Below are 55,231 nucleotides of genomic sequence, written 5' to 3' on the forward strand. Positions count from 1 at the left end.
AACGCGGTAAAACCCCAGGGAGCCGCGCTCAGAATGCTGGAAATTATCGAACAGAAAGGGGTCGCCAGCCTGATCATCTCACCACGAAACTGATGAGCGTTCGTGCACCAGTCACTTACCGATGCACGAACGTCAATTTCGCCTCAGCGCGGCCAAAGATGCTGGATCAGCAGTTGCACGTTGCGGTTGCCGCGAAACTCGTTGACGTCGAGCTTGTAGGCCAGTTCCACCTCGCGCACGCTGCTGTCAGGCCACAGCGTGGTGTCCACGTTGAACGCGATGCCGTCGAGCAACGGGCCGCCGCCGAGCGGCTCCACCATCAGCTTCAGGTGTTTCTCGCCCACCAGCCGCTGCTGCAGGATGCGGAACTTGCCGTCGAAGGTCGGTTCCGGGAACGCCTGGCCCCACGGGCCGCCCTCGCGCAGCAGCTCCGCCGTTGTCAGCGACAGCTCCTGCATCGCCAGTTCGCCGTCGGACCAGATCACCCCTTCCAGCATCGCCGGATCGAGCCATTCACCCACCAACTCGCCGAAACGCTGGCGGAACTCGTCGAATTTGGCCTCTTCCAGCGACAATCCGGCCGCCATCGCGTGGCCGCCGAACTTCATCATCAGCCCGGGGTTCAGCATATCCAGCCGCTCCAGCGCATCGCGCATGTGCAGGCCGGGCACCGAACGGCCGGAGCCTTTCAGTATGCCGTCGCCCGCCGGTGCGAACGCGATCACCGGGCGGTGGAAACGCTCTTTGATGCGCGAAGCTAGGATGCCCACCACGCCCTGGTGCCATTCCGGGTGATACATCGCCAGCCCGTAAGGCAGCTCGGTGCTGGTGCGCTCCAGCTGATCGCACAGCTGCAGGGCTTCCACCTGCATGCCTTGCTCTATCTCGCGTCGCGTCTGGTTCAGCGCATCGAGATCGTTGGCCAGCATACGCGCCTGCGCAATGTCGTCGCTCAGCAGCAGCGCCACGCCGATAGACATGTCGTCCAGCCGGCCGGCGGCATTGAGGCGCGGACCGAGAGCGAAACCGAGATCGTTGGCCGCCAGTTGGCGGGCATCGCGATTAGCCACTTCAAGCAGCGCGCGGATGCCCGGTCGGCATTTGCCGGCGCGGATGCGGTTTAACCCCTGATACACCAGAATACGGTTGTTGGCATCCAGCGGCACCACGTCGGCCACGGTGCCGAGCGCCACCAGGTCCAGCAGCTCCGCCAGATTGGGCATCGCCAGCGCGCGCTGCTCGAACCAGCCGCTGTCCCGCAGGCGGGCGCGCAGCGCCAGCATCAGGTAGAACGCGACACCAACCCCCGCCAGCGATTTGGACGGGAAGGCGCAGCCGCGCAGGTTGGGGTTAACGATCGCTTCGGCCGCCGGCAGGGTCTCGCCCGGCAGGTGATGATCGGTCACCAGCACCTGCATGCCCTTGGCGTGCGCCACGTCGACGCCGGCGTGGGAGGAGATGCCGTTATCGACGGTGACAATGAGTTCTGCGCCGCGTGCCGCCGCCTGCTCCACCACTTCGGGGCTCAGGCCATAACCGTCTTCGAAACGGTTAGGCACCAGATAATCGACGGCTGCGCCGCCCATGCTGCGCAGCGCCAGCACCGTCAGCGCGGTGCTGGTGGCGCCGTCGGCGTCGAAATCGCCCACCACCATGATACGGCGACCGTCGGCCAGCGCCTGTTGCAGCAGGCCGACGGCGTCGTCGATGCCGTCCAGCTGTTGCCAGGGCAGCATGCCCTTGACGCCGCGTTCCAGCTCTTGCTCAGCCTGCACGCCGCGCAGGGCGTAAAGCCGACGCAGCAGCGGCGGCAAACTGGCGGGCAGATGCGTGTCGTCCGCCGCCGGGCGGCGGCGTAGTTGCGTTTTAATACTCACCGGCGATTAACCACCGGCTTTGGTGGCGGCCTGGTGCGCATCCAGCATGGCGGCCATCTCTTTCGGCCCCTGATAGCCCGGGATCATCATGCCGTTTTCCAGGATGATGGCCGGCGTGCCCTGAATGCCGAACTGCACGCCCAGCTCGTAATGCTTGCTGATGTCGGTTTTGCAGGTCGCCGGAGAAACGGCATCGCCCTTCATGGCGGCGTCGAACGCCTTGGCCTTGTCGGCGGTGCACCAGATCGACTGCATGTCTTTTTCAGCCTGGGAAGCCAGCCCCTGGCGCGGGAATGCCAGGTAACGCACGGTAATGCCCAGATCGTTGTACTCTTTCATCTGCTGATGCAGTTTGTGACAGTAACCGCAGGTGATGTCGGTGAACACGGTGATCACGTGTTTCTCTTTCGGCGCTTTGTAAACGATCATCTGATCTTTCAGCGCGTCCATCTTGGTGCCCAGCAGTTGGTTGGTCACGTTGACCGGCTCTTTGCCGCTGACGTCAAACAGCGGGCCCTGCAGGATGTGCTTGCCGTCTTCGGAGGCGTACAGCACGCCGCTGTCGGTCAGCACGGTTTTCAGGCCGTTGACCGGCGAAGGCTGCACGTCCGCCTGCTGGATACCCAGGCTGGCGAGCGCTTTTTTGATCGCCGCGTCATCGGCATGGGCGGCGCCGGCCACCGAAGCCACCAGCAGAGAGAGCAGCATTAAACCTTTTTTCATTGTTCCAATCCTTTCGAACCCGCCGCTCAGGCGCGCGGGTGATGCTGTTGATGTAGCTGTTTCAGTCGTTCGGTCGCTACATGTGTATAAATTTGCGTGGTCGAGAGATCGCTGTGCCCTAACAACATCTGTACGACACGGAGATCGGCCCCATGGTTCAGCAAATGGGTGGCGAACGCGTGCCGCAACACGTGCGGCGACAGACGCTCGCTGTCGATGCCCGCAAGGATGGCATAGTGTTTGATGCGATGCCAGAACGTCTGTCGGGTCATTTGCTGGCAGCGGGTGCTGGGGAACAGCACATCCAGCGTCTGGCCGTTGACCAGCCATGGGCGGCCGTGCTCCAGGTAATTTTCGATCCAGTAGACCGCCTCTTCGCCCAGCGGCACCAGCCGCTCCTTGTTGCCCTTGCCGATCACCCGCACCACGCCCTGGCGCAGGCTGACGTCGCTGATGCTCAACCCCACCAGCTCGGAAACCCGCAGCCCGGTGGCGTACAACACTTCGAGCATCGCCTTGTCGCGCAGCTCCAGCGGTTGATCGACGCAGGGCGCCTGCAACAGCGCATCGACCTGCGCCTCGCTCAGATCCTTCGGCAAACGCTGCGGCAACTTGGGAGACGCCAGTTGCGCGGTGGGATCGTCGGCGCGCAGCTTCTCGCGGTACAGATATTGAAACAGGCGCCTCATGGCGCTCAACAAACGCGCGGAGCTGGTGGCCTTGTAGCCGCCGTCCACCCGCTCGGCGAGAAACGCCTGCAAATCCAACGCCTGCGCCTGCAGCAAGGTGGTATTTTGCTGGCCAAGCCAGGCGCCCAGGGCCTGCAAATCCAGCCGGTAGGAGGCCAGCGTATTTTCCGCCAGATTGCGCTCAAGCCACAGCGCATCCAGGAATTGTTCAATCAGCGCATTGTCTTGCTGTTGCACGCGGTCCTCTCTTTGTTGCATTTCCACCCGCGCCATTATGCCTTAAGCCGACGCAAATCAGGTATACTCGCTGCAATTCTCTAAACAGCAACGTAACGGTTTACACATGAAGATTGGTCTGTTTTACGGCTCCAGCACCTGCTACACCGAGATGGCGGCAGAAAAAATCCGTGAGATTCTGGGTGAAGACCTGGTCGACCTGCACAACCTGAAAGACGTCTCGCCCAAGCTGATGGAGGACTATTCCATTCTGATCCTCGGCATCCCGACCTGGGATTTCGGCGAACTGCAGGAAGACTGGGAAGCGATCTGGCCGCAGTTGCCAGAGCTGGATCTGAAAGGCAAGATCGTCGCCATGTACGGCATGGGCGATCAGCTCGGTTACGGTGAGTGGTTCCTTGACGCGCTGGGCATGTTGCACGATCACATCGCGCCGCTGGGCGTGCAGTTCATCGGCTTCTGGCCAACGGAGGGCTTCGAGTTCACCAGCCCCAAACCGCTGAGCGCCGACGGCAAACACTTCGTCGGCCTGGCGCTCGATGAGGTCAACCAATACGATCTGAGCGAAGAGCGCCTGCAGCAATGGTGCGAACAGATCCTGCTGGAGATGGAGCCGCTGCTGTAGCCGCTATCGGGCGCTGAACGCGCCCGATTCCCCTCGCTTATTTCCACAGCCGGAAGCGTGGTTCGTCTTCCCCGGCCGGCGTTTCCTTGGTCAAACGCGCCGGATCGGCCACCTGATACCAGTCCAGTTTGCGCGTCAACAGCATAATGCCCGCCAGAATGGCGAACAGCAGCCCGGCCCCCAGCACCAACGCATTATCCTCCGACTGCAACAGCAAATAGAGCACGCCGTACAACAACAATAGGCTCGCGGCGAACAGCGCACCGCGCAGCTTGCCGCGCAGTACGGCGCTCAGATAGAAGCCGATCAGTCCGCTGCAGGCGATGCTGGCCGCCAGGTAAGCGGGAGCGAATCCCAGGTGTTCGGAGAAGGCCAGCAGAATCAGGTAGAACAACACCAGCGCCGCACCGACCAGCAGGTACTGAATCGGGTGCACCCGCAGCCCGGTCAGGGTTTCGAACAGGAAAAACGCCATAAACGTCAGCCCGATAAATAGCAGCGCATATTTGACCGCGCGCTCGGTCAGCTGGTAGTGATCGACCGGTTCGACCAAGCTGGCGCTGAAGGCCGGCAGCTTGTCCTCGTCGATAATGGCATCGTCGTAATAGAACGCACTGTTGATGTTGTTGGCAAACCAGGTGCTGCGCCAGCGAGCGCTAAACCCTTGCTCCGTCACCTTGCGTTCGTCCGGCAGGAAGTTGCCGAGGAAATTCGGGTGCGGCCAGTTGCTTTGCAGCTGCAGCTCGCTGCTGCGCCCCAGCGGCACCAGCGACAGGCTACTGGTGCCCGCCAACGTCAGGGTAAAGTCAGCGTTCAGCCCCTCTTTTTGTTGCAGCGCCGTCAACGTCAGCGGTGCGTGGATCCCCTGGCGCAACGAGCCCACGCCGGTGCCCGGCTCAAACGCCACCGGCTGCGGCATTGCCAGCGGGGAAATGCGCTTGATGCCGCGAGAGTCGCTCAGCGCCACCAGCAGGAACGGCTGGCCGACGGTCACGTTGGCGCGTTGCAAATCCGTCAGCTCCGGCTGGCCGAAACGCACCTTGAAGTTCAGCGGCCCCTGGTAAACCTGCGTCTGATAAATGCCCAACTTGCGCACCTCCACATTCGGCGCGCCCTGTACCTGAAGCGACTCCGGCAGCAAATAGCGGTAATGCTGCACCCGCTGCACTACCGTTTGTCCTTTCTCGTCTTTCTTCTCTTCGCGTTCGACATAGGGAATGACAATCAACGGACCGAGCACGCGCTGCGCCCCGCTGGTGCTTTCGCCCACCTGCCCGACCACGCTTTGCCGATAGCCGCTGCGTTCGTCGATCACGCTCATCAGCTGGGCGATGGGGATCAACATCACCACCATCAATCCCAGCAGCGTGGTTATTTTCCAGAAAAGTACCGATTTCATCATGCTCGCTCCTCGTAGGTAATAAGGCCACGATAAAACCCGCAGGTGAAATCAGAATGTGGTTATGTGAAGGGAAGGTGAAGTCACAGCGATAACATGAAAGTCGCTTCCACCCCGTGCGGCCGGCGGTTGCGCAGGTGAATGCCGCCATGATGCAGACGGGCGACTTCCTGCACGAAGTTCAGGCCCAGCCCGCTGCTTTTCGGCCGTTCGGCGCGCGGCAGCGAATAAAAACGTTCGAACACTTTATCGAGGGCGTAGTCAGGAATGCCGCTGCCGTCGTCACAGACGCTGATGCAGTAATACTGTTCCCGCCGTTCGCCTCGCACGCTGACGCCCCCGCCCGACGGGGTAAAGTCGATCGCGTTGTCCAGCAGGTTGGTCAACGCCTGGCTGATCAGCAACGCATCGCCGTTCAGCGTCACCTCCGCCAACGCCTCCAGTTGCAATCTGACGCCGCGTTGCGTCGCCTGCGCCTCTTTGCCCGCCATCGTCTGGCTGACCAGCGCCGCGATCGCAATCGGCGCGGTTTCCATGTCTGGCCGACTCTCCAGCCGCGCCTGCACCAGCAGTTTGTCCACCAGCTGTTGGATGCGTGCGCTTTGCTGCTCGATATTGGTGAGAAAACGCCGGGCGGTCTCCGGCGGCGGCAGCTCCTGCAACAGCTCCGCCGCGCCCCTGATCGCCGCCAACGGGCTTTTCAGCTCATGCGTCAGGGTATGTGCATATTGTTCGATATAAGCTTTGCCTTCCAGCTTCAGCCGCATACTCTCCAATGCCTGCGCCAGCTGCGTCAATTCCCGGCCACCCACTTTGGGCAGCGGCGCGCTTTCCCCTTGCGCCACCCCGTCGGCATAGCGCACCAGCCGGCCTATCGAACGGTTGATCCACCAGACGAATACCGCCCCGATCAGCAGCGCGATCCCCAGCAGCAATGCGCCGGCCCACAGAATGCGCCGTTCGCTGCGTTTGATCACCGGCGCCATGGTGCTGTTGGGTTTGCCCACGGTGAGCACGCCGATAATACGCCCTTGCTCTATCACCGGTGCGGCCACATACATCACCGAACTGTTTTCATCTTCTGGATCGCTACGGGTGCTGCGGGCGCCGTACTGGCCGCGCAGCGTCCGATAAACGTCATTCCAGCGCGAGTAGTCTTGCCCCTGCGCGCGGCCGGCAGAATCGAAAATGACCCGGCCCTGGGCATCGGTCAGATAGACGTGGTATTCACTGCGATCCTTGCGGATGCCGGAGATATTGGCGCCGATCGGCCGCTGGTTCAGCTGCGTGAACGCCTGCGCCAGTTGGCCATGCGCCGCATCGCCGCGCTGCATGTCCTGACGGGCGATTTGCGCCAACAGGTTGGCGGTGTCCACCAGCGTGCCTTCGGTAGCGCGCCGCACGCCGGGCTTCACTTCCTGGACGAAAATGCTCAGCACGAAGTACCCGGCCACCGCCACGATCAGAAAATATCCCAGCAGCAGGCGCAGGCCAATTTTCATGGCTGGCGGCTCACGCTGTAGCCCAATCCGCGGTGGGTGTGGATGGGCGGCTCACCGGGCTCAACCGCACGCAGCTTGGCGCGCAGCGTTTTGATGTGGGTATCGACGGTGCGATCCAGGCTTTCTTCCGCTTGCGCCCAAACGCTTTCCATCAGTTGCTGCCGCGAGAACACCCGTCCAGGCGCCAACAACAGCGTCTTCAGCAGCAGGTATTCGTAACGGGTCAGCGGCAGCGGCCGCTGATGGTAGGAGATGGTGGCCGCGTCTTCGTCGAGCGTGAAAGCGCCGAAATGGTAGCGCGCGCTCTGTTGCAGGCGCTGCTGCTTATGCAGGCGGCGCAAAATGGTGCGCACCCGGGCGCTGACCTCGCGAGGGGAGAACGGCTTGGCGACATAGTCGTCGGCGCCGATCTCCAGCCCGATCAGGCGATCCACTTCATCACTGCGGGCGGTAAGAAACAGAATCGGCAGGTCAGCCGCCTGAGCCAGCAGGCGGCGACACAATTCAAAACCGTTGATATCCGGCAAACCGACATCGAGGATAGCAAGCGCGGGCGCGCCTTGCGCCAGCGCCTGCAACGCCGGTTCCGCACGTTCGAACCAGCGTACTTCGAAGCCTTCGCTCTCCAGCGTGTAAACCAGCGTATCGGCAATGCTGGGTTCATCCTCCACCAACCAGAGCACGGGTTTCATCAGGGTTCCTCGCCGTTACCCGCCGGCGGATACAGCAACAGCTGCCGCAGGTGGCGCCACTCCTCTTTGCTCATGCAGTCGGAAGCCAGCCACAGCCGGCGGCGCTTTTTGCCTTCCATCGGCTGCAGCGTCAGCAGCAGGCCGTAGCCCGGCATCCAGGGCTTTTTCGCCAGCCGCCATTCTCGGCCGTGCCAGCTGAAACGCCGGTCCGCCAGCAGCCGCAGCTCGCCCTGCACTGCGGCGATGCGCTTCTGGCTACGAATGCACTGAAACACCACCAGCGTCAGCAGCACCAGCCAAAGCGGGCCATAACCTTCCGGCCAGGGCGAAATCAGGATCAGCAGGATCAGAACGCCATGGGTCAACAGGGAAAAAAGCTGGGTGCGCCAGGAAATGCGGATATCACATCGCCACTGGGCCACGGTCTTTATTTCGCGTTTGGATCAGGGTCACCATTCTTTGCAGCTCGCCGTCCTGCGGCGCGCCATGATTCATCAGCCAGTTGAACAGATCGGGATCGTCACACTCCAGCAGGCGGATGAACAGCGCCTTGTCCGCGTCATTCAGGCTGTCGTATTCGTATTCGAAGAACGGCATGATGGAGATGTCCAGCTCGCGCATGCCACGACGGCAAGCCCAGTGAATACGTGCTTTGTTGTTAATATCCATGTTGTTATGACTCACCTCTTTTCAGCGCGGCAGCGCCAGCGCAGGGTTCAAATGACACACTGTATGGCAACGCCGTCGCAATATAATTCCATCAGCCGGGGATCTGTCTGCAAGGGTGCCCAGGCCGCAAGCCTATAGAGTAACAATTTGACATACACGCCGGGAAGGCGCTTTGCTGCGGAAAACGTAATAAAGCGCAAAATGCCAAAAAAAGCGCCCCCCGGTCCCACGGCGCGAATAACAGTTTGCAAAGCCCGCCGCCTCTTTTACCATGGGTTCAATACCCTTCAGGTAAGCTAAACGTTGAGCAGGAACTTACTATGGCGCATAACATTCCATTCCCACCCCGTCAGCCCTCCGCTTCCACCCATCTGCCCCTGACGCTGATCTCGCTGGAAGATTGGGCGCTGGTGACGTTGAACGGGCCGGACACGGTGAAATATCTTCAGGGCCAGGTGACGGCGGACATCGACGCGCTGGCGGCCGATCAGCACGTGCTGTGCGCCCACTGCGACGCCAAGGGCAAAATGTGGAGCAACCTGCGTCTGTTCCACCGTGGCGAAGGCTTCGCCTATCTGGAACGCCGCAGCGTGCTGGACAGCCAGCTGGCTGAAATCAAAAAATATGCGGTGTTCTCCAAAGTCACTATCGCCGCCGATAATGACGCGGTGTTGCTGGGCGTCGCCGGTTTCCAGGCGCGCGCCGCGCTGACGGGCCTGTTCGCCACGTTGCCGGACGCCGAGCACCCGGTGGTGCAGGACGGCGAGACCACGATTCTGCACTTCGCTACGCCGGCGGAACGTTTTCTGCTGGTGACCCGCCCCGCCGTGGCCGAACAGCTGATCGGCAAGCTGCATGACCAGGCAGAGCTGAATGACAGCAGCCAATGGCTGGCGCTGGAGATCGAAGCCGGTTATCCGGTTATCGACGCTGCCAACAGCGCACAGCTGATCCCGCAGGCTACCAACCTGCAGGCGCTGGAAGGCATCAGCTTCAGCAAGGGCTGCTATACCGGTCAGGAGATGGTGGCGCGCGCCAAATTCCGCGGTGCCAACAAGCGGGCGCTCTACTGGCTGGAAGGTAAAGCGGCCCGCGCCCCGCAGGCGGCGGAAGATCTGGAGCTCCAACTGGGTGAAAACTGGCGCCGCACCGGCACCGTATTGGCGTCGAGCCAACTGGCCGACGGCACGCTGTGGGTACAGGTGGTGATGAACAACGATTTGGATGCCGACAGCCAGCTGCGGGTGCGCGACGATGCCGCCAGCCAACTGGCGATCAAACCGTTGCCCTACTCGCTGGCCGAAGAGAAATAATCCGTCGGCCGCAGGCGCCCTGCCTGCGGCCATCTTCATTACTCGTCCAATTCCCCGTCGCGCTGCACCAGATAAATCAGCACCAGAATGATGGTGACGAAGAAGCGAAACGCATCCGGCACGCCGTTCCACTGCTTCGACATCCACATGCCAAACCACTCGCCCCCAATCGACATAAAGCCGACCTGCCAGGTGAGAAAACCCAGCGTCAGCCCCACTACCGCCAGCTTTTTCCGACCGTTAAAGGCGTGCGCAGGCAGTTTCAGGCCGCCCAACAAACGCAGGCCGCCAATCCAGCACAGCAGTGCGGTCAGGCTTTCCAGCGCGATGATGAAAATATAACCGGCGTGATGCAGCCACGGCGTCTGTATCGAGCGGTATCCGATGGTGGCGTCGGGGAAAATCGTGTCCATCATAAAGACGTGGCGCACGAAGGCGAAGTTGGAACCGTAGTCGGTGATGTTGCCGAAGGCGACCAGCGAAGCGAACAAGGCGATAGCGCAGACCAGCAGCGCTTTGGATAAGCGAACGATCATCTTGGTGAGTCCTGAACAGAGGTTAAAGAAACGGTATGCGGGCTCAGAAATGAAGGAACGGGCTTGCTGGATACCCGAAAGAAGCAAGCGCCTCTTTTTTAAAACAAAAGAGGCGCCAGTTCAATACGCATTCAGACGTAGCGGGAACGCTTAGACGTAGAGGTAGATCGCCATGAAATGGCAGGCGCTGCCGCCGAGCACGAAGGCGTGCCAGATGGCGTGGCCAAAGCGAATGCGCTTGGAGGCGTAGAAAATCACGCCCAGGGTATAGACCACCCCGCCGATCGCCAGCAGCGTGACGCCGCCGGCCTCCAGCCGCGTAACCAACTGATAAATTACGATCAGCGACAGCCAGCCCATCGTCAGGTAGGTCACCAGCGACAGGGCTTCAAAACGGTGGGCGAAGGCCAGTTTGAACAGCACGCCGAGCAGCGCCAACCCCCAGATTACCGCCATCAGGCCCTTCGCCAGCGGCGAATCCAGCCCCACGAGTAAAAACGGGGTATAAGTGCCGGCAATCAGGAGATAAATGGCGCAGTGGTCAAATTTTTTCAGCCAATGCTTGGCCTTCTGATGCGGGATCGCATGGTAGAGCGTGGAAGCGAGAAACAGCAGGATCATGCTACCGCCGTACAGGCTGTAACTGGTGATGGCCGTCGCATCGGCGCCGGTATTCACCGCCTGCACCAACAGCAACACCAGGCCGACGATGCCGAACACCAGCCCGATGCCGTGGCTGATGCTGTTGGCGATCTCTTCCGCCCACGGATAAGCCGCGGCGACAATCTTATTGCTCCCGGCTTTCACTACGTCCGTTTTCCCCATAACGCGCAACCCCTCAAAATGCCCTGCTTTGTTCGAAATTAACGCAAAGCAGCTTAACTGAGAATAATTCCAGTGTACACGTGTACGCTAAAATAAAAATGTGAACGCGTGTAACCATCGAAATCCCCCGCCCGGTGGTCTACAATCGTCAGGCTTCAACCCACCCACCTTGAGGTTTACACCATGTCATCCGCTGTACCCGCGTTAGATTTCGGCTCAATGACCCAAGTCATCCAATTCCTGATGGAAATCGATAAGTTGAAAGGTGTTCAACGCCGCACCAAAGTGCTGGGCACCCAGCGCCAGGAAAACTCCGCCGAACACAGTTGGCACTTCGCCATCGCCGCCATGAGCCTGGCGCCCTACGCCGGTGATGACGTAGACATTCAGCGCGTGATCCAGATGGCGCTGCTGCATGACATCGTAGAAATCGACGCCGGCGACGTGCTGGTCTACGATCTGGCGGCCCGCGCAGCGATCCACGATCAGGAAGTGGCGGCGGCACGTCGTCTATTCGGCATGTTGCCGGAGGCTCAGCGCGAGTATTTCACCGCTTTATGGCAGGAGTATGAAGATGGCGAAAGCGCCGATGCACGCTTCGCTCTGCTGCTGGATCGCACCATGCCGATGCTGATGAACCTGCACAATGAAGGCCAGAGCTGGGTGGAAAACGGCATCAGCCTGGAGCAGGTGCTGGCGCGCAATGCATCGATCGCCGACGTACACCCCGAGCTGTGGCGCCATATGGAGCAACACCTGCGGGATGCGCAGCGCAAAGGCTGGTTGAAGTAAGGGACCGGGCTGCCGCTTCTTGGCCGCAGCCCGTCTTCGTCAAGCGAACGCCTGCTGGCGTTCCAACGCCTCCTCATAGCTCGGCATCGATCCCGCCGCCCCGGCCCGTTCCACGCAGACCGATGCGTAGGCGGCGGCAAAGCGCACCGCATCGGCTAACGGCACCTGATTTGCCAGCTGCGCCGCCAGGGCGCCGTTAAACGCATCGCCCGCGCCGGTGGTGTCTTTCGGCTGCGCCGGAAACGCCGGGATCAGCTCGCTGTTTTCCCCGTCCGAGAACAACGCCCCCTGCGTGCCCAACGTCACGATCAGCAAACGAATGCCCTTAGCGTGCAACACCTGCGCCGCCTGGCGCGCCGAAGCCACATCGCGCACCGGCACGCCGGTCAGCAACGTGCACTCGGTGGCGTTGGGCGTCAGCAGATCGACCTGAGCCAACAGGCTGTCCGGCACCGGCTGAAACGGCGCCGGGTTGAGTATGATGAACGTTTGCGCTTCGCGGGCGATGGCGATCACCTGCTCAATCGCCGGCAGGTTGTTCTCCAACTGGGTCAACAGAATATCCGCCGCGGCGATCGCCGGGCGGCACTGGCGCACCTCGTCTTCGCTGACCGTCAGGTTGGCGCCGGGATCGACGGCGATCATATTCTCCGCCTCCTCGCCGGCAACATAGATAAGCGCATTGCCGGTCGGGCAATCGCCGGTCGAAAACAGCGTCACCGCATCGAAACCGGCGGCGGCGAGGTGGCGCCGGGCGAAGGTGCCGAAGTCGTCGCGCCCCACCTTGCCGATATAATGCACCCGCGCCCCGGCGCGCAGCGCGGCGGTGGCCTGGTTGGCGCCCTTACCGCCCGCGCCCATCATGCTGTTGCGGGCGATCAGCGATTCACCGGGCTGCGGAAAGCGCGCCATGCCGGCGACGATATCTAGGTTGAACGAACCGAACACGCAGACTTTGCCTTTCATTGCGGGTACTCCCTGCTCAATTGGAGGTGGCGCCGGGCGGCCAGGCAGGCGCCTTTGCAGCCGGTTTCATCGGTCAGGCGGCTGACGGAGATCGCCAGCCCCTGCGCCGGCTGCGGCCCGCGTAAATGGCGGCGGATCTCTTGCTCAAGGTGCGCCAACGGGAAACCGCTCATGGCGATCACGCCGCCGCCCAGGATCAGCCGCTGGGGATCGAGCACGTTCATTTCGATGGCGATGGTCTGCGCCAATCGTTCGACGAAGCGCCGCAGATCCGGATGATCGCCGTGGCGCTCAAACAGCCGGTCGAACGGCGTTTGTGCCGCGTTGGCGCGCGCCCAGCCGGTCAGCCAATGGCCGGAAGTCAGGCTCTCGACGCAGCCCCGTTTACCGCACGGGCACTCGCCCTGATGGCCGGGCCAGGGAATGTGACCCAGCTCGCCGGCGGCGCCGTGCGCCCCGTGATAAAAGTCGCCGTTCAGCCACAGGCTGTTGCCCATGCCGGTGCCCAGATACAGCCCCACCGCCACCTGCGGCAGCGCCGGCAGCTGCTGCAAATCCCACAACAGCAGATGGTTGACGTCCTTGTCCATTCGCACCGGCAACGCCAACAAATCGGCCAACAGCACCGCCACCGGCTGGGCGTCCAGCGCCGGAATAAACGGCAGCGACAGCACCCGCGAGCGATCGCGACTGAGGATCCCCGGCAGCCCCAGCATCACCTGCGCCACCTGACGATCCTCGCAATGCCCGGCGATCAGGCGGCCCAACGCCGCCAGCGGATCGGCCTGCTGCGCCCAGTCGGCGGTCGCTATCTTGCGGTACCCGCTGAACTCGCCGTCATCATTCATCAACAACAGGCGGGTATTGGTGCCGCCGACGTCAACGCCAAGAAAATGCCGCATCATGTCCCCCGCCTCAGGCCGCCTGCCGCATTTGATCCAGCATTTTTTCCCATGCCGTCTCCAGATCCGGATCGAGGTTGAACAACCCGGAGCTGCCGACGATCAACACCTCCGCGCCGGCGCCCATCAGATCGCGGTAGGTCCGCTGATTGCAGGATCCGTCGATCTCGATCAGATAGCGCAGATTTTGCTGGCGTTTCAGATCGCGCAACTGACGGATCTTTTCCAGCATTTCGGGAATGAACGGCTGCCCGGCATAGCCCGGATCGACGGTCATCACGGTGACCTTGTCCAGCAGGTGAAGGTAGTGGCGGATAAACTCCACCGGCGTGGCCGGGTTCAGCACCACCCCCACTTTTTTGCCCAGCGCGCGGATTTGATTGATCACCCGAAACGCGTCGCGGTTGATGGTTTCGGCGTGCGGGCAGATAAAGTCCGCGCCGGCGCGGGCGATCGGGTCGATGAAATCGGTCGGGTTCTCCACCATCAGATGCACATCCAGCAACAACGGGGTGTGCGGGCGGATCTGTTCGATAAAGAACGGCGACAGCGTGATGTTTTTAACGTAGTGCCCGTCCATGATGTCGATATGCAGCATATCGGCGCGGCGATTCAGCACCGCCAATTGCTGGCGGATATCCATCAGGTTCATGCACATCAGTGAAGGTGAAATCTGGTATTTCATTAGCGTTATCCTGCGCAAAAGGGAAAAGGGATCAGTGGCCCGCCGCGGTTCTGGCCTGGGCCGCGCTGCGGCGCATCGCCCGCCGCTGCCGATAGCGATGCCGGAAAAACTTCATCGCCAGCACCGCGATCAGCACCGCGCCCCACATCGCCAGACTGAAATGCGGGCTGACGTTCATCAGGTTCAAACCGGTCGCGATCACCTGCAGCACGATCAGCGCCAATACCACGCCGCTGACCCGACCAAAACCGCCGAATGGATCGGTGCCACCCAGAATGATCGCCAGCACCGTCAGCAGCAGGTAAGAGTCGCCGTAGCCCATGCGCGCCGAGTTGAAGCGCGCCATCATCACCAGCCCGGCAATGACGCACAGCAGGCTGGAGAGGGTGTAAATGGCGATCAGCACCCGATGGGTATTCACGCCGCTGAAGTGGGTAGCGTTGATGTTGCTGCCGCTCATGTAGATGCATTTGCCGAGCCGGGTTTTCTGCAAGAACAGCGCCAGCAACGCGGCGACCACCAGGAAGATCCACAGCGGTACCGGCACGCCCAGCACGCTCTCAGCGCCGATAAACCGCACGATCTCCGGCATGCCGCTTAGGGCCGCGCCGCGCGTCAGGTAGATGCCGATACCGTTGACCGTGGTCATGGTGGCCAGCGTCACCAGAATCGGATGTGCACCGACGTACGCCACCAGTGCGCCGGTCGCCGCGCCGATAAGCCCGGCCAGCAGCATCGCCGCCGCCAGTGCCAACACCAGCCACAGCGCCTGCAAGCCCAGCCCGGCGTCCGCCGGCAGATAGCTGATGAACAGCCAGGCCATCAGCAGGCTGGTCAGGTTGGCGCTGGCGATAATGCACAGGTTCAGGCCGCCGCTGAGGATCGGGATGAACATCGCCAGCGTCAGCAGGCCCAGCTCCGGCAACTGGAAGGCCACGCTGGTGAAGGTGGCGCCGCTGAAGAAGTGCCCCGGCATCAGCAGGCTGAAGGCCAGCACCACCGCCAACAGCAAGGCCAGCAAACCGACGGCGGCCCCGTCTGGACGAAATTTCAGGTTGTTGCCCATCAGGTGCTCCTCAGGCGAAACCGACGTCGGTTTCTTTGCGTTTCTTGTAGTGAGTGACGGTGATCGCCGCGACGATCACCAGACCGATCACCACGTTCATGAAGTAGCTGGACACGCCGATCAGGTTGAGGCCGTTTTTCAGCACGCCGATCAGGAACACGCCCATCAGCGTGCCGACCACGCTGCCCTTGCCGCCGTTCAGGCTGGCGCCGCCCAGCACCGCCGCCGCCAGCACGTCAAGCTCGCCGCCCACCAGCGCGTTGGGCACCACTTCCCCCATGCGATACACCTGCACCAGGCCGCCGATCGCCGCCATCGCGCCCAGATAGCCATAGGCGAACAGATGCAGCAGGCCAACGCGAATGCCGATGCGCCGTGCCGACTCCGCATCACCGCCCACGGCAAACAGCTGGCGCCCGAGGTGCGTTTTGTTCAGCAGCAGCCAGGTCAGCAGTGCCACCGCCAGCATCACCAGCGTCGGCAAACCGAGCTGATAGCTCTGCTCACCCAGTTGGAACGGCAGCACGCTGCGCGGCAGCGTCCACCAGTCCGGCAAGGCGTACAGGCTGCGGCCGTTGGTCAACCACATCAGCATGCCGAACAACAACGCCTGCATGCTGATGGTGACGATGATCGAGACGATACGCAGGCAGTAGATCAGCAGCGCGTTGACCATGCCCAGCGTGGCGCCGATCGCCAACGCCAGCAGAATGCTGCCCGCCGGGCTGGCCAGGCCGTAGTGGGTCGCCAGCGTGGCGATCAGGTACTGCACCACCGAGGCGACCGCGGCAAAGGAGATATCGATGCCGCCGGTCACCAGCACCACGAACAGGCCGAGGGCGAAAATGCCGCTCACCGCGTAGCTTTCGCTGAGGTCGAGCAGGTTTTGCACCGTCAAAAACTGATCGCTGAGCAGCGAAAAGACGATGACCGTCAGCAGCAGCACCCAGGCCAGGTAGCCTTCGTTGCCGCGCGGTTTCAGACTGAATCTACGCATTAACCGCCTCCGCCAGCTGCTGCTGGCTCACCTGCCCCGGCAGGTACTCGCCGATCACGCTGCCGCCGCTGAAGTGCAGCACCCGATCGCAGTTGTAATACACCTCGGGCACCTCGTCGGAGATCAGCAGAATCGCGATCCCCTCCTGCGCCAGCAGATGGATCAGTTGGTAGATGCTGGCCTTGGCGCCGACGTCGACACCGACGGTCGGCGAGTCGAGGATCAGGATCCGCGGCTGGGTCAGCACCCACTTGGCCAGCACGATCTTTTGCTGATTGCCGCCGGACAGCGTCGAAACCGCCTGATCCGGATCCGCCACCCGCACGCCGAGTTTGGCGATCCACTCCGCGACGATGCGATTCTTGCGGTACTCGTCGATCAGGCGAAAACGCCCGCGCAGCTTATCGAGAATGGTCAGCACCGCGTTGTCCGCCACCGACTGTTGCTGCACCAGCCCCAGCGTCAGGCGATCCTCCGAGACGTAACCGATGCCGGCCTTGATGGCGTCCTCATGGCCGCGAAAGCGTACCGGTTTGCTGTCGAGATAAAGCTTGCCGCTGTCGGGGCGGGTCATGCCGAACAGGCTCAGCGCCAGCTCGGTACGCCCGGAGCCGAGCAGTCCGCACAGCCCGAGCACCTCGCCCTGATGCAGGCGGAAGCTCACGTCCTGATACTGCCCGGCGCGGCTGAGACGATCCGCCTCCAGCATCACCCGATCCTTATTCATGCTCGGTGACTTCAGGCGATAATCCAGCTTCAAGCCGGTCATCAACTCGGTCAGGCGATCGCCGGTGATCTCCGCCGCCGGCCAGGTGCCGATCTTGTTGCCATCGCGGATCACCGTGACGCGATCCGAGATCTCCAGCACCTCGTCCAGCCGGTGGCTGACGAACACCACGCAGATGCCTTTCGCTTTCAGGTAATCCACCGTGCGCAGCAGCTGATTGACCTCGGTGCGGGTCAGTGAGGCGGTCGGTTCATCCATGATCACCAGCCGCGCTTCCGCCACCAGCGCGCGGCAGATTGCCACCTGCTGGCGCTGGGCAATCGGCAGCTCCGCCACCCGTTTGTCGAGATCGAGATTAAAACTCAGCTCCTGCAGCAGGCGCTCGGCGGTGCGCCGCAGCCGCGCCGGCCGGTGCCACCCCAACAGCCCGCGCAGGTTGTGCTCGAAGGCGATGTTTTCCGCCACCGTCAGGTTGGGAAACAGCGACAGATCCTGATAGATCACCTGGATGCCGAAGGCGCGCGCCTGATCCGGCGACAGCCGGCCGAAGGTTTGCCCATCGAGGGTAATGCGGCTGCCGTCATCCGGTTGATACACGCCGGCGATCGCCTTGATCAGCGTGCTCTTGCCGCAGCCGTTGGTACCGGCCAGGCAGTGCACCTCCCCCGGCATCAGCGCCAGTGAGATATCGTTCAGCGCTCGCTGCCCGCCGAAGGTCATCGACAGCTGTTGCAACGCGATCAGCGGTGCACCCTGCGTTGCCGTATTGCCGGAAATCGCCATGATTACAGCCCCATTTTCACCAGCTTCGGCAGGTTTTGCTTATCCAGGCTTTCGGTGGCGTTGCCGAGAATAGTGTGCTGCTGCGCATCCACCTGCACCTTGCCCATACCCTCGATGGTCATGCCATCGGTGATTTTTTCTCCTTTGTGCATCATGTCGGCGATGCGCACGAACACTTCGCCGGCCACCATCGGATTCCAGATATAACCGCCCTTGATGGCGCCGCGATTGACCAGCGAAGCGCCCTGGCCTGGGCTGAACGGCCCAATGACGCAGATATCGTTGCTTTTGCCGCGGTTGAGCACCGCGCGCCCGGCGCCGATCGGCCCCTGCGAACCGAACGCCAGCACGCCTTTCAGATCGGGATATTTGGCCATCAGATCGTTGGTGGTGCGCACACTGTCATCCAGCGATTCCCCCACGCCGAACTTGTCGCCCACCAGCTGCATGTTCGGGTAGTGCTGCTTCTGGTAGTTGATGGCCGAGTCCGACCAGGTGATGTGCAGCGGCACCGTCAGGCTGCCGACATACACCGCATACTTGCCCTGCTCTTTCATGCAGGCGGCCAGCGCTTTCATGTGGTTGACCCCGTGCTGCGAGGCGTCCACCAGCTCAAAATCCCAGTCGGCGTACTTCTGGCCGGGGGATTCGTGCACGATCACCTTGATGCCCGCTTCCTGCGCGCGCTTGAGCACCGGCTCCAGCACCCGGGCGTCGTTCGGCACCACGCCGATAATGTCCACCTTCTGCGCGATCAGATCCTCGATGGCGCGCACCTGCAGCGCCGGATCCGCCGCCGTCGGCCCGACCATCCAGGCGTCGATGCCGCGTTTGGCGCTCTCGCTTTTGATGCCGGCCTCCATGGCGTTGAACCAGGGAATGCCGCCGATCTTCACCACCACGCCCATTTTCAGCTTGTCCGCCGCCTGCGCGGAGACCGACAGCAGCAGCGAGGCAAACAGACCGACCAGTACGGATTTTTTCATTGTTCTCTCTCCACAAGTGTTGGCTGTAATAAAGGTTTTCGTTGTTGTTATCGCGCCGCCCTTTTCGCGGCGGGTGAAACTTCAATCACGTCGACGTTATTCCAGGCCAATTCCTGACGAAACTCGTCGTCGCCAAGCCTGTCGGTGATCAGCGTATCTATTTCCCGGTAATGGCAAATGCGAGCGAACGAGCGGCGGCCGAACTTGTTGCTGTCCACCAGCAGGAACTTGCGCTCCGAGGCCAGCAGCATCTGTTGCTTCAGCCGCGCATGGTGCTCATTGCTCTCGCGGATGCCGCCGTCCTGGCAAATGCCGTGGCAGGAGAAAAACAGCTTGTTGATCACGAACTCTTTCAGCATCTGCTCCGCCAGCACGCCGATAAAATCCTCGTACTTGGCGGAATACTCGCCCCCCAGCCCGATGGTGCGCACGTTGGCCTTGCAGGCCAGCGTCTGGATGATGTGCAGCGAGTTGGTCAGCACCACCAGCGAGATATCCGGCAGCTGGCGCGCTAAAAACCAGCTGGTGGAGCTGCTGTCCAGCAGCAGGCAATCCCCGGGCGCGATAAACTCCAGCGCGCGTTTGGCGATGCGCGTCTTCTGCTCCGGCGACTCATTGCTGCGCTGGCGGAAGGACTCCCCCTGATCTATCTCGGCGGGCACATAGGTTTTTTCCACCGCCGGCGGCTCGACGAACACCGCGCCGCCGTGGCTGCGCAGCAGCAGGCCGCGCCGTTCAAGCAGGGCCAGATCACGCCGCGCCGTCTCGATAGAGATCTGGCACAGCTGCGCCACCTCCTGCACCATCACGCGGCCGCGCTGGCTCAAGACTTCGGTAATAAAGCGATGACGTTCTACAGGCAGCATGTTTCTTTTCTCCTCCACGACGATGATTACGATATCGATTTGCCGCGCCGCGTTTTGCGCGCAGACGCAAAGCGCATCGCCCCGCGGTCGGTCAACGATCGCGCTGTGATAGTTGTCAAAAAAATCGGGAAGGAAATGAAATGAATAATTACGAAAGTGTGGAGTAACAGGCAGTTATGATGTGTGTGCGTCTTAGACAGACAGGAGAGAAACGGTAAACGGTCACAATTCCACGGTCCGCAGCATGACCGTTAATGACCGTTTTTGTGGTTTTGACCGAGCGCTGCTAAGCGGCAGCTAATGCTGGTAGGCTTTACCTGAAAAACTGCAAAAAAAAATCCGGTGAGAATCTCACCGGATCGTTAGCCGCCTGACACACATTATTCTTCGTGCTCATGCTCTTTCAACATCGCCTCACGCAACACGGCGTTCAGGCGTTTCTGATAGCCTTTGCCTGGCCGCTGAAGCCAAGCCAACACATCCGCATCGATTCGGATGGTTTTTGATACTTTCATCGGCTTATAAAAACGCCCCTGCACCGCAGTCTGCCACGTTTCTTCCCCCAGCGCCGGCGCATCGGCATAATCGATGTCCTCGTCCGGCAACGCATTCAGTGAAGCAATTTGCGCTTTCTGCTCCTCCGTCAACGGCGGGAGTACGCTATGGGCCAGATTTTTGGCGGAATTTTTGCGCTTCATATCTTCCCCTCTCTTTGGCATCGGCCTTGCGTGCTGAAATGATACGCACGATCTCGACGGTATCGCCTTCGACATCCGTTTCGATCGTCGTATGTGCCACCAGCAACAGCAAACAGGATCCGACCATACCGATCGTTTGCCAACGTTCTTCTCCATCCTCGATCCTTTCCAGCACAGCCAAATGGTTGGGATCCAGAAAAACCCGTTGCGCTATCTCAAAACTGACACGGTGTTTACGCTGGTTGCTGTGATTTTTATCCTGATTCCATTCAAAATAAAAATACATTTTTGTAACTACATTTTGATTGTTATTTAATCAAAATACACTCCGCACGACGGGATGTCAAAACCCCCTCATGCATTCAACGCCCGCCTGCTGCCTCGATAAAAGTACCGGTCACGTAAGACGCAGCGTCAGACAGCAGCCAAGCTATCGCCTCCGCCACTTCCTGCGGCTGCCCGCCGCGCTGCATCGGTAAACTGTCCTTCACGCGATCCACCCGGCCGGGCTCGCCGCCGCTGGCGTGCATCTCGGTATAGATGAATCCGGGCCGTACGCCGTTGACGCGGATGCCCTGCGCCGCCACCTCGCGCGATAACCCGATGGTCAGGGTATCGACGGCGCCTTTCGAGGCGGCGTAATCGACGTATTCCCCCGCGGCCCCCAACCGGGACGCCGCGGAAGACACATTGACGATAGCGCCGCCCTGCCCGCCATGACGCTGCGCCATGCGTTTCACCGCCTCGCGGCAACACAGGAAGTAACCGGTGACGTTGGTGCCGAGCACCTGATTGATGCGCTCGGCGGTCAACTGTTCAATGTTCGCCTGCTGGAACAGAATGCCGGCGTTGTTGACCAGCGCGCTGAGCGTGCCCAGCCCGGCATCCAGCGCCCTGAACATCGCCATCACCTGCGCTTCATCGGCCACATCGGCCTGCAGCGCCAGCGCCTTACCGCCCTGCGCCTCGATCTCCGCCACCACTTGGCGCGCCGCATTTTCGTCACGCAGGTAATTCACACCCACCGCATAGCCCTGCCGGGCCAGCAGCAAGGCGGTCGCGCGGCCAATCCCCCGGCTTGCGCCGGTCACCAATGCCACTTTCGTCATACTGTTTTTTCTCTGGTTAGCGATATCAACACAGCGGCCTGCGCGCAGGCGCCCCGTATGCCCGTCAGAGTATAGAACGGCTCCCTAAAAACCGCTTCAAAGCTGAGCCAGGCGGCGCAGCTGCTTTTTAATGCGCGACTTGGCGCAGCCGTAAGCATCCGTCGCCGCCGCCTGATGCACCCGCTGCAAAGCGGAAGCATGATGGCCGCCGTGGCTATGGCTCTGCGCATCGCCGCGAAAAGACAACAGCAACAGAACGAGCAGCGTCGCCACGCCTACATACATCAGCCGCCGCGAGGCGCCCGCGTTCGGGAAACCTTCAGTCTGCATGTTTTGCTCCCCCAGCCATAATTTCGAATGGCAGCAAAATAACTGAAATTCCCCCCCGCTCCCTTAACGCGAGATTAAAGCCAGATTAAGGTTTGCTTAAGAACGCGCAGGCAGAGCGGTTTTCCCCGTTGTCTTCCCGTCAGCGTTATAGTTAGATAAGCGCGACTCAAGGCTCTCAGCGGAAATAACGTGAACATACTGTTGGTGGAAGACGACCTGCAATTAGGCAAGGCGCTGTGCCGCGCATTGGAGCTGGCCGGCTTTAATTTGTGCTGGGTGCGCCTGCTCACCGACGCGGAAAATAAACTTTCACCCGGCGGGTTCGATTTGATGCTGTTGGATCTCACGCTGCCGGACGGCGACGGTTTGCAGAAGCTGATCGCCTGGCGCGCCGCCGGGCAAAATATTCCGATCATCATCCTGACCGCTCGCGACCGCATCGAAAGCTTGGTGAACAGCCTCGACTCCGGCGCGGACGACTTTCTGGCCAAACCCTTTGCGCTGCCCGAACTCATCTCGCGCGTCAAAGCGGTTAACCGGCGCATGGCGGGCTTCGCTTCTCAAACCTGGAGCCTCGGCGCGCTGTATCTCGATCCGGTCAACCATCAGGTCATGCTGGATAACGAACTGCTGATGCTGTCGAAAAAAGAGTATCACCTGCTGCACGAACTGATGCGCTGCGCCGGCACCGTGGTGCGCAAAGCGGTGTTGGAACAGCGGCTGTTCGGCCACGGCGACAGCGTGGAAAGTAACTCGCTGGAAGTGCACATGCATAATTTACGGCGCAAAATCGGTAAAGAAAGAGTGATTACCGTACGCGGCATCGGCTATTTGCTGAAGAAAGAGTAGCGGAATGATCGGTTTCAAATCCTTCTTTATGCGTACCATTATTTTTCAGGTGCTGGCCATTTTATTATTGTGGGGGATCCTCGTCGCCTGGGTGAAATATTGGTATTACCCCGACATGGAGAAATATTTCGATAACCAGCAACGCATCGTCGCTGCAGGCATCGCCAATATTCTCGACGAAACCGGCACTGACAATATCGATTACCGCGGCATCATCAAGACCATTGAAGGCATGTACATTGATTCCATCAATAACGGCATGCAGGATGAAATCGACTATCACCCGCTGTTTGTGGTTTACGATCGGGACAGCCGGGTGCTTTACAGTTCGCAAACGCAGGGAGAACCGCTGCGCCTGCCGCCTTCGGTGCTGTCCGGCTCCGTCAATTACGCCGGTGCCAACTGGCATCTCGCCGGCAGCTGGAGCGAAAAGCACCAGTACCGGGTGATCGTCGGCGAATCGTTCAACGATCGCACCACGCTGTTCGGCAACCCGGCGGAGAGCACCGCCGTACCGCTGCTGGGCATTCTGGCAGCCATCATCGTTACCTTGCTGTTTACCGCCTATTTCAGCCTGCGGCCGCTGCGCCAGATCGCCCGCACCATCTCCGATCGCCAGCCTGGCAACCTGTCGCCGATCAACGTCAGCGAGCAGTATCAGGAAATCCGGCCGGTGGTGGTGGAGGTCAACAAGCTGATGGCGCGCATCGACGCCGCCAATCAGCGCGAGAAGCGCTTTATGGCCGATGCGGCGCACGAGCTGCGCACGCCGATCGCCGCCGTGCTGGCACAGCTGCACCTGCTGACCCAGGTCGGCGAGCAGCAGGAGCGCCGGGAGATCATCGGCGACATGCAGCAAGGGCTAGATCGCGCGGCATCGCTGTCGCGCCAGCTGATCAACCTGGCCAAGCTGGAGGCGGAAGATTTTCCACTGAAAATTGAGGCGGTGGACATCTACGCAGAGATCGGCAAATGCATCGCGCAGCACGTCCCCTATGCGCTGGAAAAGGATGTGGAACTCTCGCTCGACGGCAGCGAGGACGTGGTGGTGAGTACCGATCGCCATGCGCTGATCGCCATCTTCACCAACCTGCTGGACAATGCGCTCAAGTACGCGCCCCCCGGCAGCCGTATCGAAGCCAATATCCGCTCGCTGGCGCCGCTCGGCTGCTATATTACGTTGCGCGACAACGGCCCGGGGGTGAGCGAAGAACACCGTTCCCGCCTGTTTGAGCGCTTTTACCGCGTGCCCGGTACGCAGCAAACCGGCAGCGGGCTCGGCTTGGCCATCGCCCGAAACCTGGCCGACAAAATCGGCGCGCAGCTGCGCGTCACCGAAGGCCTTGACGATCGCGGCATCGGCTTCATCATCGATTTGCCGGAAAGTTACCGGCCGCAGACTGAGAGGGAACAACGACCATGATCGCCCCTGTTCTGCTGCAACGGCAGCAACTCGACCGGCTATGGGATATCGACCGCAGCGAAATTATCGACACTCTGTATCGCCTGCAGGACGGCAAGCTGCAAGCCTACCCGGACTACTACGACGTGCGCGGCTGGGATCCGCACGATCGGGAAACCTATACGCCGATCCACGAAGCCTGCTTCGATCGCGGCGGGACATTCTTCGCGCTGTTCGAAGGCGAGGAGATCGTGGCGGCGGCGGCGCTGGACACCGAACCGCGCGGCCCACAGCGGGATCTGCGCCAGCTGCTGTTCTTTTACGTCAGCGCGCACAAACGCGGCCAGGGGTTAGGCAGGCAGCTGTTCCAGCTCTGCCTGCGTCAGGCGGCGCAAGACGGCGCCGCCGGGCTGTATGTCTCCTCCATTCCCAACAAAAGCACCGTAGACTTCTATCTGGCGCAGGGTTGCCGGCTCATCGAAAAACCGGATACCGAATTGTTCGCCCGTGAGCCGGAAGACATTCATCTGGTCTGCCCTTGCCGCTAGCGGCCGGGGTTAACGGGCGATGCGCATCACCGAACGCACGTCGCTTTTCTTGTTCAGATCCCACACCTCGGCGATCTCCGCCAACGCGTGCTCCTGCGTCTCGATAGTGAGCGCTCCGGTCGCCGCCAGCGCCAAAATCTCGGCCGCGTAGCGCTGCATCTCCGGGATCGGCGGGAAGTTGCCGGTGCCGCTGCCGAGGATCTGCAGCTGGTTGCTGCGCAGCACCGCCGCCGGCAGCCGGATGTCCGGCGCGGCCATCGAACCGACGTTGACCAGGCGAATGCCGCGTCCGCCGGCGTAAGACGAGAGATCGTGATTATTGAGCGTCGCGAGCAGCGCTTCGGTCGCCGGCCCCCAGATGTAATCGACGATCACCTGATAACCGCCCGGCCCCGCCGCTGCCGCGAAGGCCTGCGTCAGCGCCTCGCCCTGCAGGCTCAGATCCACCGTGGCATCCACGCCCAATGCCTCCAGCACGCTCAGCCGACGGCCGGCGGCAACGATACGCCCAGCCCCTGCCTGACGCGCCGCGGCAACCGCCAGTTTGCCTGAGGTGCCGGTGGCGCCGATGATCAGCACCGTTTCACCGGGCTGCAGATCCGCTCGCCAGCGCAACGGCAGCCAGGCGGCGAAGGCCGGATTGATCAGCGCTGCCGCCGTGGCGTCATCCACCGCCTCCGGTACCGGCACCGTCCATGACGCGACGCTGCGCTCAGCCATCGCACCGTAAGGACGGCGGAAGGAGGCAAAGTACACCCGTTTTCCGTCCGCCGTACGGCCCACGCCGTCGGTACCGGGCACAATTGGCAATTGCTTCGGGCTGGAATAGTGGGTGCCGGCGACGGTGGCGCGATCCAGCTGTTTGATGCCGGCCGCCAGAACGTCGATCGGCACTTCATTCGCCTGCGCCTGGGGCTCCTCAAAAGTGCCGAAAACCGGGGCTTGCCCCAGCGCTGTTACGATTGCCGCTTGCATGGTGACTCCTTAAATCGTGGGAACGCACAGGAAAGAATAGGCCGCTATAAAATAAAAAGGGACACCGCATGATGCGGTGTCCCCCAAACACAAACTTTGCCGAACGTGTTATTCGTAATCGCTCATCGGCACACAAGAGCAGAACAGGTTACGGTCGCCGTACACGTCGTCCAGACGCTTAACGCTCGGCCAGTACTTGTTCTCGCGCACGCCGGCCACCGGGAACACCGCCAGCTCGCGGCTGTACGGGTGCTGCCAGTCGTTGACCAGCTCCGCCTGCACGTGCGGCGCATTCACCAGCGGGTTGTCTTCCAGCGGCCATTCGCCTTTGGCGACGCGGTCGATCTCGCTGCGGATCGCCAGCATCGCATCGATAAAGCGATCCAGCTCCACTTTGCTTTCCGACTCGGTCGGCTCGACCATCAGCGTGCCCGCTACCGGGAACGACATGGTCGGCGCGTGGAAGCCGAAGTCGATCAGGCGTTTGGCGATGTCCATTTCGCTGATACCGATCTCTTCCTTCAGCGGACGAATATCGAGGATACATTCGTGCGCCACGCGGTGATCGCGGCCGGTATACAGGATCGGATACGCGTCTTTCAGACGAGTTGCGATGTAGTTGGCATTCAGGATCGCCATCTGGCTGGCCTGCTTCAGGCCTTCCGCGCCCATCATGCGGATGTACATCCAGCTGATCGGCAGGATGGAGGCGCTGCCGAACGGCGCCGCGGAGACCGCGCCCTGCTGGGTGGTTACGCCGTCGATCTGCACGACACTGTGGCCCGGTACGAACGGCGCCAGGTGCGCTTTCACGCCGATAGGGCCCATGCCCGGGCCGCCGCCGCCGTGCGGGATGCAGAAGGTTTTATGCAGGTTGAGGTGCGAAACGTCCGCACCGATGTAGCCTGGCGTGGTGATGCCCACCTGGGCGTTCATGTTGGCGCCGTCCAGATATACCTGACCGCCGAACTGATGCACGATCTGGCACACTTCACGGATGGTTTCTTCATACACGCCGTGGGTCGACGGGTAGGTCACCATGATGCAAGAGAGTTCTTCACCTGCCTGCTCCGCCTTGACGCGCAGATCGTGCAGATCGATGTTGCCGTTCTTGTCGCAGGCGACCACCACCACGCTCATGCCCGCCATTTGGGCAGAGGCCGGGTTGGTGCCGTGCGCCGAGCTCGGGATCAGGCAGACGTGGCGGCCCGCTTCGTTGCGGCTTTCGTGGTAGCGACGGATCGCCAGCAGGCCGGCGTATTCGCCCTGCGCGCCGGAGTTCGGCTGCATGCACACCGCGTCATAGCCGGTCAGCTGCACCAGCCACTGAGACAGTTGGCCGATCATCTGCTGGTAACCGGCAGCCTGCTCCGGCGGGCAGAATGGGTGCAGTTCGGAGAATTCAGGCCAGGTGATCGGGATCATTTCCGCCGCAGCGTTCAATTTCATGGTGCAAGAGCCCAGCGGGATCATTGCCTGGTTCAGCGCCAGATCCTTACGCTCCAGACGATGCATGTAACGCATCATCTCGGTTTCGCTGTGATAGCGGTTGAATACCGGGTGGGTCAGGATCGGGTCCTGGCGCAACATGGCGGCCGGGATCGATGCGCTGTTCTTGCTCACCGCCGCGTCCAGCGCGTCGATGTCCTGGCCGTGGTTGTCGCCGGCCAACAGTGCAAACAGCGTTTGCACGTCTTCACGCGAGGTGGCTTCATCCAGCGTGATGCCCACGGCGCCGTGAATGTCGGTACGCAGGTTGATGCCGAAGCTCAGCGCACGTTCCAGCACGGCAGCCTTGTCTTTCACTTCAACGGTCAGGGTGTCGAACCAGGTGTTATGACGCAGCGTCAGGCCGGCCTTCTGCAGCCCGGCGGCCAGAATGTCGGTCAGGCGGTGGATACGCCCGGCGATGCGCTGCAGCCCTTGCGGGCCATGGTACACCGCGTACAGGCTGGCGATGTTGGCCAACAGCACCTGCGAGGTACAGATATTCGAGTTGGCCTTCTCGCGGCGGATATGCTGCTCGCGGGTCTGCATCGCCATGCGCAGCGCGGTGTTGCCGGCGGCATCGCGGGAAACGCCGATGATGCGTCCCGGCATCGAACGCTTGAACTCGTCGCGGCAGGCGAAGAAGGCGGCGTGCGGGCCGCCGTAGCCCATCGGCACGCCGAAACGCTGCGCAGAGCCGAACACCACGTCGGCGCCCTGCTTGCCCGGCGCGGTCAGCAGCACCAGGGCCATGATGTCGGCGGCCACGCTGGTGATGATTTTGCGCGATTTCAATTCGGCCAGCAGCGCGCTGTAGTCGTGCAGCTCGCCGGTGGTGCCCACCTGTTGCAACAGCACGCCGAACACGCCGTCCAGCTCCAGCACTTTTTCCGCTTTATCGACGATGACGTCGAAGCCGAAGGTTTCGGCGCGGGTGCGCACCACGTCCAGCGTCTGCGGATGCACGTCGTCAGCCACGAAGAAGCGGTTGGCATCTTTCAGTTTGCTGGCGCGTTTGGCCAACGCCATCGCTTCGGCGGCGGCGGTCGCTTCATCCAACAGCGACGCGGAAGCCAGATCCAGGCCGGTGAGATCGAGGGTCACGGTCTGGAAGTTCAGCAGCGCTTCCAGGCGGCCCTGCGACACTTCCGGCTGATAAGGGGTATAAGCGGTGTACCAGCCCGGGTTTTCTAGCATGTTGCGCAGGATCACCGGCGGCGTCAGCACGGCGCTGTAGCCCATGCCGATATAGGATTTGTAGCGCTGATTTTGCGAGGCGATCGCCTTCAGCTCAGCCAGCGCCTGGTGTTCGGTCGCCGCGTCGCCGACCGGCGGCGGCCCCGGCAGCTGAATATCCGCCGGCACGATCTGTTGGATCAGCGCGCTGAGCGAGCGAGCGCCCACCGCTGCCAGCAACTCCTGGCGTTGTTCCGCAGAAGAGCCGATGTGGCGTTCGATGAACGCTTCGCTGTGTTCGAGTTGGCTGAGTGTCTGAGTCATTGCTACAAATTCCTGAATGCTTGCGTGATACGGGATATAGCTTGAACGGTAACTAAAACGCCCCGGCCGAGAAGCCTGGGGCGTGGTCACGATTACTCGTCGATCGAGGCCTGATAAGCCGCGGCGTCCAGCAGGTTCGCCAGCTCGCCTTCGTCGGAGGCTTTGATCTGGAACAGGAAGCCGTCACCGTAAGGTTCGCTGTTGACCAGCTCCGGGGAGCTTTCCAGCTCGCCGTTCACCGCCACGATTTCGCCGCTGATTGGCGCGTAAATGTCCGACGCCGCCTTGACGGATTCCGCCACGGCGCAATCTTCACCGGCGGCGACTGTGCGGCCCACTTCCGGCAGATCGACAAACACCATATCGCCCAGCAGTTCCTGCGCGTGTTCGGTGATGCCTACGGTGTAAACGCCGTTACCTTCTGCACGAACCCACTCGTGGGAGGATGCGTATTTCAATTCTGTTGGCACATTGCTCATCGCCGGTTACTCCTTCGAAGAAATAAAAGAATCAATCAATAAAAAATCAATTTGTCAGCGGCTTGCCGGCGCGAACGAAACCGGGCTTGGTCACTTTGACCGGCATTTCACGGTTGCGGATCTGCACGATAGCCTGCTCGCCGATGCCTGCCGGCACGCGCGCCAGCGCGATGCTGAAGCCCAGCGTCGGAGAGAACGAGCCGCTGGTGATCACGCCTTCGTGGGTTTGCCCCGCCGCGTCGGTGAAACGCACCGGCAGCTCATTACGTAATACGCCTTTTTCCGTCATGATCAAGCCGACCAGTTGCTCGGTGCCCTGCTCGCGCTGTTGCTCCAGCGCTTCGCGGCCGATGAAACGGCGATCTTCCGGCTGCCAGGCGATGGTCCAGCCCATGTTGGCGGCCAGCGGCGAAACGCCTTCATCCATCTCTTGCCCGTAGAGGTTCATGCCCGCTTCCAGACGCAGCGTGTCGCGCGCGCCCAGACCGGCCGGCTTGACGCCCGCGGCCAGCAATTTTTGCCAGAAATCCGCCGCCTGCTCTTTCGGCAGCGCGATCTCATAGCCGGCCTCGCCGGTGTAACCGGTGGTGGCGATGAACAGCTCGCCGGCCTGCACGCCGAAGAATGGCTTCATGCCTTCGACCGCGCTTTTTTGTTCCGGGGTGAACAGGGTGCCGGCACGCTCTTTGGCCTGCGGGCCCTGCACTGCGATCAGCGCCAGATCGTCGCGCACCGTCAGCGCGACGCCATACGGCGCGGCGTGCTCTTCGATCCAGGCCAGGTCTTTGTCGCGGGTGGCGGAGTTCACCACCAGGCGGAAATAGTCTTCAGTGAGGAAATAAACGATCAGGTCGTCGATCACGCCGCCGGAGGCATTCAGCATGCCGGTGTACAGCGCTTTGCCGGGTTGGGTCAGTTTGGCGACGTCGTTCGCCAGCAGGTAACGCAGGAACTCGCGGGTGCGGGCGCCGTGCAGATCTACAATGGTCATGTGAGACACGTCGAACATGCCGGCATCCTGACGCACCGCGTGGTGCTCATCGAGCTGCGAGCCGTAGTGCAGCGGCATCATCCAGCCGTGAAAGTCTACCATGCGCGCACCGCACGCCACGTGCTGGTCGTACAGTGGGGTTTGCTTTGCCATCTTTTCCCTCTTTCCACTCGTCGCTAGAAGTTAGGGTGCTGCCACGCAATGCGGCGGAGCCTGGCTCGCGGCCCGATCGCCATGGCGCACTGACTGCTCAACACAAATGCTGCGCCGGGACGGGCGGAAACTGCGTGTAACCGCCGTGACGCAAACGATACCTTTCCCTCGAACTTATCATCGAACGACCACATTAACCATAAGTTAAAATAGGCTCATCGCCGTTCCCGGGCGGTAAAATGCCGGGGTAGTGTGCAGAGTTTTTCACTGGAAAAATGCGCCTTAAGGCACAAAATTAACAATTAAAGCGGTAAAACGCCGAAGTTATATAACAAACAGATGGCCGCGCATGGGATCCCGACTTTTGATAACCGAACATGGAATTAGAAAAAGTAATGATAAAAAGCGGCTGAAATTAGATTATTTCAAATGAAGGGTTATATAAGGAAAAGCGATGGAATAAGGCGAGAAGCGCGAGCCCGGTGCGGGCCCGCAGAAGGAAGGGATCAGGCAAGCCACTCGGGCAGATCGTTCAGGCCCATCGCCTGACGCACCAGCTTAGGCTTGACGCCCGGCAGGCTGTCCGCCAGCCGCAGGCCCACGTCGCGCAGCAGCTTTTTGGCCGGGTGGTTGCCGTCAAACAGTTCGCGGAAACCCTGCATGCTGGCCAGCATCACCGCCGCGCCATGTTTGCGGCGGCGCTCATAGCGGCGCAGATAGAGGTGCTGGCCGATATCCTTGCCCTGCCGCTGCAGGCGGCGCAGTTCGGAAATCAGCTCGGCGGCATCCATAAAGCCCAGGTTCACGCCCTGCCCGGCAAGCGGGTGCACGGTATGCGCCGCATCGCCCACCAGCGCCAGGCGGTGCGCGGCGAAGCTGCGCGCATAGCGGCCGGTCAACGGGAACGCCAGCCGTTCGCTTTCCAGGCTGCAAGCCCCCAGGCGCATGTCGAAGGTCATCGCCAGTTCGCGGTTGAATTGCTCCGGTTCCAGCCGTTTGAGCCGTTCGGCTTCTTCCGGCGTCACCGACCAGACGATGGAGCTCAAATGCGGATCGCTGAACGGCAGGAACGCCAGAATGCCGTCACCGTGGAAAATTTGCCGCGCCGTCGCCTGATGCGGTTCTTCGGTGCGAATGGTGGCCACCAGCGCGTGGTGGCGGTAATCCCAGAAGGTGAGCGGAATATCGGCGTGCTGACGCAGCCACGACTGGGCGCCGTCGGCGCCGATCACCAACCGGGCGGTCAGCATGCGCCCGTCCTCCAGCGTGACGAAGGCGTCATTTTCGCCCCATGCTACCTGCTTGAGCGCGGCCGGGGTAATCAGCGTGATGTCCGACAGGCTTTCGGCGCGTTTCCACAGCGCCTGCTGGATCACCGAATTTTCGATGATGTGGCCGAGATGGCTGAAGCCGCACTCGTCGCCGCGGAAAGCAATCTTGCCGAAGCTGTCGCGATCCCACACTTCCATCGCATTGTAGGCGCTGGCGCGCAGCTGGAGAATGTCGTCCCACACGCCGATGTGCTGCAGCAAACGCTCGCTGGCGGCATTGATGGCGGAGACGCGCAGGGCCGGCTGTTCCGACGGCGGCGCCATCTCCGGCTGGCGCTGCTCCAGCACCGCCACGCGCAGCCCGCTGCCCTGCAGGCCGCAGGCCAACGCCAGCCCCACCATACCGCCACCGGCGATAATCACGTCAAATGATTGCATGCTGCTCGATTTCCTTAAATAACGCGCGACGCCTTGCCGCGCCGCGCTTTGGGCGCGTTAAAGCGCCCGACCATGTCTCTAACGTTCCACCCAGCCCAGCGTACGCTTGGCGAAGGCATCGCGTATCGCCGGCAAACGCGCCATCGCCATCAGCCCCAGATTGCGCCCAATCACCAGCGGGCCATAACGGTTGGCGAACAGATGAATCAACCCGTCGGTCACGCCGATCGTCGCCTGTTGATCGTTTTGCCGCCGCTGCTGATAACGGCTCAGCAGTGCGTAACCGCCGGCGTCTTCGCCGCTGTCTGCCGCTTCCGCCAGCGTTTCCGCCAGCGACATCACGTCGCGCAGGCCAAGGTTGAACCCCTGCCCGGCGATAGGATGCAGCGTTTGCGCCGCGTTGCCCACCAGCGCCAGCCGGTGGCTGACATGGCGATCGGCGGTCAGCAGCCCGAGTGGATAACTGTGCCGTTTACCGGCCTTGAGGATACGCCCCAGCCGCCAGCCGAAAGCCTGTTGCAGCTCGGCGATAAAGCGCTCGTCGTCCCAGGCATCCACTCGGGCGCGATCTTCGCGCGCATGGCACCACACCAGTGAACTGCGCCCTTGCGACATCGGCAACAGCGCCAGCGGCCCATAGCGGGTAAAGCGCTCAAAGGCGCGCCCCTGCGGATCTTCCGCCGTGGTGACGTTGGCGATGGTGGCGAACTGCGGATAGTCCTCCTGCCGCCACTGCACGTTGCAGGCCTGCGCCAGCGCAGAGCGCGAACCGTCGGCCGCCACCAGCAGCTGCCCGCGCAGACGCTGGCCGTTGTCCAGCAGCACTTCCGCCCGCTCTGCGGTGCGGATCACGTCCACCACCCGCGCCGGGCAGTGCAGCGTGACACCCGGCGCCTTGGCCAGCAGCGCGAACAGCCGCTGCCCGGCGTCGTGCAGTTCGATCACCTGGCCGAGCGCATCGACCTGATAATCTTGCGCCTGCAGATTCACGAAGCCGGCGTGCCCGCGATCGCTGACGTGCACCTGAGTGATCGGCGTAGCGCAATCGCGCAGCGCCGGCCAAACGCCGATGCGCGCCAGCTGTTGGCAGGTACCCTGCGCCAATGCGATGGCGCGGGCGTCAAAACCTGGGTGGCTGCGGTCATCCGGCCGGGTCGCCTCGACCAGATCCACCGCCATTCTTCCCTGAGTGAGCGACGAAATGGCCAGCGCCAACGTCGCGCCCGCCATACCGCCGCCAACGATAATAACGCTCATGCTACGACCTTGCCGCCGCCATCAAGGCCTCGATGGCATCGGCGTCTTTCACCACGGTGGCGGTCAGGTTTTCATTGCCGTCGGCGGTGATCACGATATCATCCTCGATGCGGATGCCGATGCCGCGGTACTCCGCCGGCACGTCCGCATCCGGCGCGATGTACAGCCCCGGCTCCACGGTCAGCACCATGCCCGGCTCCAGCAGCCGATCGCGGCTCGGCGTGCCGTAGTGGCCAACGTCGTGCACATCGAGACCCAGCCAGTGGCTCAGCCCGTGCATGAAGAACTGACGGTGCGCCTGCTCGGCGATCAGCGAGTCGACTTCACCTTTCAATACGCCCAGCTCCACCAGCCCGACCACCATGATGCGCACCACTTCGTCATTGACTTCGCGAATGCTGGTGCCGGGTTTGAACAGTTCCAAAGCGCGCTGCAGCGACGCCAGCACAATGTCGTACACCGCGCGCTGCGGCCGGCTGAACTTGCCGTTGACCGGGAAGGTGCGGGTGATGTCGCCGGCGTACCCCTGGTACTCGCAGCCGGCGTCGATCAGCACCAGATCGCCGTCGCGCATCTGGCTCTCGTTCTCGGTGTAGTGCAGGATACAGCCGTTTTCGCCGCTGCCGACGATGGTGTTGTAAGACGGGTAACGGGCGCCGAGGCGGGTGAATTCATGATGAATTTCCGCTTCCAGCTGGTATTCGAACATGCCCGGGCGGCATTTTTCCATCGCGCGGGTATGCGCCAACGCGCTGATCTCACCGGCGCGGCGCATCACCGCCAGCTCTTCCGGCGACTTGAACAGCCGCATGTCATGCAGCCACGGCCGCCAGTCGGTAACGGTGGCCGGCGCCTGCAGGCTCTGGCGGAACCCCTTGCGCAGCTTGTCCAGCGCGCCGAACAGGATCTGATCGGCATAGGCGTATTCGCCCTGCGCGTGGTAGACCACGTCCAGGCCGTTGAGCAGCAGGTGCAGCTGGTCATTGATTTCATCGAACGGCAGCGCGCGATCCACGCCCAGCTTCGCCGGCGCGGCGTCTTGCCCCAGGCGGCGGCCAAACCAGATTTCCGCCGTCAGATCGCGCACCCGGTTGAACAACACGCTGTGGTTGTGCGTTTCGTCGCTTTTAATCAGCACCAGCACCGCTTCCGGCTCATTGAAGCCGGTCAGGTACCAAAAGTCGCTGTTCTGCCGATAGGGATAGTCTGAATCTGCACTGCGCGTCGTTTCCGGCGCAGAGAAAATAACCGCCGCGCTGGCCGGCGCCATTTTCGCCAACAGCGCCTGGCGGCGGTTGTTGAATTCCTGCTGAGTCATTACCTTCTCCTGAAATCATGCCATCCGCACCGCCGGCGGAGGGGCGATAGAACGTTTAGTGCAGCGTCGGTTTGATATTTTCCGGCGCCGTCGGTTTTTGACGGGTGAATTCGCCGTGGCACATGATGGCGGCAACCCGCACATACTCCGCTACTTCTTCCAACGACTGTTCCAATTCTTCCTGATCTTCGTCTTCGTCGTAGCCCAGCTGCGCGATGTTGCGCAGATCGTCGATCGCTTCACCGACCTCGTCTTTCACCTGAGCCAGCTTCGGCTGCATCATGCCCAGCCCGAGCAGGAAGTGGTTGACCCAACCGCCCAGCGCGTCGGCGCGATCGAACACGCTGACGATCTCCCCTTCAGGCAGCATCAGTTGGAACAGGAATTCGTCATCTTCCAGCGTGTCACGCGTCACTTCATACAGCTGCTGCAGCGGTTGGCTAAGCGCCTGCGGGAAGGCGACGCCTTCGTTGGTCAGATCGTGCACCAGCGCCTGCCAGCCGGCGTCACGGCTGCCGCCGCACAGCAGGCCGCTGATCAGGCCGTGCATTTCTGCCGCGGTCAGCGCCACCGACTGCTGGTTGAGGGCCACGGTCAAAGATTGGTAACTTGGAAATGTATTCTGTATAGACATGCGCATTCGTCATCGTTGGCAGGATAAGTTCGTGTTATGCTACCACCAAGGTCCGTCGCTATACCAGATAAGCGCGACACCTCAGTGGCTAGTTATAATCGCGATGTGGCAGGTTTCACACTGCGCCGGCGGGTGACGAAAGTGCGGTAAATACGCATTTTGAAACCCTTTTTTGACTGGCAATGTGCGCCACAGTAGATTACAACCAGGTACTGAAAAAGGGGTTGTATCTTGGTACCGAGGTATATATAGTGGCGCCCGCTTTGACGGCCCGGCCAGGGCGGACAAGGCTGGCGCGAAATTTAGGCAGGAAGGTGGCATGTCTGCACAACCGGTAGATATTCAAATTTTTGGCCGCTCGTTAAGAGTCAATTGCCCGCCAGAACAACAAGATGCGTTGAATATGGCGGCGGACGATCTTAACCAACGGTTGCAAGATCTTAAAGTTCGCACTAGAGTCTCCAATACTGAGCAACTGGTTTTCATCGCGGCATTGAACGTCTGTCACGAACTTGCTCAAGAACGGTTGAAAACCCGTGACTATGCGTCCAATATGGAACAACGCATACGGATGCTGCAGCAGACCATTGAACAAGCGCTGCTTGAACAAGGTCGCATCTCTGAACGTCAGGATGCACAATTCGAATAACTTAAGTTGTTGAAATCAAAGTTTCAGCAACGAGTACAAAATTTCTCTGAGATGTTCGCCAGCGGGCCAGTCCCCTGAGCCGATATTTAGTACAAACAGAATGTGTTGCTCCGCGATCGGTGAGCACGCTCGGTGCGCCGAGAAGCCTTAAGATTGCGACGGCACGTTCACCTTGAACCATGGGTTCAAGGGTTACAGCCTGCGACGGCATCTCGGAGATTCCCCTTCTCAGCGGTTTATGTGTGCTGAACGCCACACTGAGCAAGCCTGATACGATGCCTTTTCACCCTCAATTCGCGCAGCAGCGCCAAGCCATTCGTCAACTCATTCGCCAACGTCGGCGCGAGCTTACGCCGGGCCAGCAACGCTTTGCCGCAGACAAGATAACCGAACGCCTCGTCGCGCACACACGTATTCAGGCCGCGCACAACATCGCGGTATTTTTGTCGTTTGACGGCGAACTCGACACCGGGCCGCTGATCGAGCAACTGTGGACGCTCGGCAAACAGGTTTACCTGCCGGTACTGCATCCGTTCAGTTCAGGACACCTGCTGTTTCTGCGCTATGCGCCGGAAACACCGCTGGTGCGCAACCGCTTCAATATTCTCGAGCCGCGGCTCGATGTGCGCCAGGTGTTACCGCTGGGCGAACTGGAGGTGGTGCTGACACCGCTGGTGGCATTCGATCATACCGGACAGCGTCTGGGCATGGGCGGCGGTTTTTACGATCGCACCCTGCAAAACTGGCGCAGCGGCGGCCCCTATCCCATCGGCCTGGCCCATGATTGCCAGCAGGTGGAGCACCTGCCGACCGAGCACTGGGATATCCCGCTGCCGGAAATCCTCACCCCGCTCTGCAGCTGGGCGTGGCACGAGCCCAAATAGAAAAGGCCGGATCGCTCCGGCCTTTTTCGTTGCGGCGAGCCGCCGAATCAGAACAGCAGACGGGCGCGAATGGTGCCGTCGATGGCCTTCATACGCTGCAGCGCGGCGTCGGCGCGCGCGGTTTCCGCTTCGATGTCGATCACCACGTAGCCGATTTCCGGCCCGGTTTGCAGATACTGCGCGGCGATGTTAACCCCCTCTTCGGCGAAGATCTGGTTAATCTGCGTCAGCACGCCCGGACGGTTTTCGTGGATGTGCAGCAGGCGGCTGGCGTTCGGACCATGCGCCGGCAGCGACACTTCCGGGAAGTTGACGGCGGACAGAGTCGATCCGTTGTCGGAGTATTTCGCCAGCTTGCCGGCCACTTCGTCGCCGATGTTCTCCTGCGCTTCCTGCGTGGAACCGCCGATGTGCGGCGTCAGCAGCACGTTGTCGAACTCGCACAGCGGCGAGTTGAACGGATCGCTGTTGGTCGCCGGCTCTTCCGGGAAGACGTCGATCGCCGCGCCCGCCAGGTGATTGCTGGCCAGCGCGTCGCACAGCGCGGGAATATCCACCACGGTGCCGCGCGAGGCGTTGATCAGAATCGCGCCCGGCTTCATCAGCGCCAGCTCTTCCGCCCCCATCATGTTCTTGGTGGCCAGCGTTTCCGGCACGTGCAGCGTCACCACGTCGCTCATATTGAGCAGATCGGACAGATGACGCACCTGCTGCGCGTTGCCTAACGGCAGTTTGTTCTCGATATCGTAGAAGAACACCTTCATGCCCAGCCCTTCGGCCAGAATGCCCAGCTGGGTGCCGATGTGGCCGTAGCCGATGATGCCCAGCTTTTTGCCGCGCGCCTCATAAGAGCCCACGGCCAATTTGTGCCACACGCCGCGGTGCGCCTTGGCGTTGGCGGCCGGAATGCCGCGCAGCATCAACAGCAGCTCGCCCAGCACCATTTCGGCCACGGATCGGGTATTGGAGAAGGGGGCGTTGAAGACCGGAATACCGCGTTTGGTCGCCGCTTTCAGATCAACCTGGTTGGTGCCGATGCAGAAGCAGCCCACCGCCACCAGTTTTTCTGCGGCGGCGAACACCTCTTCGGTCAGATGCGTACGCGATCGGATGCCGACGAAGTGTGCATCGCGGATGGATGCCTTCAGCGATTCGGTGTCTAACGCACCCTTGTGGTATTCGATGTTGGTATAACCGGCGGCACGTAAATTATCGACCGTGCTCTGATGAACCCCTTCCACCAACAGGAATTTAATCCTGTCTTTCTCCAATGATACTTTTGCCATTTACCCGACCCTATGTTCAGACTTCAGAAGCGGCTGTGACGACACAGCTCCCATCCAACATAACAAAAATAACGCGGGCGGCAATACAAACGATTGCCTGCCCGGCAGGACAAGGCGCAGCGTTGATGGCGGTTTACGGCAGAAAATGCCATAGGGAAAGTTTTCAGCAGAAGCTTTGGGGAGTCAGCTTTCACAATGTGACATAAGTCACCAAATTTGCCGTTTTTCAGAAAAGATATTTTAACCGAAGAATTATGCGGCCCGGCACTACCGGGCCACAGACGGCAGAGGCTTATTTGACTACTTTCACGCCTTCCGGGGTGCCTACCAGCGCCACGTCCGCGCCGCGGTTGGCGAACAGCCCCACGGTCACCACGCCGGCGATGCCGTTGATCTTGTTCTCCAGCGCGATGGCGTCGGTGATGCTCAGGTTATGCACATCGAGGATCACGTTGCCGTTGTCGGTCACCACGTTCTGGCGATACTCCGGCAGGCCGCCGAGTTTCACCAGCTCGCGCGCCACGTAAGAGCGAGCCATCGGGATCACTTCCACCGGCAGCGGGAACTTGCCCAGCACGTCCACCTGCTTGCTGGCGTCGACAATGCAGATAAATTTCTTGGCGATGGCGGCGATGATCTTCTCGCGCGTCAGCGCAGCGCCGCCGCCCTTGATCATCTGCATATGGCCGTTGATTTCGTCCGCGCCGTCCACGTAGATATCGAGCGAGTCCACTTCGTTGCTGTCGAACACGTGGATGCCGAGGCTTTTCAACTTGGCGGTGGAGGCGTCTGAGCTGGACACCGCGCCTTCGATCTGGTGCTTGATGGAGCCCAGCGCGTCAATAAAGTGGGCGGCGGTAGAACCGGTGCCGACCCCGACGATGGTGCCCGGCGTCACGTATTCCAGCGCCGCCCAGCCCACCGCTTTTTTCAGTTCATCCTGCGTCATAATATGTCCCTTGCCTCTGTACGAAAACGTGTGCGTATTATAGGGTAAAACGCTATTTTTCACGCCGGCAGGATCACACTTATTTACCGCAGCCCGCATTTTTACCCGCTTGGCGGCGAGCTGGGGGCGTGATTTTTCCACCTGCGCCGTGCGCAAAATGTGGCATAGTGCCGGTATCATTCTAATTTAAGGGATATCTTTCCGATGAAACGCCCAGACTATCGTACGCTGCAAGCGCTGGACGCGGTGATCCGTGAGCGCGGCTTCGAGCGCGCCGCGCAAAAACTCTGTATCACGCAATCGGCGGTATCCCAACGCATCAAACAGCTGGAAAACCTGTTCGGCCAACCGCTGCTGGTTCGTACCGTGCCGCCGCGCCCGACCGAACAAGGGCAAAAGCTGCTGGCGCTGCTGCATCAGGTGGAGCTGCTGGAGGAAGAGTGGCTCGGCAATGACACCGGCGTCGATACGCCGCTGCTGCTGTCGCTGGCGGTCAACGCCGACAGTCTGGCAACCTGGCTGCTGCCGGCGCTGAAGCCGGTGCTGGCGGACTCCCCCATTCGCCTGAATCTGCAGGTGGAAGATGAAACCCGCACCCAGGAGCGGCTGCGCCGCGGTGAGGTGGTGGGCGCGGTGAGTATTCAGCCGCAGCCGCTGCCGAGCTGCCTGGTGGATCGGCTGGGGGCGCTGGACTACCTGTTCGTGGCCTCCCGCGGCTTCGCCGAGCGCTATTTCCCGAACGGCGTCACCCGCTCCGCGCTGCTGAAAGCGCCGGCGGTGGCCTTCGATCATCTCGACGACATGCATCAGGCATTCCTGCAGCAGAACTTCGATCTGTCGCCGGGCAGCGTGCCCTGCCACATCGTGAACTCATCGGAAGCCTTCGTGCAGCTGGCGCGTCAGGGCACCACCTGCTGTATGATCCCGCATCTGCAGATCGAAAAGGAGCTGGCATCCGGTGAACTGATCGATCTGACGCCCGGGCTATACCAGCGCCGCATGCTGTACTGGCACCGTTTCGCGCCGGAAAGCCGCATGATGCGCAAAGTGACCGACGCGCTGCTGGAACACGGTCATCTGGTGCTGCGTCAGGATTAAAACGAAAAAAGGTTCGCCGCAGCGAACCTTTTCTTCAATACGATAACCTTACTGCGCGGCGTTACGCTGCAGCTCGAACACCACGTCCACCTGATCGTCGAAGTGAATGCTTTGCTGTTCATAGGTTTGCGCCGCGTCGCTTTCCGCCGCCGCACCGGCCGCCTTATACATCCGCGCCACCGGCATCGGCTGGTAGTTGGCGACCCGGTAGCGAATGCTGTACACCGGTCCCAGCTTGGCGTGGAAGCCTTTGGCCAGGGATTCGGCCTGTTGAGTCGCGTTCTCGATCGCTTTTTGCCGCGCCTGCTCGCGATACACGTCCGGCTTGGCGACGCCCAGCTCCACCGCGCGGATCTCGTTCAGGCCGGATTTCAGCGCGCCGTCCAGCAGCTCGTTCAGCTTGTCCAGCTGACGCAGAGTCACCTGCACCTGGCGCACCGCCCGGTAGCCCTTCAACACCGACTCGCCGGTTTTCAGGTAATCGTATTCCGGCTGGGTGCGCAGGTTGGCGGCGCTGATGTCTTTCTTCTCGATGTTGTTTTTCTGCAGGAAATCAAAGTACTGCGCCACGCGCTCGTCTACCTGCTTCTTCGCCTGGGCGGCGTCTTTGGAGGAGACGCTCACTTCGATCGCCAGGGTGGCGATATCCGGCGTGGCGTCCACGCTGGCGGTGCCGGAGGTGACGACGTGCGGCCCTTCAGGCACTTCAGCCGCCTGCAGCGCCATCGGTAACGTCCCTAATCCGACCATTGCGGCCATAGCCAATGCTTTTAGCTTCACAGTGTCTCCTTAATGACAGGCTGTCTCTGATCGCCGGCTTTTCCCTGTGAGAACCGCCGGATTCCTGGCATCAAACGTAGCATATCGCACGGCGTTTTGAATTCGGATTAGTGACAAATTCTTATAAATTTGCCCCCTGCCAGGCCAGCTGCAGCGCGATGCCCCACATCACCAGCCCGACCAGCGCGTTGATGATGCGCTGCGCCCGCTGCGTGTTCAGCCACGGCGCCAGCCAGGAGGCCAGCAGCGCCAGGCCAAAGAACCACACCGCCGACGCGCTGACCGCGCCAAGCGCGAACCAGGAACGCACGTCCGCCGTCAGCTGCCCGCCCAGGCTGCCGAGCACCACAAAGGTATCCAGATAGACGTGCGGGTTCAGCCAGGTGACCGCCAGCATGGTGACCACGAGGCGCCAGCGGCTCTGCGCCAGCTCCTGCGCCGCGGCCTGCGCAGGTTGCGGGCTGAAGGCGGAACGGAACGCGCCCCAGCCATACCACAGCAGAAACGCCACCCCGCCCCAGGTGACCAGCGCCAGCAGCAACGGCGAGCGGGTCAGCAATGCGCTGCCGCCGAAAATACCGGCGCAGATCAGCACGATATCGCTCAACGCGCACAACGAGGCAATCATCAAATGATACTGGCGGCGAATGCCCTGGTTCATCACGAATACGTTCTGCGGGCCCAGCGGCAGGATCATGGCGGCGCTCAGGGCAAAGCCCTGCAGGAAGACGGCTAACATGGGGATTCCTCGAATGATAAAAGGCGCCGGACGAGGGCGCGTGTCGGTCAACACGCGCATCATACGAGGAAGCGATCATTAGGTGAAATTGATGTTTCTAATCCAGTATCAGAGATGCTAATACTTAAATCGGCGTGACGAACCCCAGCTCCTGAGAGATGCGTTGCGCGGTGGCCAGCACCGGTTTAATCAAACTTTTGACGCCGATCTGCTGCAGCTTGGCGGTCGGCAGAGAAACCGACACCGCATAAGGCACGCGCTGTTGAATATCGAACACCGGTGCTGCCACGCAGGAGACCCCCAGCTCGTTTTCCTCGCGATCCATCGCCATGCCGCGCTGGCGAATATCGGCCAGTTCCTCATACATCTTCGGCAGCTCGGTAATGGTATTGCGCGTCAGCGTCTGAATCTCTTGCTGGTGAGTCTGCCAGTAGTGAGCCGGGTAATCATCGTTGCCGTAAGCCATGAAGATTTTACCCATCGCCGAACAGTACAGCGGCATATGCTGGCCGATATAGGCGCGGGTGCGCATCATGCCGGTGGTCGGCTCCAGCTTGTAGATCAGAATGACGTGGTCGTCTTCGCGGCTGGAGAAGTTGACCGTCTCCCCCACTTCCAGATTCAGCTGTTCCAAATGCGGCGCGGCCACGTGAATGATGTTGAGTGACGACAGCGCCTTCTGGCCGATGGAAATGAACTTGGTGGTCAGGCGGTAGCTGCCCGGCGACGGCGCCTGGGTCACATAGCCGCTGGTGTGCAACCCCTGCAGCAGGCGGTGCACCGTGCTCTTGTTCATGCCGGCCAGTTCGGACAAATGCGCCAGCGGACATCCGTTGGGGAAATTACTCAGGATCTCAATCAACTGCAAACCGCGGAACAGGCTTTGGCTGCCCAGCGGTTTGTCTTTCTTGTCATCTTTCTCGTCGACGGCTTTCAGGCTCATAGCGAAAATCTCTCCAGTGTCGAACCGCCAACCGGCGCTGCGGCAAAGTCAGCAGGCTCTTTGCCGGGCATGTTACCCCAAGGCCCGCATCAGGTGAAGACGGAACGCCGTTTCATTGTCCGCAGCGGGATAAAAATCCGCAATATTTCCCCCGTGTTGAAGTGAGCCATCGGTCACACTTCCGCAAAGTAAAAAATAACTCATTGTTTAATAACAATAATTAAAACCTCACCGCCTTTGATTTAGCGCAACGAACGTCATATTATTTTTGAAATTGAATTTCGCATATTGAAATTTAAAGACCAGATACTCACCAGTAGTTTGGCTAATTTGCCCGACATCTTCGCACGGGCACGACACCAGGGGCGCATCACATGACTATGGATAATGCGGCACAACCCATCCTTACCCTCAGCCACATCGTCAAACGATTTGGCGGCAACGTGGCGGTCAACGACGTCAGCCTGCAGGTGATGCCGGGCGAAGTTCTGGCGTTGCTGGGCGAAAATGGCGCCGGCAAATCGACGCTGATCAAAGTGCTGGCGGGCGTCTACCCGCGCGACGGCGGCGATATTCGCTTTCAGGGCGCAAGCATCGCCTCCGCCGCCGCGATAAAAAGCACCAGCCGCCAGCCGATCGCCTTTATTCATCAGGATCTCGGCCTGATCGAATGGATGACGGTGGCGGAGAACATGGCGCTGGTGATGGGGTTTCCCCGCCGCTTTGGGCTGATCGACTGGCGCGCCATTCGCCGCCGGGCGGCGCAGGCGCTGCAAGACGTCGGCATCGCGCTCGATCCCGATGCGCGCGTCTTCGAACTGTCGCGCACCGAAAAATCGCTGCTGGCGATCGCTCGCGCGGTGGCGGTCAACGCCGAGCTGCTGGTGCTGGATGAACCGACCGCCTCCCTGCCCGCCAACGACGTGCGTCATCTGTTCGCCGTGATCAACCGGCTGCGCGCCAAAAAGGTCGGCATGATTTATGTCACCCACCGTCTGGACGAAGTGATCGAAATCGCCGATCGGATCTGCGTGATGCGCGACGGGCGCTATGTCGCCGGCGGTCGCACCGCCGACTACTCGCTGCGCGATCTGGTGCAAACCATCGTCGGCGAAGCGATGGCGGACGATCAGCGCGAACCGCTGCCGGAACATCGTCCGCCGGTGCTGCAGCTCGATAGCGTCACGGTGGGCGACATCGGCCCGGTGAGCTTCGACTTGCAGCCGGGCGAGATGCTGGCGCTGGCCGGCCTGCGCGGGGCCGGGCAAGAAGAGATTGGCCGGCTGCTGTTCGGGTTGCGCCAGGCCGACGGCGGCGCGATTCGATTTCGCGATCGGCCCTATCAGGCGAGCACCCCGCAGCAGGCGATGGCCTGCGGCGTTTCGCTGGTGGCGGGCGATCGCACCGGCGAAAGCCTGGTGATGTCGATGAGCGTGCGTGAAAACCTGTTTATCAACCCCTGCGCCAGCGGCCACCGGCTGCTCTCCCGCTACGGGCGGCGAGCGGAGATCGGCGCCAGTTGGTGGAAGGTGCAGCTGTTCGACGTACGCCCCAAGGACGTCAATATCGATATCAGCGCGCTGTCCGGCGGCAACCAGCAAAAGGTGGTGATGGCGCGCTGGATGCATCTGGGGGCGCCGCTGCTGATCCTGGAAGATCCCACCGCCGGCGTGGACGTCGGCGCGCGCGCGGAAATCTACCATCTGCTGAATAAATCCCTGGCGGAAGGCGTGGCAGTGCTGGTTATCTCCAACGATTTCGAGGAGATCGCCCATATTTGCAACCGCGCACTGGTATTCAACCGCGGGAAAGTGGTCGGCGAGCTGAAAAATCAGCAGGTGTCATTCGCCAATTTATTGGAGCTGGCCTCTGCCAGCACCGGGGAAAACGTCGCAATCACGTCAGAATCCGAGGTAGGCCATGTCTAAAACATCCGTTAAATCAACCGCACTGGAGCAGCGCGTCAGCCTGGCGCAGGACGGCGCCGGCCCGTGGCTGATGCAGGTTCTCACCCGCTATGGCCTGCTGCTGCTGTGCATCGCGCTGGTCGTGCTGTTCTCACTGCTCACCCCCTCCTTCGCATCAATGCTGACGCTTCAGGCTATCTTGTCGAGCAAGGCCAAAATCGCCCTGTTGGCGCTGGCGGCGACCATCCCGATGATCGTGGGCAAGATCGATCTTAACGTCGGTTTCGGCATTGTGCTGTGGCACATTCTGGCGATCACGCTGCAGGTGGAATACGGCTTCTCCTGGCAGATGGCGGTGCTGACGGTGCTGGCGATCTCGGCGCTGTACGGGTTGCTGAACGGCATTCTGGTGGCGCTGGCCGATATCGACAGCTTCGTCGCCACCCTCGGCTCCGGCACCGTACTGTACGCCATTGCCCTGTGGCACTCCGGCGGGCGGCAGATCGTCGGCGACTTGCCGGATGCCTTCATCGCGCTGCACCACACCGAGATCGCCGGCATTCCGATCGTGGCATTTTACGTGCTGATCGTCGCGGTGGTGCTGTGGCTCATCACCGAACACACCCCGCTCGGCCGCTGCATGTATGCGGTGGGCGGCAACCCGGCGGCGGCGCGCCTGAACGGCATCTCGGTCAACCGCTTTACCATCGGCGCCTTCATCGCCTCCAGCGTGCTCACCGGTTTCAGCGGCGTGTTGATCGCCGCCGAACAGGGCGTCGGCCAGGCCAGCGTCGGCATGGACTATCTGCTGCCAGCGCTGGTCGGCGCCTTCCTCGGCAGCACCACCATTCGCCCAGGGCGCGTCAACGTCTGGGGCACCGTGGTCGGCATCGCCATTCTGGCTATCGGCATCGCCGGCATCCAGCAGTTCGGCGGCGAATTCTGGGTCGAGCCGCTGTTCAACGGCGCGACGCTGTTGCTGTCGATCACTCTGGCCGGCTATGCCCAACGCCGCCGGCTGCTCAATCAGAAAGCGGTACAACGCAGCCAGGCGACGCCGGCTGACAACAACAATCAGACAGCGACTCATCCTTAAACCAGGAGCACACCATGAAACGCATTTGGCTGTTACCGGGGTTCACCACATTCTTGCTCGCCGCATCGCCGGTCTGGGCCGACGCCTATCTCGATCAGGCCACCGCCGCCGTGGCGAAGGCTACCGCCAGCGCCACCCAGTGGGACGGCCCCACCAGCGGCCCGCAGCTGCAGGCCAACAAGAAGATCATTTTTATCGCCTCCGACATGAAGAACGGCGGCGTGCAAGGGGTGCAACAGGGGTTGAGCGAAGCGGCGAAAGCCGCCGGCTGGAAGCTGGAAACGCTCGACGGCGGCGGCTCGGTGAAAGATCAGCTGGCATCGCTCAATCAGGCCATCGCCCAGAAACCAGACGGCATCGTGATCGGCGGCTGGAACCCTAACGTCGCCAAGATCCCGCTGAAAAAGGCCGTACAGCAGGGCATCGTGCTGACCGCCTGGCATGCGGTGCCGGAACCGGGCCCCATCGCCAAATACAATGTGTTCTATAACGTCACGTCGGATTCCAACGAAGTGGCGCGCATCGCCGCGCAATACGCGGTGGTGCAGTCCGGCGGCAAGGCGAGCGTGTTGATCTTCACCGACTCGCTGTACCAAATCGCCTTGGACAAGGCCAACGTCATGAAAGAAGAGATCGCCAAATGCAGCGGCTGTACGCTGCTGGAATTCATCGACACGCCGCTGGCCGATACCGCCAACCGCATGCCGGCGATGACCTTCAGCCTGCTGCAGAAGTACGGCGACAAATTCCAATATGCGCTGGCAATCAACGATCTGTATTTCGACTTTATGGCGCCGGCGCTGAAAACCGCCGGCAAAGGCGGCAAGAACGCGCCTTACAACGTGTCGGCCGGCGACGGTTCAATCTCCGCTTACCAGCGTATCCGATCGGGCGACAGCCAGTCGGCGACGGTGCCGGAGCCCTTGAAACTGCACGGTTGGCAGCTGCTGGACGAATTCAACCGCGCCTTCGCCAAGCAGCCGCCTTCCGGCTACGTGACCCCGGCGCATCTGGTCACCCGCGACAATATCGCCGCCGACGGCGGCGCCAATAACCTGTATGACCCGCAAAACGATTACCAGGGCCATTACAAAGCGATCTGGGGCGTGAAGTGAACGGCGGCATTCGGCATTCATTGCGCACGCACGCTCAGCTCGAGCGCTTGTGCTCACCGGCGATTTGGGCCGAAGGACCGGTCTGGCTGCCGCAAGAGGATGCGGTGGTGTTCAGCGACGTGAAAGGCAATCGCATGTTCCGCTGGTCGCGCCGGGGTGAGCTAAGCCTATACCGCTCGCCGTCGCACTACGCCAACGGCAATGCGCGCGACGGCGAGGGGCGCGTGGTCAGCTGTGAACACGGGCGGCGCGGCATCAGCCGCACCGAAAGCGATGGCGAAGTGCGCCTGTTGATCGACCGCGTCGACGGCAAGCGCTTTAACTCGCCGAACGACGTGGCGATGCGTTCCGACGGCACCCTGTGGTTCACCGATCCGCCCTACGGCATCATCGGCGACGAAGAGGGTTACAAATCAGAAAGCCAGGTGATCGGCTGCTATCTCTACAGCTTCGATCCACGCGACGGTTCGCTGACCATCGCCGCCTGCGACCTGCAGCGCCCGAACGGCCTGGCGTTTTCACCGGATGAAAAATGGCTGTACGTTGCAGACATGTCGATCGTGGATTTTCCGACGCTGGGCCGCCGCGAGCTGCGCGTCTATGCGGTCAACGGTCGCGAGCTGGAAGCAGGCCGCCGTTTTGCAACCGTGGAACCCGGGTTCCCGGACGGCTTCTGCGTCGATCGGGCCGGCAATCTGTTTTGCAGCTGCGCCGACGGCGTGCTGGTCTTCGATCCAGAGGGGCGACAGATCGACAAAATCAGCGTGCCGGAACGCGTCTCCAATTGTACCTTCGGCGGCCCGAACGGCGATGAACTCTATATCACCGCCACCACCTCGCTCTACCGCATGGTGCTGAACACCCGCGGTTAACCGGGGTCTCGCAAGACGCAGGGTGGGTTTCGATCCGCCCTGCTTTGTCACGTCTGAAGCACGCCATCTCCACCAAAACGTGGCGGCGATCACAAAATCACCACTCAATTTTAACGTCATGTTTTTCGTGAATAATTTTACTCCCCCTTGCTTTGACTTCCCTGAATCGCCGGGATAGCATTTATTTGAAATGCAATTTCGCATATTGAAATTTAGCGAACCAAAAACAGACGATTCGCACAGGCGGAGAACCGGCATGAGAGTGAGTTACAGCGAGTTAAAACAGCAATTCAAACGCGTGCTGCTGGCGCGCGGCGTGGCGGAACATCTCGCCGACGACTGCGCCGGCATGTTCGCCGACACCACCGCCAGCGGCGTTTACTCCCACGGCGTTAACCGCTTTCCACGCTTTATTCAGCAGTTGGACGCCGGCGATATCGTGCCGGACGCCGAACCCAGCAAACTGTTGTCGCTGGGGGCGATCGAGCAATGGGATGCGCACCAGGGCATCGGCAACCTTACCGCCCGCCGCATGATGGATCGCGCCATGCAGCTAGCCGACGATCATGGCATCGGCCTGGTGGCGCTGCGCAACGCCAACCACTGGATGCGCGGCGGCGGCTACGGCTGGCAGGCGGCGGAGAAAGGCTATATCGGCATTTGCTGGACCAACTCGATCGCCGTGATGCCGCCGTGGGGCGCCAAAACGTGCCGTATCGGCACCAACCCGCTGATCGTCGCCGTGCCCGGCAACCCGATCACCATGGTGGACATGTCGATGTCGATGTTTTCCTACGGCGCGCTGGAGCTGAACCGGCTGGCGGGCAAAACCCTGCCGGTGGACGGCGGCTTCGACAACGACGGCCGCCTGACCCGCGATCCGGCCACCATCGAAGAGAACCGGCGCATTTTGCCAATGGGGTATTGGAAAGGATCGGCGCTGTCGATCGTGCTGGACATGATCGCCACCCTGCTGTCCGGCGGCGCCTCGGTGGCGGAAGTGACGGAAGATCACCGCGACGAATACGGCGTCTCGCAGGTGTTCATCGCAATTGAGATAGACCGGTTGATCGACGGCGACAGCCGCGATCAAAAACTGCAGCGCATCATGGATTACGTCACCAGCGCCGAACGGGACAACCCCGACGTCGCCATTCGCCTGCCGGGCCACAAGTTCCCGCGCATTCTGGAAGAAAACCTGCGCGACGGCATTCCGGTTGACGAACGAGTCTGGGCGCGCATTCAGGCGCTGTAACGGGAGGATCATCATGATATTCGGCCACATCGCCAACACCGCGCCCGAGCAGTACCCGACGCCGGTCGCCAACGCCGTCGCCTATTTGCAGCGCACCGATTTCAGCGTCTTGCCCGCAGGGCGCTATGAAGATCCCGCCACCGGCTACGTGGTGCAAGTGCTGGATCTGCATACCCAACCACCGGATGCGCTACGCCCGGAAGTCCACCGGCAAAACGTCGACGTGCAGTTTCTGGTCAGCGGTACCGAGCTTATCGGCGTAGCGGCGGACAACGGCGACAACGTCATTCATCAGGAGCTGCTGGCGCAGCGCGACATCCTGTTTTATCAGGACGTGGCCGACGAATCCTGGCTCACGATGCGGCCCGGCAACTTCGCGGTATTTTTTCCGCAGGACGTGCATCGCCCGGCCTGCATTAACCAACGCCCCTGCGCGATACGCAAGGTGGTGGTGAAGATACCGCTGGCGTCGTTTAGCGCCCGATAGACGCAGCACCCGTAACGATAACAACACCGGTCCATGAGGCCTGTGCGGGCGCCCTTGCGCCCAAATTAAGCAAAACAATAACGCCCGACCCTACAAAAAAGTGAACATCGAAAGAGGTCCTTATGAATACAGCCTCCGTTTCCGTCAGCCAAAGCCAGGCTATTCCCAAGCTCCGCTGGCTGAGGATCGTGCCGCCGATCCTCATCACCTGCATCATTTCTTACATGGATCGGGTCAACATCGCCTTCGCCATGCCCGGCGGCATGGATGACGAACTCGGCATCACCGCCTCGATGGCCGGGCTGGCCGGCGGCATCTTCTTTATCGGTTACCTGTTTCTGCAGGTGCCCGGCGGCAAGCTGGCGGTATACGGCAACGGCAAGAAATTCATCGGCTGGTCACTGTTGGCCTGGGCGGTGATCTCGGTGCTGACCGGGCTGGTCACCAACCAGTACCAGCTGCTGTTCCTGCGCTTCGCCCTCGGCGTTTCCGAAGGCGGCATGCTGCCGGTGGTGCTGACCATGATCAGCAACTGGTTCCCGGATAAGGAGCGCGGCCGCGCCAACGCCATCGTCATCATGTTCGTGCCGATCGCCGGGATTCTCACCGCCCCGCTGTCGGGTTGGATCATCACCGCCTGGGACTGGCGCATGCTGTTTCTGGTGGAGGGGGCTCTGTCGCTGGTGGTGATGGCGCTGTGGTACTTCACCATCAGCAACCGGCCGCAGGAAGCCAAATGGATCTCGCAGGCGGAGAAAGAGTATCTGGTGAAGACCCTGCACGACGAACAGCTGCTGATCAAAGGAAAAACGGTGCGCAACGCCTCGCTGCGCCGGGTGCTGGGCGATCGGATCATGTGGCAGCTGATCCTGGTGAATTTCTTCTACCAGACCGGTATCTACGGTTACACCCTGTGGCTGCCGACCATTTTGAAAGGGCTGACCCACGGCGATATGGAGCAAGTGGGCCTGCTGGCTATCTTGCCCTATATCGGCGCCATCTTCGGCATGCTGATCATCTCCACCCTCTCCGATCGCACCGGTAAGCGCAAAGTCTTCGTCGCCCTGCCGCTGGCCTGCTTTGCCGCCTGCATGGCGCTGTCGGTGCTGCTGAAGGATCACATCTGGTGGTCTTACGCTGCGCTGGTCGGCTGCGGCGTATTCATTCAGGCGGCGGCCGGGGTGTTCTGGACCATCCCGCCCAAATTGTTCAACGCCGAAGTGGCCGGCGGCGCACGTGGCGTGATCAATTCGCTGGGCAACCTCGGCGGCTTTTGCGGCCCGTATATGGTCGGCGTCCTGATCAGCCTGTTCAACAAGGATGTCGGCGTCTACAGCCTGGCGGCCTCGTTGGCGATCGCCTCCGTGCTGGCGTTGATGCTGCCCAATAAATGCGACCACAGCGCGAGGAGCGAATGATGGAATATTGGCTGGGGCTCGACTGCGGCGGTACCTTCATCAAGGCGGGTTTATACGACCGCAGCGGCCATGAACACGGCGTTGCGCGGCGCAATCTGGCGATCGTCGCGCCGCAGCCCGGCTGGGCCGAGCGCGATATGGCATCGCTGTGGCGCACCGCCGCCGACGTGATCCGTGAAGTGCTGTCCGCCAGCGGCGTCGCTGCCGGCGCCATCCAGGCCATCGGCATCTCGGCGCAGGGTAAGGGGGCGTTTCTGCTGGATAAGCAGGGGCAGCCGCTGGGTAACGCCATGCTCTCTTCCGATCAGCGCGCGCTGGCGCTGGTGCAGGAATGGCAGCGACAGGGCGTGCCGCAGGCGCTGTATCCGCAAACGCGCCAAACGCTGTGGACCGGGCACCCGGTTTCGCTGCTGCGCTGGCTGAAGCGGCATCAGCCGGAACGTTACGCCCGCATCGGCAGCGTGCTGATGGCGCACGACTACCTGCGCTATTGCCTGACCGGCGAGCTGGCCTGCGAAGAAACCAATATCTCCGAATCCAACCTGTATCAGATGCGCAGCGGACGCTATGACTCGGCGCTGGCGCAGCTGCTGGGTATCGGCGACATCATGCCCGCCCTGCCGACGATCGTCGGTTCGGCCGAGATCGCCGGGCGCGTCGAGGCAAACGCCGCGGCCATCACCGGCCTGCAAACCGGCACCCCGGTAGTCGGCGGGTTGTTCGACGTAGTGTCCACCGCACTGTGCGCCGGCCTGCAGGACGAAACCCGGCTCAATGCGGTGATGGGGACCTGGTCGGTCACCAGCGGCATCACCGACGCCATCGTCGAGGGTTTCGATCATCCCTTTGTCTATGGCCGCCACGCCGAAAACGGCCAATACATCGTGCACGAAGCCAGCCCCACTTCCGCCGCCAACCTGGAGTGGTTCTGTCGCCAATGGGGGCTGCAGGACTACGACCAGCTTAACCGCTGGGTCGCCGCCCTGCCGAAAGCCGCCGGCGATCTGCTGTTCGCCCCTTTCCTGTATGGCTCCAACGCCGGCCTGGGGCTGAGCGCCAGCTTCTACGGTCTGCAGGCTTTCCACCAGCGCGAGCACTTGGTGCAGGCGATCTACGAAGGCGTGGTGTTCTGCCACATGACGCACCTTAACCGTATGCGCCGGCGTTTCCCTGAGGCGCAGGCGCTGCGCGTGACCGGCGGCCCCGCCAAATCCCGCCCCTGGATGCAAATGTTCGCCGACGTCAGCGGCCTGCCGGTTGAGCTGCCGCAGGTGGAAGAAACCGGCTGTCTGGGCGCGGCGATGGCGGCCATGGTCGGCAGCGGCGTCTTCAACGATTTCACCGCCGCCCAGCACCGGCTGGCGCCGCGTATCGAGCGGCTGCTGCCTGATGCGGCCGCCGCCGAAGCTTACGACCACAAACACCAACGTTATCAGGCGCTGATTGCTGCATTGCAAAATCTGCAGCCCGCCAACAAGGAGGCCCCATGAGCACGAAACCGCGCCTGCAGCTGGCGCTCGATCAAACCCGTTTGGATACGGCGCTGCGCACCGCCGAGACCCTCAGCCCCCATGTGGACATCATCGAGGCCGGTACCATTTTGTGCATCAGCGCCGGTATTCAGGCGGTTAGCGCGCTGCGTGAACGCTGTCCGCAGCACACGCTGGTGGCCGATCTCAAGGTGGCCGACGCCGGTGCGACGCTGGCCGATCAGGCCTTCGGCCAGGGCGCGGACTGGATGACGGTGATCTGCGCCGCGCCGTTGGCCACCATGGCCAGCGCGCGGGAGGTCGCCGAGCGTCACGGCGGTGAAATCCAGATCGAACTGTTCGGCCGCTGGACATTGGAGGATGCGCGGCAATGGCGCGGCCTCGGCATTCGTCAGGCGATCTATCACCGCGGCCGCGACGCGCAGGCCAGCGGGCAGACCTGGGGCCGGCAGGATCTGGATCGGATGAAGGCGCTGTCCGATCTGGGCATCGAGCTGTCGGTGACCGGCGGCATCACGCCCGCCGACCTGCCGCTGTTTAAAGAAATCGCCGTCACCGCCTTTATCGCCGGCCGCGCGCTGGCCGAGGCCGGCGATCCGCCGGCCGCCGCCAGGCAGTTCCGCACCGCCATCGATGACATCTGGAGATCATGATATGCGTCAGCACCCGTTGGGAATTTACGAGAAAGCGCTGCCGAAACACCTGAGCTGGCCCGAACGCCTGGCGCTGGCCAAGGCCTGCGGCTTCGACTTCGTCGAAATGTCGGTGGACGAAAGCGATGAACGTCTGGCGCGCCTGAGCTGGAGCAAGGCGCAGCGCCTGGCGCTGGTGGACGCCATGCTGGAAACCGGCATCCGCATTCCGTCGATGTGCCTCTCCGGCCACCGGCGCTTTCCGTTTGGCAGCCACGATCCGGCGCTGCGACAGCGCGCCTTCGACGTGATGGAACAGGCCATTCAGCTGGCCAAAGATGTCGGTATCCGGACGATCCAGCTAGCCGGCTACGACGTGTATTACGAAGAGCAGGACGAGGGGACGCTGGCGCGCTTTAGCGAAGGCATGCAGTGGGCGGTAGACCGTGCCGCCGCCGCCCAGGTGATGCTGGCGGTGGAAATTATGGACACCGCCTTTATGAACTCGATCGCTAAATGGAAAGCCTGGGACGCCCTGCTGGCCTCGCCGTGGTTCTCGGTGTATCCAGACGTCGGCAACCTCAGCGCCTGGGGCAATGACGTGCCGCGCGAGCTGGAGCTGGGCATCGATCGCATCGCCGCCATTCACCTGAAAGACACCTACCCGGTCACCGCCACTTCGCCGGGGCAATTCCGCGACGTGCCGTTTGGCGAAGGCTGCGTCGACTTCGTCGAGGTGTTTCGCACGCTGCAGCGCCTCAATTACCGCGGCGCATTCCTGATTGAGATGTGGACCGAAAAAGCCGAGGAGCCGGTGGCCGAGATCGTTCAGGCCCGCCGCTGGATCGAACAGAAAATGCAACAAGGGGGCATGACATGCTGACTCAGTTAAAACAACAGGTGCTGGAGGCCAATCTCGATCTGCCGCGCCATAAGCTGGTGACCTTTACCTGGGGCAACGTCAGCGCGGTGGATCGCGAACGCGGTCTGGTGGTGATCAAGCCTTCCGGCGTTGAATACGAGCATATGACGGCGGAGGATATGGTGGTGGTCGATCTGGCCAGCGGCCGCACCGTCGAGGGGGCAAAAAAACCGTCGTCGGACACCGCCACCCATCTGGCGCTGTACCGCGAATTTGCCGATATCGGCGGCATCGTCCACACCCATTCGCGCCACGCCACCATCTGGGCGCAGGCCGGGCTGGACATCCCCGCCTGGGGAACCACCCACGCCGACTATTTTTATGGCGCTATCCCCTGCACTCGCCTGATGACCCAGGATGAAATTGAGCACGATTACGAACTGGAAACCGGCAACGTGATTATCGAAACCTTCCGCCGGCGCGATATCAATCCCAACGCGATCCCGGCGGTACTGGTCAATGCCCACGGCCCCTTCGCCTGGGGCAAAGACGCCCACAACGCGGTGCATAATGCGGTGGTGCTAGAAGAGATCGCCTACATGGGCATTTTCTCGCGCCAGCTGACGCCGGGCATTCACAGCATGCAGCGCGAGCTGTTGGACAAACACTACCTGCGCAAACACGGCCAAAACGCCTACTACGGGCAGTAGAGCGCCGGGGACTTAACCGTGGCACCCGATGCTTTGCCGCATCGGGTGCCAACGGGCATGAGCCGCAGTGTAACGAAAACCGCATTCGCTCATCGACGCGAAATTCGCTATCATCCGCCCCCACCCACCAGCCGGCCGCCCGATGTCTACGATCACCGATACCTTTATTGCCCCGCCATGCCATGACCCAATAGAGATCCTCTATCAGGACGATCATCTGGCGCTGATCAATAAACCGGCCGGGCTGCTCAGCCTCTCGGGCAAGAATCCGCAGAATCTCGATTCGGTACACCACCGGCTGGTACAGATCTTCCCCGGCTGCGCCCTGGTGCACCGCCTGGATTTCGGCACGTCCGGGTTGATGGTGGTGGCCCGCAACAAGGCCGCCAACGCCGCGCTCTGCCGGCAGTTCAGAGAGCGCACCGTCAGCAAAGTGTACAGCGCGCTGCTGTGCGGCCATCTGGCGGATAACGAAGGGGTCATAGACGCGGCGATCGCCAAAGATCCGGCGCTGTTCCCGCTGATGTCGATTTGCGCCCTCCACGGCAAGCCCGCCCGCTCCCGCTATCGGGCCGTCGAGCGTTTTTATCGTGAAACGGAAGGCGGGATCTCGCTGCCGCTGACGCGGGTGCAGCTCACCCCGGAGACCGGGCGCACCCACCAGCTGCGTATTCACAGCCGGCAGTTGGGCCACCCTATTTTAGGCTGCGATCTTTACGGCGGGCGCCTGCTGCCGGGTACCGAGCAGACGCCGCGGCTGAT

General features: G+C 61.5%; 57 protein-coding genes and 1 other RNA gene (2 of these 58 running past the window's edge). 23 read left to right on the forward strand and 35 right to left on the reverse strand.

Features of this window, described 5'->3' with window-relative positions:
- Nucleotides 1-93: the final stretch of a helix-turn-helix domain-containing protein gene (locus ACJ8J5_RS20655; RefSeq protein ID WP_025304117.1), read on the forward strand. It extends 252 nt beyond the left edge of the window; only the last 93 of its 345 coding nucleotides appear in the window; its start codon lies off the left edge, out of view; its stop codon occupies nt 91-93.
- A gap of 50 nt (nt 94-143) precedes the next feature.
- Here the strand turns inward: ACJ8J5_RS20655 and recJ are convergent, their stop codons facing one another.
- From recJ to xerD, 3 genes are read right to left on the reverse strand one after another with little or no spacing between them, the layout of a single operon-like run.
- Nucleotides 144-1,877, reverse strand: coding sequence for a single-stranded-DNA-specific exonuclease RecJ (gene recJ / locus ACJ8J5_RS20660; protein ID WP_016929971.1), 1,734 nt, complete (start codon nt 1,875-1,877; stop codon nt 144-146).
- Nucleotides 1,878-1,883: 6 nt separating this feature from the next.
- Nucleotides 1,884-2,600 carry a bifunctional protein-disulfide isomerase/oxidoreductase DsbC gene (dsbC, locus tag ACJ8J5_RS20665; protein WP_025304118.1) on the reverse strand — a complete coding sequence of 239 codons (717 nt, stop codon included), beginning with the start codon at nt 2,598-2,600 and terminating at the stop codon, nt 1,884-1,886.
- A 26-nt stretch (nt 2,601-2,626) separates the two neighbouring features.
- On the reverse strand, nt 2,627-3,547 hold the full coding sequence (gene xerD / locus ACJ8J5_RS20670) for a site-specific tyrosine recombinase XerD (protein ID WP_154747450.1): 921 nt from the start codon (nt 3,545-3,547) through the stop codon (nt 2,627-2,629).
- A gap of 85 nt (nt 3,548-3,632) precedes the next feature.
- On the opposite strand from xerD, the gene fldB reads away from it, so the two are divergent.
- Nucleotides 3,633-4,151, forward strand: a complete 519-nt coding sequence (gene fldB / locus ACJ8J5_RS20675) for a flavodoxin FldB (protein WP_025304119.1) — start codon at nt 3,633-3,635, stop codon at nt 4,149-4,151.
- Nucleotides 4,152-4,188: 37 nt separating this feature from the next.
- On the opposite strand, the gene creD is transcribed toward fldB, so the two are convergent.
- From creD to sdhE, 5 genes are all read right to left on the reverse strand, one after another.
- A complete protein-coding gene (creD, locus tag ACJ8J5_RS20680; protein ID WP_197769867.1) occupies nt 4,189-5,553 on the reverse strand; it encodes a cell envelope integrity protein CreD in 1,365 nt (454 codons plus the stop codon).
- 80 nt (nt 5,554-5,633) lie between these two features.
- The gene (creC, locus tag ACJ8J5_RS20685) at nt 5,634-7,052 is read right to left on the reverse strand and encodes a two-component system sensor histidine kinase CreC (protein WP_261426819.1); all 1,419 of its coding nucleotides are present in this window, start codon (nt 7,050-7,052) and stop codon (nt 5,634-5,636) included.
- On the reverse strand, nt 7,049-7,744 hold the full coding sequence (gene creB / locus ACJ8J5_RS20690; protein ID WP_025304122.1) for a two-component system response regulator CreB: 696 nt from the start codon (nt 7,742-7,744) through the stop codon (nt 7,049-7,051). The genes creC and creB overlap by 4 nt, the downstream gene beginning before the upstream one ends.
- A complete protein-coding gene (locus tag ACJ8J5_RS20695) occupies nt 7,744-8,166 on the reverse strand; it encodes a protein YgfX (protein WP_025304123.1) in 423 nt (140 codons plus the stop codon). The genes creB and ACJ8J5_RS20695 overlap by 1 nt, the downstream gene beginning before the upstream one ends.
- A complete protein-coding gene (gene sdhE / locus ACJ8J5_RS20700) occupies nt 8,147-8,413 on the reverse strand; it encodes an FAD assembly factor SdhE (protein WP_004931679.1) in 267 nt (88 codons plus the stop codon). The genes ACJ8J5_RS20695 and sdhE overlap by 20 nt, the downstream gene beginning before the upstream one ends.
- Nucleotides 8,414-8,733: 320 nt before the next feature.
- Between sdhE and ygfZ the strand changes: the two genes are divergently transcribed.
- Entirely contained in the window at nt 8,734-9,726 is a 993-nt protein-coding gene (gene ygfZ, locus ACJ8J5_RS20705; RefSeq protein WP_049208207.1) for a tRNA-modifying protein YgfZ, read from the forward strand.
- Between the two features lie 38 nt (nt 9,727-9,764).
- Here the strand turns inward: ygfZ and ACJ8J5_RS20710 are convergent, their stop codons facing one another.
- Both ACJ8J5_RS20710 and trhA read right to left on the reverse strand, forming a co-directional pair.
- Nucleotides 9,765-10,262, reverse strand: coding sequence for a DUF2165 family protein (locus ACJ8J5_RS20710; protein ID WP_025304125.1), 498 nt, complete (start codon nt 10,260-10,262; stop codon nt 9,765-9,767).
- 150 nt (nt 10,263-10,412) lie between these two features.
- A complete protein-coding gene (gene trhA, locus ACJ8J5_RS20715) occupies nt 10,413-11,087 on the reverse strand; it encodes a PAQR family membrane homeostasis protein TrhA (RefSeq protein WP_033639467.1) in 675 nt (224 codons plus the stop codon).
- 183 nt (nt 11,088-11,270) lie between these two features.
- Between trhA and ACJ8J5_RS20720 the strand changes: the two genes are divergently transcribed.
- Nucleotides 11,271-11,879: an HD domain-containing protein gene (locus ACJ8J5_RS20720; protein ID WP_414104939.1), complete on the forward strand. Its 609-nt coding sequence runs from the start codon at nt 11,271-11,273 to the stop codon at nt 11,877-11,879.
- A gap of 39 nt (nt 11,880-11,918) precedes the next feature.
- On the opposite strand, the gene rbsK is transcribed toward ACJ8J5_RS20720, so the two are convergent.
- The 12 genes from rbsK to ACJ8J5_RS20780 form a co-directional block, all read right to left on the reverse strand.
- Nucleotides 11,919-12,845: a ribokinase gene (rbsK, locus tag ACJ8J5_RS20725; RefSeq protein WP_025304128.1), complete on the reverse strand. Its 927-nt coding sequence runs from the start codon at nt 12,843-12,845 to the stop codon at nt 11,919-11,921.
- On the reverse strand, nt 12,842-13,750 hold the full coding sequence (gene alsK, locus ACJ8J5_RS20730) for an allose kinase (protein WP_442520499.1): 909 nt from the start codon (nt 13,748-13,750) through the stop codon (nt 12,842-12,844). The genes rbsK and alsK overlap by 4 nt, the downstream gene beginning before the upstream one ends.
- A gap of 10 nt (nt 13,751-13,760) precedes the next feature.
- Entirely contained in the window at nt 13,761-14,432 is a 672-nt protein-coding gene (alsE, locus tag ACJ8J5_RS20735; protein WP_025304130.1) for a D-allulose 6-phosphate 3-epimerase, read from the reverse strand.
- A gap of 31 nt (nt 14,433-14,463) precedes the next feature.
- On the reverse strand, nt 14,464-15,498 hold the full coding sequence (locus tag ACJ8J5_RS20740; RefSeq protein WP_342096093.1) for an ABC transporter permease: 1,035 nt from the start codon (nt 15,496-15,498) through the stop codon (nt 14,464-14,466).
- Nucleotides 15,499-15,508: 10 nt separating this feature from the next.
- Nucleotides 15,509-16,495, reverse strand: coding sequence for an ABC transporter permease (locus ACJ8J5_RS20745; RefSeq protein ID WP_414104940.1), 987 nt, complete (start codon nt 16,493-16,495; stop codon nt 15,509-15,511).
- On the reverse strand, nt 16,488-18,005 hold the full coding sequence (locus ACJ8J5_RS20750; protein ID WP_414104941.1) for a sugar ABC transporter ATP-binding protein: 1,518 nt from the start codon (nt 18,003-18,005) through the stop codon (nt 16,488-16,490). Before ACJ8J5_RS20750 ends, ACJ8J5_RS20745 begins: the two co-directional genes overlap by 8 nt.
- A 2-nt stretch (nt 18,006-18,007) precedes the next feature.
- Nucleotides 18,008-18,991 carry a substrate-binding domain-containing protein gene (locus tag ACJ8J5_RS20755; protein ID WP_025304134.1) on the reverse strand — a complete coding sequence of 328 codons (984 nt, stop codon included), beginning with the start codon at nt 18,989-18,991 and terminating at the stop codon, nt 18,008-18,010.
- 47 nt (nt 18,992-19,038) lie between these two features.
- Nucleotides 19,039-19,857, reverse strand: coding sequence for a DeoR/GlpR family DNA-binding transcription regulator (locus ACJ8J5_RS20760; protein ID WP_060434985.1), 819 nt, complete (start codon nt 19,855-19,857; stop codon nt 19,039-19,041).
- A 380-nt stretch (nt 19,858-20,237) separates the two neighbouring features.
- Complete coding sequence (locus ACJ8J5_RS20765; protein ID WP_033639455.1) at nt 20,238-20,555, reverse strand: BrnA antitoxin family protein; 318 nt, start codon at nt 20,553-20,555, stop codon at nt 20,238-20,240.
- Nucleotides 20,518-20,841 (reverse strand): BrnT family toxin, encoded by a 324-nt coding sequence (locus tag ACJ8J5_RS20770; RefSeq protein WP_071883578.1) that lies wholly within the window; start codon nt 20,839-20,841, stop codon nt 20,518-20,520. The genes ACJ8J5_RS20765 and ACJ8J5_RS20770 overlap by 38 nt, the downstream gene beginning before the upstream one ends.
- Nucleotides 20,842-20,917: 76 nt before the next feature.
- The gene (locus ACJ8J5_RS20775; RefSeq protein WP_025304143.1) at nt 20,918-21,664 is read right to left on the reverse strand and encodes an SDR family oxidoreductase; all 747 of its coding nucleotides are present in this window, start codon (nt 21,662-21,664) and stop codon (nt 20,918-20,920) included.
- 96 nt (nt 21,665-21,760) lie between these two features.
- Nucleotides 21,761-21,994, reverse strand: coding sequence for a hypothetical protein (locus tag ACJ8J5_RS20780; protein WP_025304144.1), 234 nt, complete (start codon nt 21,992-21,994; stop codon nt 21,761-21,763).
- A 189-nt stretch (nt 21,995-22,183) separates the two neighbouring features.
- Here ACJ8J5_RS20780 and ACJ8J5_RS20785 point away from each other — a divergent pair, with 189 nt between their 5' ends.
- The 3 genes from ACJ8J5_RS20785 to ACJ8J5_RS20795 are packed head-to-tail and all read left to right on the forward strand — an operon-like array spanning nt 22,184 to nt 24,793.
- Complete coding sequence (locus ACJ8J5_RS20785) at nt 22,184-22,843, forward strand: response regulator (RefSeq protein WP_025304145.1); 660 nt, start codon at nt 22,184-22,186, stop codon at nt 22,841-22,843.
- 4 nt (nt 22,844-22,847) lie between these two features.
- Nucleotides 22,848-24,266: an ATP-binding protein gene (locus ACJ8J5_RS20790; RefSeq protein ID WP_197791410.1), complete on the forward strand. Its 1,419-nt coding sequence runs from the start codon at nt 22,848-22,850 to the stop codon at nt 24,264-24,266.
- Nucleotides 24,266-24,793, forward strand: a complete 528-nt coding sequence (locus ACJ8J5_RS20795) for a GNAT family N-acetyltransferase (RefSeq protein WP_342096102.1) — start codon at nt 24,266-24,268, stop codon at nt 24,791-24,793. The genes ACJ8J5_RS20790 and ACJ8J5_RS20795 overlap by 1 nt, the downstream gene beginning before the upstream one ends.
- 9 nt (nt 24,794-24,802) lie before the next feature.
- On the opposite strand, the gene ACJ8J5_RS20800 is transcribed toward ACJ8J5_RS20795, so the two are convergent.
- The 8 genes from ACJ8J5_RS20800 to ACJ8J5_RS20835 all read right to left on the reverse strand — a co-directional run bounded on the left by ACJ8J5_RS20800 (nt 24,803) and on the right by ACJ8J5_RS20835 (nt 35,297).
- Complete coding sequence (locus ACJ8J5_RS20800) at nt 24,803-25,768, reverse strand: quinone oxidoreductase family protein (protein WP_049206141.1); 966 nt, start codon at nt 25,766-25,768, stop codon at nt 24,803-24,805.
- Nucleotides 25,769-25,876: 108 nt separating this feature from the next.
- Nucleotides 25,877-28,756: an aminomethyl-transferring glycine dehydrogenase gene (gene gcvP / locus ACJ8J5_RS20805; protein ID WP_414104942.1), complete on the reverse strand. Its 2,880-nt coding sequence runs from the start codon at nt 28,754-28,756 to the stop codon at nt 25,877-25,879.
- A 92-nt stretch (nt 28,757-28,848) separates the two neighbouring features.
- The gene (gene gcvH, locus ACJ8J5_RS20810; protein ID WP_043142653.1) at nt 28,849-29,235 is read right to left on the reverse strand and encodes a glycine cleavage system protein GcvH; all 387 of its coding nucleotides are present in this window, start codon (nt 29,233-29,235) and stop codon (nt 28,849-28,851) included.
- A 46-nt stretch (nt 29,236-29,281) separates the two neighbouring features.
- Nucleotides 29,282-30,379 carry a glycine cleavage system aminomethyltransferase GcvT gene (gcvT, locus tag ACJ8J5_RS20815; protein ID WP_004931631.1) on the reverse strand — a complete coding sequence of 366 codons (1,098 nt, stop codon included), beginning with the start codon at nt 30,377-30,379 and terminating at the stop codon, nt 29,282-29,284.
- Between the two features lie 506 nt (nt 30,380-30,885).
- Entirely contained in the window at nt 30,886-32,088 is a 1,203-nt protein-coding gene (gene ubiI / locus ACJ8J5_RS20820) for an FAD-dependent 2-octaprenylphenol hydroxylase (RefSeq protein ID WP_311271634.1), read from the reverse strand.
- A 78-nt stretch (nt 32,089-32,166) separates the two neighbouring features.
- Nucleotides 32,167-33,345 (reverse strand): 2-octaprenyl-6-methoxyphenyl hydroxylase, encoded by a 1,179-nt coding sequence (gene ubiH, locus ACJ8J5_RS20825; RefSeq protein WP_334274064.1) that lies wholly within the window; start codon nt 33,343-33,345, stop codon nt 32,167-32,169.
- Nucleotide 33,346: 1 nt separating this feature from the next.
- The gene (pepP, locus tag ACJ8J5_RS20830; protein ID WP_025304153.1) at nt 33,347-34,663 is read right to left on the reverse strand and encodes a Xaa-Pro aminopeptidase; all 1,317 of its coding nucleotides are present in this window, start codon (nt 34,661-34,663) and stop codon (nt 33,347-33,349) included.
- A 55-nt stretch (nt 34,664-34,718) separates the two neighbouring features.
- A complete protein-coding gene (locus ACJ8J5_RS20835; protein WP_025304154.1) occupies nt 34,719-35,297 on the reverse strand; it encodes a YecA/YgfB family protein in 579 nt (192 codons plus the stop codon).
- A gap of 319 nt (nt 35,298-35,616) precedes the next feature.
- Here ACJ8J5_RS20835 and zapA point away from each other — a divergent pair, with 319 nt between their 5' ends.
- The 3 genes from zapA (at nt 35,617) to ACJ8J5_RS20850 (ending at nt 36,830) form a co-directional block, all read left to right on the forward strand.
- Nucleotides 35,617-35,946 carry a cell division protein ZapA gene (zapA, locus tag ACJ8J5_RS20840; protein WP_004931621.1) on the forward strand — a complete coding sequence of 110 codons (330 nt, stop codon included), beginning with the start codon at nt 35,617-35,619 and terminating at the stop codon, nt 35,944-35,946.
- A gap of 40 nt (nt 35,947-35,986) precedes the next feature.
- Nucleotides 35,987-36,169: non-coding RNA, 6S RNA (ssrS, locus tag ACJ8J5_RS20845), on the forward strand.
- A 52-nt stretch (nt 36,170-36,221) separates the two neighbouring features.
- Entirely contained in the window at nt 36,222-36,830 is a 609-nt protein-coding gene (locus ACJ8J5_RS20850; protein ID WP_049208251.1) for a 5-formyltetrahydrofolate cyclo-ligase, read from the forward strand.
- A 47-nt stretch (nt 36,831-36,877) separates the two neighbouring features.
- Here the strand turns inward: ACJ8J5_RS20850 and serA are convergent, their stop codons facing one another.
- Together serA and rpiA are read right to left on the reverse strand one after the other, a co-directional pair.
- Nucleotides 36,878-38,116, reverse strand: coding sequence for a phosphoglycerate dehydrogenase (gene serA / locus ACJ8J5_RS20855; RefSeq protein WP_025304156.1), 1,239 nt, complete (start codon nt 38,114-38,116; stop codon nt 36,878-36,880).
- Between the two features lie 292 nt (nt 38,117-38,408).
- Entirely contained in the window at nt 38,409-39,065 is a 657-nt protein-coding gene (gene rpiA, locus ACJ8J5_RS20860) for a ribose-5-phosphate isomerase RpiA (protein ID WP_025304157.1), read from the reverse strand.
- A gap of 204 nt (nt 39,066-39,269) precedes the next feature.
- Here rpiA and ACJ8J5_RS20865 point away from each other — a divergent pair, with 204 nt between their 5' ends.
- Nucleotides 39,270-40,163: a LysR family transcriptional regulator ArgP gene (locus ACJ8J5_RS20865; protein WP_025304158.1), complete on the forward strand. Its 894-nt coding sequence runs from the start codon at nt 39,270-39,272 to the stop codon at nt 40,161-40,163.
- A gap of 48 nt (nt 40,164-40,211) precedes the next feature.
- On the opposite strand, the gene ACJ8J5_RS20870 is transcribed toward ACJ8J5_RS20865, so the two are convergent.
- The 3 genes from ACJ8J5_RS20870 to ACJ8J5_RS20880 all read right to left on the reverse strand — a co-directional run bounded on the left by ACJ8J5_RS20870 (nt 40,212) and on the right by ACJ8J5_RS20880 (nt 42,625).
- Complete coding sequence (locus ACJ8J5_RS20870) at nt 40,212-40,943, reverse strand: oxidative stress defense protein (RefSeq protein ID WP_025160209.1); 732 nt, start codon at nt 40,941-40,943, stop codon at nt 40,212-40,214.
- 121 nt (nt 40,944-41,064) lie between these two features.
- Entirely contained in the window at nt 41,065-41,682 is a 618-nt protein-coding gene (gene argO, locus ACJ8J5_RS20875) for an arginine exporter ArgO (RefSeq protein ID WP_025304159.1), read from the reverse strand.
- Nucleotides 41,683-41,806: 124 nt separating this feature from the next.
- Entirely contained in the window at nt 41,807-42,625 is an 819-nt protein-coding gene (locus ACJ8J5_RS20880) for an IclR family transcriptional regulator (protein ID WP_025304160.1), read from the reverse strand.
- Between the two features lie 374 nt (nt 42,626-42,999).
- Between ACJ8J5_RS20880 and ACJ8J5_RS20885 the strand changes: the two genes are divergently transcribed.
- The 12 genes from ACJ8J5_RS20885 to ACJ8J5_RS20940 all read left to right on the forward strand — a co-directional run.
- Entirely contained in the window at nt 43,000-44,553 is a 1,554-nt protein-coding gene (locus ACJ8J5_RS20885) for a sugar ABC transporter ATP-binding protein (protein ID WP_025304161.1), read from the forward strand.
- Nucleotides 44,546-45,628, forward strand: coding sequence for an ABC transporter permease (locus ACJ8J5_RS20890; RefSeq protein WP_016930014.1), 1,083 nt, complete (start codon nt 44,546-44,548; stop codon nt 45,626-45,628). The genes ACJ8J5_RS20885 and ACJ8J5_RS20890 overlap by 8 nt, the downstream gene beginning before the upstream one ends.
- A 14-nt stretch (nt 45,629-45,642) precedes the next feature.
- Complete coding sequence (locus tag ACJ8J5_RS20895) at nt 45,643-46,743, forward strand: ABC transporter substrate-binding protein (protein ID WP_043142668.1); 1,101 nt, start codon at nt 45,643-45,645, stop codon at nt 46,741-46,743.
- Nucleotides 46,740-47,615: an SMP-30/gluconolactonase/LRE family protein gene (locus ACJ8J5_RS20900; protein ID WP_342096097.1), complete on the forward strand. Its 876-nt coding sequence runs from the start codon at nt 46,740-46,742 to the stop codon at nt 47,613-47,615. Before ACJ8J5_RS20895 ends, ACJ8J5_RS20900 begins: the two co-directional genes overlap by 4 nt.
- A 256-nt stretch (nt 47,616-47,871) precedes the next feature.
- Nucleotides 47,872-48,870, forward strand: a complete 999-nt coding sequence (yiaK, locus tag ACJ8J5_RS20905) for a 3-dehydro-L-gulonate 2-dehydrogenase (protein WP_141966754.1) — start codon at nt 47,872-47,874, stop codon at nt 48,868-48,870.
- 13 nt (nt 48,871-48,883) lie between these two features.
- Nucleotides 48,884-49,357: a YhcH/YjgK/YiaL family protein gene (locus ACJ8J5_RS20910; protein ID WP_025304166.1), complete on the forward strand. Its 474-nt coding sequence runs from the start codon at nt 48,884-48,886 to the stop codon at nt 49,355-49,357.
- 122 nt (nt 49,358-49,479) lie between these two features.
- Nucleotides 49,480-50,775, forward strand: a complete 1,296-nt coding sequence (locus ACJ8J5_RS20915) for an MFS transporter (RefSeq protein ID WP_414104943.1) — start codon at nt 49,480-49,482, stop codon at nt 50,773-50,775.
- Nucleotides 50,775-52,265: an FGGY-family carbohydrate kinase gene (locus ACJ8J5_RS20920; RefSeq protein WP_414104946.1), complete on the forward strand. Its 1,491-nt coding sequence runs from the start codon at nt 50,775-50,777 to the stop codon at nt 52,263-52,265. Before ACJ8J5_RS20915 ends, ACJ8J5_RS20920 begins: the two co-directional genes overlap by 1 nt.
- Nucleotides 52,262-52,918: a 3-keto-L-gulonate-6-phosphate decarboxylase UlaD gene (gene ulaD / locus ACJ8J5_RS20925; protein ID WP_025304169.1), complete on the forward strand. Its 657-nt coding sequence runs from the start codon at nt 52,262-52,264 to the stop codon at nt 52,916-52,918. The genes ACJ8J5_RS20920 and ulaD overlap by 4 nt, the downstream gene beginning before the upstream one ends.
- Nucleotide 52,919: 1 nt before the next feature.
- A complete protein-coding gene (locus ACJ8J5_RS20930; RefSeq protein ID WP_043142677.1) occupies nt 52,920-53,780 on the forward strand; it encodes an L-ribulose-5-phosphate 3-epimerase in 861 nt (286 codons plus the stop codon).
- Nucleotides 53,774-54,469: an L-ribulose-5-phosphate 4-epimerase gene (gene araD / locus ACJ8J5_RS20935; protein ID WP_043142679.1), complete on the forward strand. Its 696-nt coding sequence runs from the start codon at nt 53,774-53,776 to the stop codon at nt 54,467-54,469. Before ACJ8J5_RS20930 ends, araD begins: the two co-directional genes overlap by 7 nt.
- A 142-nt stretch (nt 54,470-54,611) precedes the next feature.
- On the forward strand, nt 54,612-55,231 hold the 5' portion of the coding sequence (locus ACJ8J5_RS20940) for an RluA family pseudouridine synthase (protein ID WP_414104944.1). The gene runs 79 nt beyond the window's last position; the window shows 620 of its 699 coding nt (coding positions 1-620); the start codon lies at nt 54,612-54,614; its stop codon lies beyond the right edge, outside the window.

Origin of the sequence: Serratia sp. CY43202 (genome assembly GCF_052168755.1) — a bacterium.
GTDB lineage: Bacteria > Pseudomonadota > Gammaproteobacteria > Enterobacterales > Enterobacteriaceae > Serratia > Serratia bockelmannii.

Excerpts from the sequence above, each read along its gene's own strand:
- alsK (WP_442520499.1), bottom strand. The coding sequence starts at position 13,750 with ATGATGCGGCATTTTCTTGGCGTTGACGTCGGCGGCACCAATACCCGC.
- ACJ8J5_RS20865 (WP_025304158.1), top strand. The coding sequence starts at position 39,270 with ATGAAACGCCCAGACTATCGTACGCTGCAAGCGCTGGACGCGGTGATC.
- ACJ8J5_RS20890 (WP_016930014.1), top strand. The coding sequence starts at position 44,546 with ATGTCTAAAACATCCGTTAAATCAACCGCACTGGAGCAGCGCGTCAGC.
- creD (WP_197769867.1), bottom strand. The coding sequence starts at position 5,553 with ATGATGAAATCGGTACTTTTCTGGAAAATAACCACGCTGCTGGGATTG.
- rbsK (WP_025304128.1), bottom strand. The coding sequence starts at position 12,845 with ATGAAAGGCAAAGTCTGCGTGTTCGGTTCGTTCAACCTAGATATCGTC.
- sdhE (WP_004931679.1), bottom strand. The coding sequence starts at position 8,413 with ATGGATATTAACAACAAAGCACGTATTCACTGGGCTTGCCGTCGTGGC.
- trhA (WP_033639467.1), bottom strand. The coding sequence starts at position 11,087 with ATGGGGAAAACGGACGTAGTGAAAGCCGGGAGCAATAAGATTGTCGCC.
- ulaD (WP_025304169.1), top strand. The coding sequence starts at position 52,262 with ATGAGCACGAAACCGCGCCTGCAGCTGGCGCTCGATCAAACCCGTTTG.
- yiaK (WP_141966754.1), top strand. The coding sequence starts at position 47,872 with ATGAGAGTGAGTTACAGCGAGTTAAAACAGCAATTCAAACGCGTGCTG.
- ACJ8J5_RS20765 (WP_033639455.1), bottom strand. The coding sequence starts at position 20,555 with ATGAAGCGCAAAAATTCCGCCAAAAATCTGGCCCATAGCGTACTCCCG.
- ACJ8J5_RS20780 (WP_025304144.1), bottom strand. The coding sequence starts at position 21,994 with ATGCAGACTGAAGGTTTCCCGAACGCGGGCGCCTCGCGGCGGCTGATG.
- ACJ8J5_RS20930 (WP_043142677.1), top strand. The coding sequence starts at position 52,920 with ATGCGTCAGCACCCGTTGGGAATTTACGAGAAAGCGCTGCCGAAACAC.
- araD (WP_043142679.1), top strand. The coding sequence starts at position 53,774 with ATGCTGACTCAGTTAAAACAACAGGTGCTGGAGGCCAATCTCGATCTG.
- ACJ8J5_RS20790 (WP_197791410.1), top strand. The coding sequence starts at position 22,848 with ATGATCGGTTTCAAATCCTTCTTTATGCGTACCATTATTTTTCAGGTG.
- ACJ8J5_RS20750 (WP_414104941.1), bottom strand. The coding sequence starts at position 18,005 with ATGGCGATTTCCGGCAATACGGCAACGCAGGGTGCACCGCTGATCGCG.
- ACJ8J5_RS20800 (WP_049206141.1), bottom strand. The coding sequence starts at position 25,768 with ATGCAAGCGGCAATCGTAACAGCGCTGGGGCAAGCCCCGGTTTTCGGC.
- alsE (WP_025304130.1), bottom strand. The coding sequence starts at position 14,432 with ATGAAATACCAGATTTCACCTTCACTGATGTGCATGAACCTGATGGAT.
- gcvP (WP_414104942.1), bottom strand. The coding sequence starts at position 28,756 with ATGACTCAGACACTCAGCCAACTCGAACACAGCGAAGCGTTCATCGAA.
- ACJ8J5_RS20745 (WP_414104940.1), bottom strand. The coding sequence starts at position 16,495 with ATGCGTAGATTCAGTCTGAAACCGCGCGGCAACGAAGGCTACCTGGCC.
- ubiI (WP_311271634.1), bottom strand. The coding sequence starts at position 32,088 with ATGCAATCATTTGACGTGATTATCGCCGGTGGCGGTATGGTGGGGCTG.
- rpiA (WP_025304157.1), bottom strand. The coding sequence starts at position 39,065 with ATGACGCAGGATGAACTGAAAAAAGCGGTGGGCTGGGCGGCGCTGGAA.
- ACJ8J5_RS20740 (WP_342096093.1), bottom strand. The coding sequence starts at position 15,498 with ATGGGCAACAACCTGAAATTTCGTCCAGACGGGGCCGCCGTCGGTTTG.
- ACJ8J5_RS20760 (WP_060434985.1), bottom strand. The coding sequence starts at position 19,857 with ATGCTGCCTGTAGAACGTCATCGCTTTATTACCGAAGTCTTGAGCCAG.
- ACJ8J5_RS20915 (WP_414104943.1), top strand. The coding sequence starts at position 49,480 with ATGAATACAGCCTCCGTTTCCGTCAGCCAAAGCCAGGCTATTCCCAAG.
- dsbC (WP_025304118.1), bottom strand. The coding sequence starts at position 2,600 with ATGAAAAAAGGTTTAATGCTGCTCTCTCTGCTGGTGGCTTCGGTGGCC.
- ACJ8J5_RS20720 (WP_414104939.1), top strand. The coding sequence starts at position 11,271 with ATGTCATCCGCTGTACCCGCGTTAGATTTCGGCTCAATGACCCAAGTC.
- ACJ8J5_RS20910 (WP_025304166.1), top strand. The coding sequence starts at position 48,884 with ATGATATTCGGCCACATCGCCAACACCGCGCCCGAGCAGTACCCGACG.
- creB (WP_025304122.1), bottom strand. The coding sequence starts at position 7,744 with ATGAAACCCGTGCTCTGGTTGGTGGAGGATGAACCCAGCATTGCCGAT.
- ACJ8J5_RS20895 (WP_043142668.1), top strand. The coding sequence starts at position 45,643 with ATGAAACGCATTTGGCTGTTACCGGGGTTCACCACATTCTTGCTCGCC.
- pepP (WP_025304153.1), bottom strand. The coding sequence starts at position 34,663 with ATGACTCAGCAGGAATTCAACAACCGCCGCCAGGCGCTGTTGGCGAAA.
- ACJ8J5_RS20770 (WP_071883578.1), bottom strand. The coding sequence starts at position 20,841 with ATGTATTTTTATTTTGAATGGAATCAGGATAAAAATCACAGCAACCAG.
- creC (WP_261426819.1), bottom strand. The coding sequence starts at position 7,052 with ATGAAAATTGGCCTGCGCCTGCTGCTGGGATATTTTCTGATCGTGGCG.
- ubiH (WP_334274064.1), bottom strand. The coding sequence starts at position 33,345 with ATGAGCGTTATTATCGTTGGCGGCGGTATGGCGGGCGCGACGTTGGCG.
- xerD (WP_154747450.1), bottom strand. The coding sequence starts at position 3,547 with ATGCAACAAAGAGAGGACCGCGTGCAACAGCAAGACAATGCGCTGATT.
- serA (WP_025304156.1), bottom strand. The coding sequence starts at position 38,116 with ATGGCAAAAGTATCATTGGAGAAAGACAGGATTAAATTCCTGTTGGTG.
- ACJ8J5_RS20755 (WP_025304134.1), bottom strand. The coding sequence starts at position 18,991 with ATGAAAAAATCCGTACTGGTCGGTCTGTTTGCCTCGCTGCTGCTGTCG.
- gcvH (WP_043142653.1), bottom strand. The coding sequence starts at position 29,235 with ATGAGCAATGTGCCAACAGAATTGAAATACGCATCCTCCCACGAGTGG.
- ACJ8J5_RS20850 (WP_049208251.1), top strand. The coding sequence starts at position 36,222 with ATGCCTTTTCACCCTCAATTCGCGCAGCAGCGCCAAGCCATTCGTCAA.
- argO (WP_025304159.1), bottom strand. The coding sequence starts at position 41,682 with ATGTTAGCCGTCTTCCTGCAGGGCTTTGCCCTGAGCGCCGCCATGATC.
- ACJ8J5_RS20835 (WP_025304154.1), bottom strand. The coding sequence starts at position 35,297 with ATGTCTATACAGAATACATTTCCAAGTTACCAATCTTTGACCGTGGCC.
- ygfZ (WP_049208207.1), top strand. The coding sequence starts at position 8,734 with ATGGCGCATAACATTCCATTCCCACCCCGTCAGCCCTCCGCTTCCACC.
- fldB (WP_025304119.1), top strand. The coding sequence starts at position 3,633 with ATGAAGATTGGTCTGTTTTACGGCTCCAGCACCTGCTACACCGAGATG.
- ACJ8J5_RS20775 (WP_025304143.1), bottom strand. The coding sequence starts at position 21,664 with ATGACGAAAGTGGCATTGGTGACCGGCGCAAGCCGGGGGATTGGCCGC.
- zapA (WP_004931621.1), top strand. The coding sequence starts at position 35,617 with ATGTCTGCACAACCGGTAGATATTCAAATTTTTGGCCGCTCGTTAAGA.
- ACJ8J5_RS20710 (WP_025304125.1), bottom strand. The coding sequence starts at position 10,262 with ATGATCGTTCGCTTATCCAAAGCGCTGCTGGTCTGCGCTATCGCCTTG.
- ACJ8J5_RS20920 (WP_414104946.1), top strand. The coding sequence starts at position 50,775 with ATGGAATATTGGCTGGGGCTCGACTGCGGCGGTACCTTCATCAAGGCG.
- gcvT (WP_004931631.1), bottom strand. The coding sequence starts at position 30,379 with ATGGCAAAGCAAACCCCACTGTACGACCAGCACGTGGCGTGCGGTGCG.
- ACJ8J5_RS20880 (WP_025304160.1), bottom strand. The coding sequence starts at position 42,625 with ATGAGCCTGAAAGCCGTCGACGAGAAAGATGACAAGAAAGACAAACCG.
- ACJ8J5_RS20885 (WP_025304161.1), top strand. The coding sequence starts at position 43,000 with ATGACTATGGATAATGCGGCACAACCCATCCTTACCCTCAGCCACATC.